The 57244-nt window shown below is 70.9% G+C and carries 54 protein-coding genes and 1 pseudogene (1 of these 55 cut by a window edge); 36 read left to right on the top strand and 19 right to left on the bottom strand.

Annotated features, from left to right (window positions below; genetic code table 11):
* Positions 1–98: 98 nt before the first annotated feature.
* From P8T65_RS15825 to P8T65_RS15795, 7 genes are all read left to right on the top strand, one after another.
* Positions 99–1139 (top strand): ABC transporter permease, encoded by a 1041-nt coding sequence (locus P8T65_RS15825; RefSeq protein WP_316726004.1) that lies wholly within the window; start codon positions 99–101, stop codon positions 1137–1139.
* 103 nt (positions 1140–1242) lie between these two features.
* Entirely contained in the window at positions 1243–3045 is a 1803-nt protein-coding gene (locus P8T65_RS15820; protein ID WP_316726003.1) for an ABC transporter substrate-binding protein, read from the top strand.
* 108 nt (positions 3046–3153) lie between these two features.
* Complete coding sequence (locus tag P8T65_RS15815) at positions 3154–4131, top strand: ABC transporter permease (RefSeq protein WP_230219920.1); 978 nt, start codon at positions 3154–3156, stop codon at positions 4129–4131.
* A gap of 10 nt (positions 4132–4141) precedes the next feature.
* Positions 4142–5203 carry an ABC transporter ATP-binding protein gene (locus tag P8T65_RS15810; protein WP_316726002.1) on the top strand — a complete coding sequence of 354 codons (1062 nt, stop codon included), beginning with the start codon at positions 4142–4144 and terminating at the stop codon, positions 5201–5203.
* 14 nt (positions 5204–5217) lie between these two features.
* Entirely contained in the window at positions 5218–6360 is a 1143-nt protein-coding gene (locus tag P8T65_RS15805) for an oligopeptide/dipeptide ABC transporter ATP-binding protein (RefSeq protein ID WP_316726001.1), read from the top strand.
* 215 nt (positions 6361–6575) lie between these two features.
* Entirely contained in the window at positions 6576–7247 is a 672-nt protein-coding gene (locus P8T65_RS15800; RefSeq protein WP_316726000.1) for an HAD-IA family hydrolase, read from the top strand.
* A gap of 134 nt (positions 7248–7381) precedes the next feature.
* Positions 7382–7765, top strand: coding sequence for a VOC family protein (locus P8T65_RS15795; RefSeq protein WP_316725999.1), 384 nt, complete (start codon positions 7382–7384; stop codon positions 7763–7765).
* An 83-nt stretch (positions 7766–7848) separates the two neighbouring features.
* On the opposite strand, the pseudogene P8T65_RS15790 reads toward P8T65_RS15795, so the two are convergent.
* A pseudogene (locus tag P8T65_RS15790) lies at positions 7849–8169 on the bottom strand (Uma2 family endonuclease); the annotation flags it as partial.
* 76 nt (positions 8170–8245) lie between these two features.
* Between P8T65_RS15790 and P8T65_RS15785 the strand changes: the two are divergent.
* The 6 genes from P8T65_RS15785 to P8T65_RS15760 all read left to right on the top strand — a co-directional run bounded on the left by P8T65_RS15785 (position 8246) and on the right by P8T65_RS15760 (position 14580).
* Positions 8246–8455: a DUF397 domain-containing protein gene (locus P8T65_RS15785; RefSeq protein ID WP_316725997.1), complete on the top strand. Its 210-nt coding sequence runs from the start codon at positions 8246–8248 to the stop codon at positions 8453–8455.
* Between the two features lie 426 nt (positions 8456–8881).
* Positions 8882–10522 carry an ABC transporter substrate-binding protein gene (locus P8T65_RS15780; protein ID WP_316725996.1) on the top strand — a complete coding sequence of 547 codons (1641 nt, stop codon included), beginning with the start codon at positions 8882–8884 and terminating at the stop codon, positions 10520–10522.
* A gap of 6 nt (positions 10523–10528) precedes the next feature.
* Positions 10529–11452 (top strand): ABC transporter permease, encoded by a 924-nt coding sequence (locus P8T65_RS15775; RefSeq protein WP_033525531.1) that lies wholly within the window; start codon positions 10529–10531, stop codon positions 11450–11452.
* Positions 11445–12458, top strand: coding sequence for an ABC transporter permease (locus P8T65_RS15770; protein WP_316725995.1), 1014 nt, complete (start codon positions 11445–11447; stop codon positions 12456–12458). The genes P8T65_RS15775 and P8T65_RS15770 overlap by 8 nt, the downstream gene beginning before the upstream one ends.
* Positions 12459–12467: 9 nt before the next feature.
* Positions 12468–13478, top strand: a complete 1011-nt coding sequence (locus P8T65_RS15765) for an ABC transporter ATP-binding protein (RefSeq protein WP_316725994.1) — start codon at positions 12468–12470, stop codon at positions 13476–13478.
* Positions 13444–14580, top strand: coding sequence for a dipeptide ABC transporter ATP-binding protein (locus P8T65_RS15760; RefSeq protein ID WP_316725993.1), 1137 nt, complete (start codon positions 13444–13446; stop codon positions 14578–14580). Before P8T65_RS15765 ends, P8T65_RS15760 begins: the two co-directional genes overlap by 35 nt.
* A gap of 159 nt (positions 14581–14739) precedes the next feature.
* Here the strand turns inward: P8T65_RS15760 and P8T65_RS15755 are convergent, their stop codons facing one another.
* Positions 14740–16860 carry a prolyl oligopeptidase family serine peptidase gene (locus P8T65_RS15755; protein WP_316725992.1) on the bottom strand — a complete coding sequence of 707 codons (2121 nt, stop codon included), beginning with the start codon at positions 16858–16860 and terminating at the stop codon, positions 14740–14742.
* A 224-nt stretch (positions 16861–17084) separates the two neighbouring features.
* Between P8T65_RS15755 and P8T65_RS15750 the strand changes: the two genes are divergently transcribed.
* From P8T65_RS15750 to P8T65_RS15735, 4 genes are all read left to right on the top strand, one after another.
* A complete protein-coding gene (locus P8T65_RS15750) occupies positions 17085–17279 on the top strand; it encodes a hypothetical protein (RefSeq protein WP_005480627.1) in 195 nt (64 codons plus the stop codon).
* A gap of 127 nt (positions 17280–17406) precedes the next feature.
* Positions 17407–18414, top strand: a complete 1008-nt coding sequence (gene mshB / locus P8T65_RS15745) for an N-acetyl-1-D-myo-inositol-2-amino-2-deoxy-alpha-D-glucopyranoside deacetylase (protein ID WP_316725991.1) — start codon at positions 17407–17409, stop codon at positions 18412–18414.
* Between the two features lie 64 nt (positions 18415–18478).
* On the top strand, positions 18479–18910 hold the full coding sequence (locus tag P8T65_RS15740) for a DUF6113 family protein (protein ID WP_316725990.1): 432 nt from the start codon (positions 18479–18481) through the stop codon (positions 18908–18910).
* 250 nt (positions 18911–19160) lie between these two features.
* Positions 19161–21200, top strand: a complete 2040-nt coding sequence (locus tag P8T65_RS15735; protein WP_316725989.1) for a hypothetical protein — start codon at positions 19161–19163, stop codon at positions 21198–21200.
* Between the two features lie 272 nt (positions 21201–21472).
* On the opposite strand, the gene P8T65_RS15730 is transcribed toward P8T65_RS15735, so the two are convergent.
* Together P8T65_RS15730 and P8T65_RS15725 are read right to left on the bottom strand one after the other, a co-directional pair.
* Positions 21473–22324, bottom strand: coding sequence for a transglutaminase-like domain-containing protein (locus P8T65_RS15730; protein WP_399103105.1), 852 nt, complete (start codon positions 22322–22324; stop codon positions 21473–21475).
* Positions 22325–22341: 17 nt separating this feature from the next.
* A complete protein-coding gene (locus P8T65_RS15725) occupies positions 22342–23424 on the bottom strand; it encodes a GNAT family N-acetyltransferase (RefSeq protein WP_316725987.1) in 1083 nt (360 codons plus the stop codon).
* 140 nt (positions 23425–23564) lie between these two features.
* Between P8T65_RS15725 and fdxA the strand changes: the two genes are divergently transcribed.
* Positions 23565–23882: a ferredoxin gene (gene fdxA / locus P8T65_RS15720; RefSeq protein WP_005480604.1), complete on the top strand. Its 318-nt coding sequence runs from the start codon at positions 23565–23567 to the stop codon at positions 23880–23882.
* A gap of 131 nt (positions 23883–24013) precedes the next feature.
* The gene (locus P8T65_RS15715; protein ID WP_316725986.1) at positions 24014–25114 is read left to right on the top strand and encodes a bifunctional succinyldiaminopimelate transaminase/glutamate-prephenate aminotransferase; all 1101 of its coding nucleotides are present in this window, start codon (positions 24014–24016) and stop codon (positions 25112–25114) included.
* Positions 25115–25207: 93 nt separating this feature from the next.
* Here the strand turns inward: P8T65_RS15715 and P8T65_RS15710 are convergent, their stop codons facing one another.
* Both P8T65_RS15710 and P8T65_RS15705 read right to left on the bottom strand, forming a co-directional pair.
* The gene (locus P8T65_RS15710; protein ID WP_045559111.1) at positions 25208–25621 is read right to left on the bottom strand and encodes a hypothetical protein; all 414 of its coding nucleotides are present in this window, start codon (positions 25619–25621) and stop codon (positions 25208–25210) included.
* Positions 25622–25933: 312 nt separating this feature from the next.
* Positions 25934–26956: a heavy metal transporter gene (locus P8T65_RS15705; protein ID WP_316725985.1), complete on the bottom strand. Its 1023-nt coding sequence runs from the start codon at positions 26954–26956 to the stop codon at positions 25934–25936.
* A 152-nt stretch (positions 26957–27108) separates the two neighbouring features.
* On the opposite strand from P8T65_RS15705, the gene dapE reads away from it, so the two are divergent.
* Positions 27109–28188, top strand: a complete 1080-nt coding sequence (gene dapE, locus P8T65_RS15700) for a succinyl-diaminopimelate desuccinylase (RefSeq protein WP_316725984.1) — start codon at positions 27109–27111, stop codon at positions 28186–28188.
* Positions 28189–28294: 106 nt separating this feature from the next.
* Complete coding sequence (locus P8T65_RS15695; protein ID WP_316725983.1) at positions 28295–29056, top strand: TIGR00730 family Rossman fold protein; 762 nt, start codon at positions 28295–28297, stop codon at positions 29054–29056.
* A 153-nt stretch (positions 29057–29209) separates the two neighbouring features.
* On the opposite strand, the gene folP is transcribed toward P8T65_RS15695, so the two are convergent.
* On the bottom strand, positions 29210–30070 hold the full coding sequence (gene folP / locus P8T65_RS15690; protein WP_316725982.1) for a dihydropteroate synthase: 861 nt from the start codon (positions 30068–30070) through the stop codon (positions 29210–29212).
* 119 nt (positions 30071–30189) lie between these two features.
* On the opposite strand from folP, the gene P8T65_RS15685 reads away from it, so the two are divergent.
* Positions 30190–30540: a DivIVA domain-containing protein gene (locus P8T65_RS15685; protein WP_316725981.1), complete on the top strand. Its 351-nt coding sequence runs from the start codon at positions 30190–30192 to the stop codon at positions 30538–30540.
* Positions 30537–31127 (top strand): DNA-3-methyladenine glycosylase I, encoded by a 591-nt coding sequence (locus tag P8T65_RS15680; RefSeq protein WP_316725980.1) that lies wholly within the window; start codon positions 30537–30539, stop codon positions 31125–31127. Before P8T65_RS15685 ends, P8T65_RS15680 begins: the two co-directional genes overlap by 4 nt.
* Before the next feature lie 79 nt (positions 31128–31206).
* Here the strand turns inward: P8T65_RS15680 and P8T65_RS15675 are convergent, their stop codons facing one another.
* The gene (locus tag P8T65_RS15675) at positions 31207–31998 is read right to left on the bottom strand and encodes an enoyl-CoA hydratase/isomerase family protein (RefSeq protein WP_184899124.1); all 792 of its coding nucleotides are present in this window, start codon (positions 31996–31998) and stop codon (positions 31207–31209) included.
* A 375-nt stretch (positions 31999–32373) separates the two neighbouring features.
* On the opposite strand from P8T65_RS15675, the gene P8T65_RS15670 reads away from it, so the two are divergent.
* On the top strand, positions 32374–32541 hold the full coding sequence (locus tag P8T65_RS15670; protein WP_003966491.1) for a DUF3117 domain-containing protein: 168 nt from the start codon (positions 32374–32376) through the stop codon (positions 32539–32541).
* A 111-nt stretch (positions 32542–32652) separates the two neighbouring features.
* Here the strand turns inward: P8T65_RS15670 and P8T65_RS15665 are convergent, their stop codons facing one another.
* A complete protein-coding gene (locus P8T65_RS15665; RefSeq protein WP_316731600.1) occupies positions 32653–33354 on the bottom strand; it encodes an O-methyltransferase in 702 nt (233 codons plus the stop codon).
* A 270-nt stretch (positions 33355–33624) separates the two neighbouring features.
* Between P8T65_RS15665 and sigE the strand changes: the two genes are divergently transcribed.
* The 5 genes from sigE (at position 33625) to P8T65_RS15640 (ending at position 39571) form a co-directional block, all read left to right on the top strand.
* A complete protein-coding gene (gene sigE, locus P8T65_RS15660) occupies positions 33625–34341 on the top strand; it encodes an RNA polymerase sigma factor SigE (RefSeq protein ID WP_215457232.1) in 717 nt (238 codons plus the stop codon).
* On the top strand, positions 34338–35555 hold the full coding sequence (locus tag P8T65_RS15655; RefSeq protein ID WP_316725979.1) for an anti-sigma factor: 1218 nt from the start codon (positions 34338–34340) through the stop codon (positions 35553–35555). Before sigE ends, P8T65_RS15655 begins: the two co-directional genes overlap by 4 nt.
* Positions 35556–36306: 751 nt before the next feature.
* A complete protein-coding gene (locus tag P8T65_RS15650) occupies positions 36307–37944 on the top strand; it encodes a trypsin-like peptidase domain-containing protein (RefSeq protein ID WP_399103100.1) in 1638 nt (545 codons plus the stop codon).
* 233 nt (positions 37945–38177) lie between these two features.
* Entirely contained in the window at positions 38178–38663 is a 486-nt protein-coding gene (locus P8T65_RS15645) for a sec-independent translocase (protein WP_316725977.1), read from the top strand.
* Positions 38664–38899: 236 nt separating this feature from the next.
* Positions 38900–39571 carry a hypothetical protein gene (locus tag P8T65_RS15640; RefSeq protein ID WP_316725976.1) on the top strand — a complete coding sequence of 224 codons (672 nt, stop codon included), beginning with the start codon at positions 38900–38902 and terminating at the stop codon, positions 39569–39571.
* 162 nt (positions 39572–39733) lie between these two features.
* Here P8T65_RS15640 and P8T65_RS15635 read toward each other — a convergent pair whose 3' ends face one another.
* The 3 genes from P8T65_RS15635 to P8T65_RS15625 form a co-directional block, all read right to left on the bottom strand.
* Positions 39734–40867: an Mrp/NBP35 family ATP-binding protein gene (locus P8T65_RS15635; RefSeq protein WP_316725975.1), complete on the bottom strand. Its 1134-nt coding sequence runs from the start codon at positions 40865–40867 to the stop codon at positions 39734–39736.
* Between the two features lie 43 nt (positions 40868–40910).
* Complete coding sequence (locus P8T65_RS15630) at positions 40911–41483, bottom strand: DUF1003 domain-containing protein (protein WP_316731599.1); 573 nt, start codon at positions 41481–41483, stop codon at positions 40911–40913.
* A gap of 166 nt (positions 41484–41649) precedes the next feature.
* The gene (locus P8T65_RS15625; RefSeq protein ID WP_316725974.1) at positions 41650–42951 is read right to left on the bottom strand and encodes a magnesium transporter MgtE N-terminal domain-containing protein; all 1302 of its coding nucleotides are present in this window, start codon (positions 42949–42951) and stop codon (positions 41650–41652) included.
* A gap of 176 nt (positions 42952–43127) precedes the next feature.
* Between P8T65_RS15625 and P8T65_RS15620 the strand changes: the two genes are divergently transcribed.
* A complete protein-coding gene (locus P8T65_RS15620; protein ID WP_316725973.1) occupies positions 43128–43883 on the top strand; it encodes a hypothetical protein in 756 nt (251 codons plus the stop codon).
* 760 nt (positions 43884–44643) lie between these two features.
* On the opposite strand, the gene P8T65_RS15615 is transcribed toward P8T65_RS15620, so the two are convergent.
* On the bottom strand, positions 44644–45189 hold the full coding sequence (locus tag P8T65_RS15615; RefSeq protein ID WP_316725972.1) for a hypothetical protein: 546 nt from the start codon (positions 45187–45189) through the stop codon (positions 44644–44646).
* Between the two features lie 20 nt (positions 45190–45209).
* A complete protein-coding gene (locus P8T65_RS15610; protein WP_316725971.1) occupies positions 45210–46334 on the bottom strand; it encodes a magnesium and cobalt transport protein CorA in 1125 nt (374 codons plus the stop codon).
* 534 nt (positions 46335–46868) lie between these two features.
* On the opposite strand from P8T65_RS15610, the gene P8T65_RS15605 reads away from it, so the two are divergent.
* The 4 genes from P8T65_RS15605 (at position 46869) to P8T65_RS15590 (ending at position 50211) form a co-directional block, all read left to right on the top strand.
* Positions 46869–47453: a suppressor of fused domain protein gene (locus tag P8T65_RS15605; RefSeq protein WP_316725970.1), complete on the top strand. Its 585-nt coding sequence runs from the start codon at positions 46869–46871 to the stop codon at positions 47451–47453.
* Between the two features lie 252 nt (positions 47454–47705).
* Entirely contained in the window at positions 47706–48347 is a 642-nt protein-coding gene (locus P8T65_RS15600; RefSeq protein WP_184899143.1) for a DUF6758 family protein, read from the top strand.
* A gap of 245 nt (positions 48348–48592) precedes the next feature.
* Positions 48593–49450, top strand: coding sequence for a PHP domain-containing protein (locus tag P8T65_RS15595; protein ID WP_316725969.1), 858 nt, complete (start codon positions 48593–48595; stop codon positions 49448–49450).
* Between the two features lie 155 nt (positions 49451–49605).
* Positions 49606–50211: a MarC family protein gene (locus P8T65_RS15590; RefSeq protein WP_316725968.1), complete on the top strand. Its 606-nt coding sequence runs from the start codon at positions 49606–49608 to the stop codon at positions 50209–50211.
* A gap of 73 nt (positions 50212–50284) precedes the next feature.
* Here the strand turns inward: P8T65_RS15590 and P8T65_RS15585 are convergent, their stop codons facing one another.
* Positions 50285–50437: a hypothetical protein gene (locus P8T65_RS15585; protein WP_099967352.1), complete on the bottom strand. Its 153-nt coding sequence runs from the start codon at positions 50435–50437 to the stop codon at positions 50285–50287.
* A gap of 236 nt (positions 50438–50673) precedes the next feature.
* Here P8T65_RS15585 and P8T65_RS15580 point away from each other — a divergent pair, with 236 nt between their 5' ends.
* Positions 50674–51579, top strand: a complete 906-nt coding sequence (locus P8T65_RS15580; protein WP_316725967.1) for an NYN domain-containing protein — start codon at positions 50674–50676, stop codon at positions 51577–51579.
* 45 nt (positions 51580–51624) lie between these two features.
* Here the strand turns inward: P8T65_RS15580 and P8T65_RS15575 are convergent, their stop codons facing one another.
* Complete coding sequence (locus P8T65_RS15575) at positions 51625–52500, bottom strand: alpha/beta hydrolase (RefSeq protein ID WP_316725966.1); 876 nt, start codon at positions 52498–52500, stop codon at positions 51625–51627.
* A gap of 335 nt (positions 52501–52835) precedes the next feature.
* Positions 52836–55490 carry a DEAD/DEAH box helicase gene (locus P8T65_RS15570; RefSeq protein WP_399098991.1) on the bottom strand — a complete coding sequence of 885 codons (2655 nt, stop codon included), beginning with the start codon at positions 55488–55490 and terminating at the stop codon, positions 52836–52838.
* Between the two features lie 319 nt (positions 55491–55809).
* On the opposite strand from P8T65_RS15570, the gene P8T65_RS15565 reads away from it, so the two are divergent.
* On the top strand, positions 55810–56586 hold the full coding sequence (locus P8T65_RS15565; RefSeq protein WP_316725965.1) for a ferritin-like fold-containing protein: 777 nt from the start codon (positions 55810–55812) through the stop codon (positions 56584–56586).
* 116 nt (positions 56587–56702) lie between these two features.
* Here the strand turns inward: P8T65_RS15565 and P8T65_RS15560 are convergent, their stop codons facing one another.
* Complete coding sequence (locus P8T65_RS15560; protein WP_184899155.1) at positions 56703–56975, bottom strand: hypothetical protein; 273 nt, start codon at positions 56973–56975, stop codon at positions 56703–56705.
* 208 nt (positions 56976–57183) lie between these two features.
* Positions 57184–57244, bottom strand: partial view of a DUF3107 domain-containing protein gene (locus P8T65_RS15555; RefSeq protein WP_009293559.1) — the 3' portion only. It continues 167 nt past the right edge of the window; the window shows 61 of its 228 coding nt (coding positions 168–228); its start codon lies beyond the right edge, outside the window — the gene reads right to left on this strand; the stop codon is at positions 57184–57186.

The following is a 57244-nucleotide window of genomic DNA, read 5'->3' as shown; positions in this document are numbered from 1 at the left end:
CGCGCGTTGACCCGTTTGGCGAAAGTTCCCCCAAACCACAGAACCTGCCGGTATCTGTGCTGCGCTCAACTCTCCAACCCCCCGGGGGAAGAACAGACATGACCAGTCCAACCAAGGCCGAGGGCTCCGGGTCCGCGGTCGCCTTGGACCCCGAGCTCGAGACGACCGCCGAGGTCGCCAAGGGCGAGAAGAAGCTTGAGGGTCGTTCCCCCGGGCAGTTGATGTGGCAACGGTTCAAGCGGGACCGTACTGGAGTCGTCTCCGCGTGCGTAGTGATTTTCTTCTTCGTCGTCGCAGCGCTCGCGCCGGTCATCTCGAGCCTGTACGGCAAGGACCCGTACACGCTGTACGCGCAGGAGCCCGACTACCCGTTCCTGCTGGACGACTTCGCGATGCCCACCGGTTCCTTCGGTGGCATGTCGGGTGACTTCTGGTTCGGCGTCGAGCCGAAGCTGGGCCGCGACGTGTTCACGATGCTGCTGTACGGCATGCGGACGTCGCTGTACATGGCGGTCATCGTCACGCTGTTCAGCGTGACCACCGGTGTCCTCATCGGCATGATCGGCGGCTTCTTCGGCGGCCGTGTCGACTACTGGGTGGGCCGGATCACCGACTTCTTCCTCGGTTTCCCGCAGCAGCTGTTCTTCATCGCCTTCATGCCGGTCGTCACCGCGCTGTTCGTCGACCCGCGTGACGAGACGCCGACCTATCTGCGGGCCGTGGCCATCGTCCTGGTGATGTGGTTCCTCGGCTGGATGGGTCTCGCCCGCCTGGTGCGCAGCTCCGTACTCTCCCTGCGCGAGCGTGAGTTCGTGGAGGCGGCCAAGGTGTCCGGGGCCTCGCCCTGGCGCATCGTCCGCAAGGAGATCCTGCCGAACATCGTCACCCCGATCCTGGTGCAGGGCACGTACATCCTGCCCAGCACGATCCTCTCCATCGCCTTCCTCTCGTTCGTCGGTGTCGGCTTCCCCGAGCCGACCCCCGACTGGGGCCGCATGTTCGCCCTCGGCGCCAAGGTCTACGAGCAGGACCCGATGTTCATGTTCTTCCCGGGCGTGGCGATGGTGATCTTCGTGCTCTGCTTCAACCTTCTCGGCGACTCCGTCCGGGACGCATTCGACCCCAAGACCGGACGCTAATCGTCCATTGGTGGGTGGGGGGACTGCCGCCCCCGACCCGGGTTCTCCCGGGCCGTCAGGCAGTACTCGTGGACAACTATCGACAGGTAGGTGCATAGGCATCATGAAGCCCATCAGAAACCGCACCACGCGCGCCGTGGCCGTCGCCCTCGTGGCCGGTTCGCTCGCGCTGGCCGGCTGCGCGGACAACGGCAAGAGCAACACGAAGGACACCTCCAAGAGCAAGGAGGACGCCGCCGAGCAGTCGAAGCCTGTCGCTTACGGTGACGCCGCTGCGTCCACCGGCCCGGCCGAGGAAGTCAAGGGCGCCAAGTCCGGCGGTGTCATCAACGTCTACCAGCAGTCGGACATCACCCACCTGGACCCGGGCCAGATCTACGTCTCCGACGCCGGTCAGCTCGCGAACCTGATCCACCGCGGTCTGACGAACTACCAGGAGGACGACAAGGGCAACCTGACGGTCGTCGGTGACATCGCCACCGACTCCGGCAAGTCCTCCGACGGCGGCAAGACCTGGACGTACACGCTCAAGGATGGCATCAAGGACGAGGACGGCAACGTCATCACCTCGGCCGACGTCCGCCACACCATCGAGCGCCAGTACTCCAAGGTCATCTTCGACGGCCCGTCGTACATCCAGAGCTGGCTGTCGGGCTCCGACTACCGCAAGGCGCTGCCGGACGGTCCGTACAAGGGCAAGCACCTCCCGGACTCCGTCCTGGAGACCCCGGACGACAAGACGGTCGTCTTCCACTTCGACCAGCCGCGCCCGGACCTGCCCCAGGCCCTGGCCATGGCCGGCTACGCCATCGTGCCCGAGAAGCAGGACACGAAGGAGAAGTACGACAAGGCGCCGGCCTCCCTCGGCCCTTACAAGATCTCCGAGCTCAAGGCCGGCAAGTCGCTGAAGCTGGTCAAGAACGACCAGTGGGACCCGAAGACGGACTCGGTGCGCCACCAGTACGTCGACGGCTACAACTTCACCAACACCATCGACCAGGCCAGCCAGACCAAGCGTCTGATCGCCGACCAGGGCGAGGCCAAGAACGCCATCCAGTTCACGGACTCCGTGGACCCGGCGCAGATGTCGACGGTCATCGGCAATGCCGAGACCAAGAAGCGCACCATCCAGGGCTACCAGCCCTACGTGTGGCAGCTGAACTTCAACCTTGACAGTGCCAAGGTGAAGGACAAGAAGGTCCGCGACGCGATCACGTACGCGCTCCCGTCCCAGGCCATGGTCCAGGCCGACGGTGGCCGCTACGGCGGTGAGGTCGCCGGTGGTCTGCTGGCGCCGACGCTGCCGGGCTACGACGCGTCGTACGACCCGTTCGGCAAGACCAAGAAGCCCAACGGTGACCTGGAGAAGGCCAAGGAGCTGCTGAAGGAGGCGGGTGTCGAGGAGGGCACCAAGCTCACCTACGCCTACTCCAACACTCCGCGCGGCCAGGCTCAGCAGGTGATCATCAAGGACGCGCTGGGCAAGCTCGGCTTCGACGTCCAGGCCAAGGAGGTCGACCGGGCCAGCTTCTACGAGCAGGTCGGCAAGCTGGACAACCCGTACGACATCTACATGACCGGCTGGGGCCAGGACTGGTCCTCCCCGTCCACGGTCATCACGCCGGTCTACGACGGCACCCTCATCGCCGACGGTGCCTCGAACTACTCGCACATCAACGACGACAAGGTCAACGCCCTCATCAAGAAGGCGCTGACCGAGGAGCCCGAGGCTGCCGCCAAGACGTGGGAAGAGGCTCACCACCGCATCGTGGAGGAGATCAACCCGGCCGCCCCGGTCTACTACTCGAAGCAGATCCAGCTCTTCGGATCGAACATCGGTGGTGCCCGGTACAGCACGGAGTCGAGCTACATCGACATCAACGACCTGTTCCTGAAGCAGCCGTAATCCGTCAGCCCGGCTGATCCGCGGGGGTGTGCGCCAGGCGGAGCGCACCCCCGCGGTCGGTACCACCCCCTCCGACCGCCGCGTTTTCGAAGAGAGCATCCACCCGCCATGCTTCAGTTCCTCATCCGCAGGCTGATCGGCGCCGTCGTCATCATGTTCCTGATCGGCGCCTTCACGTTCTTCCTGTTCTATACGATCCCCCAAGACTTCGCGCAGCTGTCCTGCGGCAAGAACTGCTCCCCCGAGAACATCGCGGTCATCAGAGAGAACCTCGGTCTCGACAAGCCCATCACCACGCAGTTCTGGGAGTTCATGTCCGGCATAGTGGTCGGCCGGGACTTCGCGGTGGGGCACTGCTCAGCACCTTGCCTGGGCATGTCCTTCCACAGCGGTGACTTCGTCTGGGACTCCATCGTCGACAGCTTCCCGCTCACCCTGTCGCTGACCCTCGGCGGTCTGCTCATCTTCCTGGTGTTCGGCCTCGGTACCGGTCTGCTCGCCGCCTGGAAGCGCGGCACCGCCGTCGACAAGGCCGTCAGCGGCGCCTCGATGGTGCTCAGCTCCTTCCAGATCTACTTCCTCGGCCCGATCGTCCTCGGCATCTTCGTCTACAGCACGGGCTGGATGGAGAGTCCCAAGTACGTGCCGCTCAGCGATGATCCGGGGGGCTGGTTCATGGGCCTGCTGATCCCCTGGGCCGTCATGGCCACCATCTTCACCGCCCAGTACACGCGTATGGCCCGCTCGACCATGATCGAGCAGCTCTCGGAGGAACACGTCCGCACGGCCCGGGCCAAGGGCATGAAGCAGCGGTACGTATTCTTCCGTTATGCCTGGCGTGGTTCACTCATCCCGATCGTCACCATCATCGGCATGGACCTGAGCGCGCTGCTGTCCGGCGCGGTCGTCACGGAATTCACCTTCGACCTGGCCGGCCTCGGGCGTCTCGCGGTCAACTCCTCGCTCGACAAGGACATCCCGCTGACGATGGGCGTGATGCTGTTCGGCGCCTTCTTCATCCTGTTGCTGAACATCATCGTGGACATCGCCTACGCCTACATCGACCCGCGCGTGCGCCTCAGCTAGGAGAAATACCGTGACCACTCTGACCAAGACCGAAGGTGAGAAGGCCCCGACCGGGCCGGAGGCCTTCCTCTCGGTCCGCGACCTGCGGGTGCGGTTCTCCACCGAGGACGGCATAGTCAAGGCCGTCGACGGGCTCTCCTTCGACGTCGAGCGCGGCAAGACGCTGGGCATCGTGGGTGAGTCGGGCTCCGGCAAGTCCGTGACCAACCTGACCGTCCTCGGTCTGCACAACCCCAGGAGCACCACCGTCGAGGGCGAGATCATCCTCGACGGGAAGGAACTCGTCACCGCCAAGGAGAAGGAGCTGGAGCAGCTCCGCGGCAACAAGGTGGCGATGATCTTCCAGGACCCGCTGACGGCGCTCTCGCCGTACTACACGGTGGGCCGGCAGATCGCCGAGCCGTTCATGAAGCACACCGGCGCCTCCAAGAAGGAGGCCCGGCAGCGGGCGATCGAGATGCTGGCCAAGGTCGGCATCCCGCATCCGCAGACCCGCGTGGACGACTACCCGCACCAGTTCTCCGGCGGCATGCGCCAGCGCGCCATGATCGCCATGGCCCTGGTCTGCGACCCCGACCTGCTGATCGCGGACGAGCCGACCACGGCGCTCGACGTGACCGTCCAGGCGCAGATCCTCGACCTGCTCAAGGATCTGCAGCAGGAGTTCGGTTCCGCGATCATCTTCATCACCCACGACCTCGGCGTCATCTCCGACATGGCCGACGACCTGCTGGTGATGTACTCGGGCCGGGCCGTGGAGCGCGGCAGCGTCCGTGAGGTGCTGCGCAACCCCAAGCACCCCTACACCTGGGGTCTGCTCAGCTCGATGCCCCGCCTCGGCGGCGACACCGCGCAGGCGCTCACCCCGATCCCGGGGTCCCCGCCCAGCCTGCTCAACCCGCCCACCGGCTGCCCGTTCCACCCGCGCTGCGCGTTCACCGGTGAGGTCACCGGCAACCGCTGCAGCACGGAGCGGCCGCCGCTCGGCGAGGGGCGTGCCTCTGCCTGCCACCTGACGGCGGACCAGAAGCAGTCCATCTTCATCGACAAGATCCAGCCCCGGCTGCGCTAGGGAGAACCGAGATCATGAGCGACAACCTCACCCTCCCCGCACAGCAGGGCTCCCAGGACACCGCGGCCGAGACGCTGCTCCGGGTCGAGGGGCTGACGAAGCACTTCCCCATCTACGGCGGCTTCCCGATCAAACGCAAGGTCGGTGCGGTCCAGGCCGTGGACGGCATCGACCTGACCGTCGGGGTCGGCGAGAGCGTCGGTCTGGTCGGTGAGTCGGGCTGTGGCAAGTCCACGACCGGGCGGCTGATCACCCGGCTCCTGGAGCCCACCGGCGGGAAGATCACCTACCAGGACCAGGACATCACCCACGCCTCGCGCAAGCAGCTGGCGCCGGTGCGGTCCGAGATCCAGATGATCTTCCAGGACCCGTACTCCTCCCTCAACCCGCGGCAGACGGTCGGCACGATCATCAAGTCGCCGATGGAGGTCAACGGGATCAACCCCGAGGGCGGCCGGGAGAACAAGGTCCGCGAGCTCCTCGAACTGGTCGGTCTCAACCCCGAGCACTACAACCGCTTCCCGCACGAGTTCTCCGGTGGTCAGCGCCAGCGCATCGGTGTGGCCCGCGCGCTCGCCCTGAACCCGAAGCTGATCGTCGCGGACGAGCCGGTCTCGGCGCTGGACGTGTCGATCCAGGCGCAGGTCGTCAACCTCCTCCAGAAGGTCCAGGAGGAGCTGGGCATCGCGTTCCTCTTCATCGCGCACGACCTCGCCATCGTCCGGCACTTCTCGAAGCGCGTCGCGGTCATGTACCTCGGCAAGATCGTCGAGGTCGCGGACCGGGACTCGCTCTACAACCGGCCCCGCCACCCGTACACCCACGCCCTGCTCTCGGCGGTGCCCGAGGTGGCGATCGACGACGAGGTCGAGGCCAAGGAGCGGATCCGGCTCGCCGGTGACGTGCCCTCGCCGATCTCGCCGCCGTCCGGCTGCCGCTTCCGGACGCGGTGCTGGAAGGCCCAGGACAAGTGCGCCTCCGAGGAGCCGCCGCTGGTCCAGCTCTCCGGCAACCTGCCCGGCCACCTGACAGCCTGCCACTTCCCGGAGGACCCGACGACGGAGGCCCGCGCCGAGGACGTCGTACTGGACCCGGGGCTGAAGGCGCTGGAGGACAGCACGCCGGAGGAGTCGGGCGCGAAGGTCGCCAAGGACTGACGCAAGGGGTCGGACCGGGCCTAAGAGTTGGACCGGCGGGGCAAGTCGGTCCCGATCGGGTTCGGCCCGGCCGAGTCCGGTCGGTTCGAGTACGGCTCGTTCGAGTCTTCGAGGGCTCGTCGTACGACGGTGGTGGTCCCGGTGACGGGGCCGTCGGCGCGGTACGGCGGGCCCTCTTCCGTGCAGAGCTGCTGTCGACGGGGGCGTGCGACCAGATGAGGACGGGTTCCGGAGGACCGGTCGGCGACGGTACGGCCACCACCGTCCTCTTCGACGTGGACGGGGTACTGCTCGACACCGCCGACGCGCACGGCAGGGTCTGGCAGGCCTGGGCACGGGAGCGGGGGCTGGACCCCGAGGCCGTGTGGCAGGCCACGCAGGGGCGCCGACGGGCCGACATCCTGAGATCGCTGGCCCCGGAGCGGGACCCGGCCGGCGAACACCAAGCCCTGGACCGGCTGATGGCCGCCGAGGAGCCCGGCATCCGGGCCTTCGACGGGGCCGCCGGGCTGCTGCGTGCCCTGCCGCCGGGCCGCTGGGCCGTCGTCACCTCCAGCCGCGCCGAGCCCACCGCCGCCCGGCTCGCCCGTACGGGGCTGGTGGTGCCCGAGGTACGGGTCTGCGCCGAGGACGTGTCCGAAGGCAAGCCGTCGCCCGAGGGCTACTTGACCGCCGCCGCACGCCTGGGCGCCGACCCGGCACGCTGCCTGGTCGTCGAAGACGCGCCGGCGGGCGTCGCGGCGGGGCTCGCGGCCGGCTGTACGGTGTACGCGGTGGCGTCCACGCACCACCCAGACGAACTCCGGGGCGCGCACGGGTGTTTCGGGTCGCTGAGGGAGGCGGCGGAGGGCGTGCTGCGGGCTGTGGGCGGAGACCGTGCCCGGTAGGAAATCGGTGGCGGGCCGTGGCGGGCGGCGAGACCCTGGTCCGCGACCGAGACCCGGTCGGCGACACCGTTCCGACCCGGGCCGGCGGACCACGGACGTCCCACCCGCACACCCACTCACGACGGAGAACCCAGTTGAGCCCCACGCCCCCCGCCATCCACAGCATCACCATCGACTGCACGGGCGACCCGTACGACCTCGCCCTCTTCTGGAGCGAACTGCTCGGCAGGCCCCTGGCCGATGACGACAAGCCCGGTGACCCGGAGGCGCTGATCGCGGATCCGTCCGGTGGGCCGCGGCTGCTGTTCGTCCGGGTGCCCGAGGGCAAGTCGGCGAAGAACCGGCTCCACTTCGACCTGAAGCCGCACGGCCGCACCCGGGCCGAGGAGGTCGAGCGGGCAATCGGGCTGGGCGCCCGCGTGATCGCGGACCACACCCGCCCCGACGGCGGCGGCTGGGTCCTCATGGCCGACCCCGAGGGCAACGAATTCTGCGTGGAGCGGGGCGAGTTGGGATGATCCACGCCCTCGGTGCGGGCCGCCCGTCAGGTTGAGCTGTCGCCCGCCCGGCCGTAACGGCGGAACGCGGCGGTCTCCACCGATCAGGCACCGAACGGCACCTTGTCGCCGAAGATGTACGGATCCTTGCGGGAGTACCGGCCCCTGCACGGGTCGGAATGCACCTCGATGGTGCCCGTGCGAGGGGCGACGATCATGTAGTGGGCGATCCCCATGGCGGGGTACTCGGTGAGCTTCTCGCCGTAGTCGTTGTCGGGGTTGGACGGTGAGACGATCTCGATGACGGCCAGCACCTGGGTGGCGTCCACGGTCAGGCCTTCCTCGTCGAGCACCTCTTCCGGGATGACGACGGCGTCGGGGCGTCGCATGCGGCCGATCGACGGGTGCTCGATCTCCGGGCCGTTCTCGGACTCGCTGGGGTTGATCCAGCGGCTTCTGTATCCCCTGCTCTAGGGAGCATCCGGCTTCAGGAAGGCGCGCATGGCCCAGCTCAGGTGGCAGAAGTCCAGCTACAGCGAGGGTGGCGCCGATACCTGCGTCGAGATAGCCGCCCCCACAACCAGCCGCCCCCACCTCCGCGAAAGCGCCACCCCCGAGACCGTCATCGCCACCACGCCCGCGGCCCTGCGCGCCTTCCTCGGCGGAGTCAAGGGCGGGACCCTCGGCCGGGCCCCGGGGCGCACGGGCTGAAGCGGTCGGGCAGGCCCGCGCCGCAACGGAGGCTTCCTGGGGGGCGCGGCCCTGGCTGTCGGCAAGTGGGCGCCCAGTCCCGCAGCACAAGCAGGAAACCCCAGGTGGGGGCCGCTCCGAGTGGAACTCTGCGGACACTCGTGACCAGACCCGTCCTCGGGCAGTGCAAGGCCCGGCAGGTGGGCGTGCAGACGTGGCCGCGCCCGACCCCGACCGCGCCCCTCGCCCCGACCGCGCCCCCCGCCCCCGCCCCGCCGCGCCAGAGGCAGTGAGTACGTACATCCGGAGGGAGACGTTCCCCCGGACGGGCCGAGTGACGTGCGCCATGGGTGCAACCGGTCGATATTGACCGGTATCGGAACAGCGCACCCGCGCTGGAGCACAGCGCAGTACCACAGGCCACTGCGCTCTCACGAGGAGGCACCCATGCGTGGAGCCACGCACGCCCGATGGATCGCCGGCGCGGCGGCGGTGGCCCTCGCCGCGACCGCCTGCGGTGGCGACGACGGCGACGGCGGCAGCGGCAGCAGTGACGCCGGCGCGGTGCTCAGCTCCTCCTGGGGCGACCCGCAGAACCCGCTGGAGCCGGCCAACACCAACGAGGTGCAGGGCGGCAAGGTGCTGGACATGATCTTCCGCGGGCTGAAGCGGTACGACCCCAAGACCGGCGAGGCGAAGGACATGCTCGCCGAGACCATCGAGACGACCGACTCGCAGAACTTCACCATCACCGTCAAGGACGGCTGGACCTTCCAGAACGGCGAGAAGGTCACCGCCAAGTCCTTCGTGGACGCCTGGAACTACGGGGCGAGCCTGAAGAACAACCAGAAGAACGCGTACTTCTTCGAGTACATCGAGGGCTACGACAAGACCCACCCGGACGACGGCAGCCAGCAGACCGCCGACACCCTCTCCGGGCTGAAGGTCGTCGACGAGAACACCTTCACGGTCAAGCTCACCCAGAAGTTCTCGACCTTCCCCGACACCCTCGGCTACAACGCCTTCGCCCCGCTGCCGCAGTCGTTCTTCACCGACCACGACGCCTGGCTCGCCAAGCCCGTCGGCAACGGCCCCTACGCCGTCGACTCCTACACCAAGGGCTCCCAGCTGTCGGTGCGCAAGTGGGACGACTACCCGGGCGAGGACAAGGCACAGAACGGCGGCGTGGACCTCAAGGTCTACACCGACAACAACACCGCCTACACCGACCTGATGGCGGGCAACCTCGACCTCGTCGACGACGTCCCCGCCGCCCAGCTGAAGAACGTCGAGGCCGACCTCGGCGACCGGTACATCAACACCCCGGCCGGCATCATCCAGACGCTGTCCTTCCCGTTCTACGACGAGGACTGGAACAAGGAGGGCTCGGACAAGGTCCGTGAAGGGCTCTCGCGGGCCATCGACCGCGACCAGATCACCGACACCATCTTCCAGAAGACCCGCACCCCCGCCACCGACTGGACCTCCCCCGTCCTCGGCGAGGAGGGCGGCTACAAGAAGGGCCTGTGCGGTGACGCCTGCGAGTACGACGCGGACGCGGCCAAGAGGCTGATCCAGGAGGGCGGCGGGCTCCCCGGCGGCCAGGTCAAGATCACGTACAACGCGGACACCGGCTCCCACAAGCAGTGGGTCGACGCCGTCTGCAACTCCATCAACAACGCCCTCGACAACGACAAGGCGTGCGTCGGCAACCCGGTCGGCACCTTCGCCGACTACCGCAACCAGATCACCCAGCGGAAGATGAGCGGCCCGTTCCGGGCCGGCTGGCAGATGGACTACCCGCTCATCCAGAACTTCCTGCAGCCGCTGTACTACACCAACGCCTCTTCCAACGACGGCAAGTGGTCCAACGCCGACTTCGACAAGCTGGTGGACGAGGCCAACGCCGAGTCCGACACCACCAAGGCCGTGGAGACGTTCCAGAAGGCCGAGGAGGTCGTCCGGGACAACATGGCCGCCATCCCGCTCTGGTACCAGAACGGCAGCGCGGGCTACTCGGCGCGGCTGTCCGACGTCTCCCTGAACCCGTTCAGCGTGCCGGTGTACGACCAGATCAAGGTCGGCTGATCCTCCGTGGGACGGTACGTCGCCCGGCGCCTGCTCCAGATGATCCCGGTCTTCGTGGGCGCCACCCTCCTGATCTTCCTGATGGTGAACGTGATGGGCGACCCCATCGCGGGCCTCTGCGGCGACCGGGAGTGCGATCCGGCGACGGCCGCCCAGCTCAGACGGGAGTTCGGCCTCGACAAGCCCGTGGGGCAGCAGTACCTGACCTACATGGGCAACGTCTTCACCGGCGACTTCGGCACCGCGTTCAACGGGCAGGAGGTCACCGAGCTGATGGCCTCCGCCTTCCCCGTCACCATCCGGCTGACGATCGTCGCGATCCTCTTCGAGATCGTCATCGGCATCACCCTCGGTGTCGTCACCGGTCTGCGACGCGGGCGGCCCGTCGACACCGGGGCCCTGGTGATCACCCTGGTCGTCATCTCCGTCCCCACCTTCGTCACCGGTCTGCTGCTCCAGCTGCTGCTCGGCGTGGAGTGGGGCTGGATCAGTCCGTCGGTCTCCTCCGACGCCACCTTCGACGAGCTGATCGTCCCCGGGCTCGTCCTCGCCTCCGTCTCCCTCGCCTACGTCACCCGCCTCACCCGGACGTCCATCGCGGAGAACACCCGCGCCGACTACGTCCGCACCGCCGTCGCCAAGGGGCTGCCCCGGCACCGGGTGATCCGCAAGCACCTCCTGCGGAACTCCCTGATCCCGGTGGTCACCTTCATCGGCACCGACATCGGCGCGCTGATGGGCGGCGCCATCGTCACCGAGCGGATCTTCAACATCCACGGCGTCGGATACCAGCTCTACCAGGGCATCCTCCGCCAGAACACCCAGACCGTCGTCGGCTTCGTGACCGTCCTGGTCCTGGTGTTCCTCATCGCCAACCTGCTCGTCGACCTCCTCTACGCCGTACTCGACCCGAGGATCCGCTATGCCTGAGCCCCAGCCGGAGGAGCCGCACGTGTCGGGCGGCCAGCGCGTCCCCGAGGGCGGGGCGATCGCCGCGACGGGGCAGGACGGCACGATGGACCTGGCCACCACCGAGGGGGAGACCTTGGAGAAGCGGCTCGGCAACGCCGACGCGGGCGGCCCGGCCGACAAGGCCCGTAGCCTCTGGTCCGACGCCTGGCGCGACCTGCGGCGCAACCCCGTCTTCATCATCTCGGCCCTGGTGATCCTCTTCCTGGTCGTCATCTCCCTCTGGCCGTCGCTGATCGCCTCCGGCAACCCCCTCAAGTGCGACCTCTCCAAGGCTCAGGAGGGCGCGCAACCCGGACACCCGTTCGGGTACGACGGGCAGGGCTGCGACGTCTACACCCGTACCGTCTACGGGGCGCGGGTCTCCATCGCCGTCGGCGTCTGCGCGACGCTCGGCGTCGCGATCCTCGGGTCGGTGCTCGGCGGCCTCGCCGGGTTCTTCGGCGGGTTCTCGGACTCGATCCTCTCCCGGATCACCGACGTCTTCTTCGCGATCCCGGTGGTCCTCGGCGGCCTGGTGCTGCTCTCCGTGGTCACCAGCAACAGCATCTGGCCCGTGATCGGTTTCATGGTGCTGCTGGGCTGGCCGCAGATCTCCCGCATCGCCCGGGGCTCGGTCATCACCGCCAAGCAGAACGACTACGTGCAGGCCGCCCGCGCCCTCGGGGCCTCCAACTCCCGCATGCTGCTGCGCCACATCACCCCGAACGCGGTTGCCCCGGTCATCGTCGTGGCCACCATCGCCCTCGGCACGTACATCGCCTTGGAGGCGACCCTGTCCTACCTGGGCGTCGGCCTGAAACCGCCGCGCGTCTCCTGGGGGATCGACATCTCCGCCGCCTCCCCGTACATCCGCAACGCCCCGCACGCCCTGCTGTGGCCCTCCGGCGCCCTGGCGATCACCGTCCTCGCGTTCATCATGCTGGGCGACGCGGTGCGCGACGCCCTCGATCCGAAGTTGAGGTGAGGTGTCGTCATGCTGCTCGAAGTGCGTGGTCTGCACGTGGAGTTCCGCACCCGGGACGGGGTCGCCAAGGCCGTCAACGGGGTCGACTACGGGGTGGACGAGGGGCAGACGCTGGCCGTGCTCGGGGAGTCCGGCTCCGGGAAGTCGGTCACCGCGCAGGCGATCATGGGCATCCTCGACATGCCGCCCGGCAGGATCACCGGCGGCGAGATCCTCTTCAAGGGCCGGGACCTGCTGAAGCTCAAGGAGGACGAGCGCCGCAAGGTCCGGGGCGCCGAGATGGCGATGATCTTCCAGGACGCCCTGTCCTCCCTCAACCCCGTCCTCTCCGTCGGCGACCAGCTCGGCGAGATGTTCGTCGTGCACCGGGGCATGTCGAAGAAGGACGCCCGCGCCAAGGCCGTCGAGCTGATGGACCGGGTCCGCATCCCGGCCGCCAAGGAGCGCGTACGGGACTATCCGCACCAGTTCTCCGGCGGCATGCGCCAGCGCATCATGATCGCCATGGCGCTGGCCCTCGAACCCGCGCTGATCATCGCCGACGAACCGACGACCGCGCTGGACGTCACCGTCCAGGCCCAGGTCATGGACCTCCTCGCCGAACTCCGACGCGAGCTGGACATGGGCCTGATCCTCATCACCCACGACCTCGGCGTCGTCGCGGACGTCGCCGACCGCATCGCCGTGATGTACGCGGGCCGGATCGTGGAGTCCGCGCCCGTCCACGACATCTACAAGGCCCCGGCCCACCCGTACACGCGCGGCCTGCTCGACTCGATCCCGCGCCTGGACCAGAAGGGCCAGGAGCTCTACGCCATCAAGGGCCTGCCGCCCAACCTCATGGACATCCCGCCCGGCTGCGCCTTCAACCCCCGCTGCCCGATGGCCCGGGACGTGTGCCGGACCGACGTACCCCCGCTGTACGACGTGGAGCCGGCGGACGGGATCCGGCTGAGCGCCTGCCACTTCTGGAGGGAGTGCCTCGATGACCACGACATCCACGACCGCCCCACCGGCTGAGCCGATCCTGGAGGTCAACGGTCTGGTCAAGCACTACCCGCTCACCGAGGGCATCCTCTTCAAGAAGCAGGTGGGCGCCGTGAAGGCGGTCGACGGCGTCGACTTCGCCCTCGGCCGGGGCGAGACCCTCGGCATCGTCGGCGAGTCCGGCTGCGGCAAGTCCACGGTCGCCAAGATGCTGGTCCACCTGGAACGGCCGACCGCCGGATCGATCCGCTACAAGGGCGAGGACGTCACCAAGCTCTCCGGCCGGGCGCTCAAGACCGTCCGCCGCAACATCCAGATGGTCTTCCAGGACCCGTACACCTCCCTCAACCCCCGGATGACCGTGGGCGACATCATCGGGGAGCCGTACGACATCCACCCCGAGGTCGCGCCGAAGGGCGACCGTCGGCGCCGGGTGCAGGAACTCCTCGACGTGGTCGGCCTCAACCCCGAGTACATCAACCGCTATCCGCACCAGTTCTCCGGCGGCCAGCGCCAGCGCATCGGCATCGCCCGGGGGCTGGCGCTCCGCCCCGAGATCATCGTCGCCGACGAACCCGTCTCCGCCCTGGACGTCTCCGTCCAGGCCCAGGTCATCAACCTGCTGGACCGCCTCCAGGGCGAGTTCGGACTGTCGTACGTCTTCATCGCCCACGACCTGTCCATCGTGCGGCACATCTCCGACCGGGTCGGGGTGATGTACCTGGGGCGGATCGTGGAGATCGGCCGGGACGCCGAGATCTACGACCACCCGACGCATCCCTACACCCAGGCCCTGCTGTCCGCCGTGCCCGTCCCGGACCCCGAGGCCCGTGAACACCGGGAACGGATCATCCTCTTCGGTGATGTGCCCTCCCCGACGAACATCCCCTCCGGGTGCCGCTTCCGTACGCGGTGCTGGAAGGCCCGGGAGCGCTGTGCGCTGGAGGTGCCGCTGCTGGCGGTCCCCGCGGAGTTCCGGCTCACCACCGGCCCGGCCGCCCATGACTCGGCCTGCCATTTCGCGGAGGAGAAACAGGTGGTGCCGCCGGAGGAACCGGAGGACGAGCAGAGGGACGGCCGGACGGTCGATCGGACGGATGATCAGACGGACGATCAGACGAATGAGGCTGAATAAGCCTACAAATCCACACCAAATGCGTTAACACGCAGGCAACTTAGCCGACGCGGTTCCGATATACGGACGCGCGAATCTACTACGCGTACGGCCGTGCGGGTGCCGTAAACGGGCCGGGGCTCGCCATGTAGCCCCGGCCCGTTGCCGTGTCCGTGCCCGCTAGCCCATGCCCAGCGATCGCTTCAGGAAGTCGACCTGGAGCAACAACAGGTTCTCGGCGACCTGTTCCTGCGGCGTCATGTGGGTGACGCCGGAGAGCGGCAGCACCTCGTGCGGGCGGCCGGCCGCCAGCAGCGCGGAGGACAGCCGCAGCGCGTGGGCGAAGACCACGTTGTCGTCGGCGGTGCCGTGCACGACCATCAGCGGGCGGTGCGGCTCGGCGGGCGCGGACAGCCCCTCGTCCGTGATCAGCGAACTCCTCGCGTACGCCGCCGCGTTCTTCGCGGGGTCGCCCAGGTACCGCTCGGTGTAGTGCGTGTCGTACAGCCGCCAGTCGGTGACCGGGGCGCCCGCGATGCCGGCGTGGAAGACGTCCGGGCGGCGCAGCACCGCGAGGGCCGCGAGCCAGCCGCCGTACGACCAGCCGCGGATCGCGACCCGGGAGAGGTCCAGCGGGTGGGACCTCGCCAGGTCGTGCAGCGCCTCCACCTGGTCGTCCAGGGAGAGGGTGAAGTCGCCGTCGATCTCCTTCTCCCAGGCGGGGGAGCGGCCGGGGGTGCCGCGTCCGTCGGCGACCACCACCGCGAATCCCTGGTCGGCGAACCACTGCGAGGTGAGGTGCGCGTTGTGCGCGGCGAGCACCCGGGGGCCGTGCGGACCGCCGTAGGGGTCCATGAGGACCGGTAGGGGTGTGACCCCGTCGTAGTCGCTCGGCATAAGCAGGGCGCACGGTACGCGGCGTGCGCCCCCCTGTGTGAACCGCACGCGCGGTGACATACCGGGATCTTCCGCATAAGACGCCACGGTCGCCACCGGCTTGCCGTCCCGCAGCACCTGCGCCTGGGCTCCGGCCCGCCCCGGAACGGCCGAGACGAGCACGGTCACGCCCCCGGCGCGCACGGCCGAGTGCACGCCGGGCTCCTGCGAGACGCGCTCCACGCCGAGCTCGTTCACGCGGTAGACGTGGATCTCGCCGATCTCCGGGTCCGCGGCCGCTTCTCCCGCGGAGGCGGAGACCAGTACATCGGCGTCCGCGACGTCGAGTACCGCGCGGACCTGCAACTGTGGTCCCGTCAAAGGGCGTTCGCCGACCGCGAGCACCCGCGCGCCGCCCTCGTCCGCGACACGCACGAGCCGGCCCGACGGACTCCACGCCGGCACCCCAGGGAAAAGATCAAGCCAATGTGGATCTTCGTCGGCGTGCACCATCCGGGTCGCCCCCGTGTCCGGGTCCACGGCCAGGAACAGCTGGCTGCGCTGGTCCCGCGCCTGCACCAGGATCAGCGGCGCACCCGCCGCTGACCAGTGCACATGCGCCAGATACGGGTAACGCGCCCGGTCCCACACGACCTCCGTGCGGGCCCCGGCGAGGTCGATCACGAAGAGGCGCACCTCCGCGTTGGCGGTCCCGGCCGCCGGGTACGCCACCTGCCGCGGGTCCCTTTCCGGCTGCGCGGGGTCCGAGATCCACCAGCGGCGCACCGGCGTGTCGTCCACCCGCGCCACCAGCAGCCGGTCCGACTCCGGCGACCACCAGAAACCGCGTGAACGGCCCATCTCCTCGGCCGCGATGAACTCCGCCAGGCCGTGGGTGACGTTTCCCGTCTCCTCCTCGGTGAGCGCCAGGTCCGCATCGCCCTCCGCCCCGACCACGCGCAGCGCACCCCGGGCGACGTACGCGACGTATCGGCCGTCGGGCGAGGGGCGAGGGTCGATCACCGGTCCGGGAACGTCCAGTTCACGTGCCGTCCCGGCCCGCAGCTCGGCCACGAAAAGCCGCCCTGACAAGGCGAAAGAGGCCAACTCCACGGCCGCGTCGGTGGCGTAGCCGACGATCCCGGCGCCGCCCTCGCGCAGGCGCTCACGGCGCGCGCGCTCCTCGGCGGACAACTCCTCCGAGGAGCCCGCGAGCAGCGCGCCCGGGTCGGCCGCCACCCGCTCACCACCACCGTCCCCGAGGTCCATCACCCACAGTTTGTTGGCCCGGTCGGTGCCGGAGGAGGACCGCAGGAACACCACACGGGAACCGTCCGGAGCGACGGAGAAAGCCCTCGGCGCGCCGAGGGAGAAACGTTGGGTCCGGGCGTGTCGGCGAGGGGAGGACTCGGGCTGGGTCGTCATGCCCCGACCATATTGGCCATGCGCCCCCTTGTGCGGCCGTGCGCCGACCGATGCGCGCGTATGGATAGTTATGATCACTACCGCTGGGTGGGTATGAACCTGCTGGCCGCTGTATGGATTTACAACTGCGTCACCCACGTCACCGGTTGACGACGCTCTCGCCGTCAGCCTTCGACAACTGCTTCGCTCCCCAGGTCCCAGGGAACTTTTGGAGGTGAGCCGCCGTGGCACTCTCGATTTCGGCGGTGGTGCTGCTGGCGATCATCGTCTTCATCCTGATCAAGAAGTCAGGGCTGAAGGCCCCACACGCGATCATCTGCATCCTGCTCGGGTTCTATCTCGCCTCCTCGACCATCGCGCCGACGATCAGCGAGCTGACGACCAACATCGCGGGCATGATCGGCAGTATCAAGTTCTGACACCTCCGGCCGCCGGGGGCCTCTCCCAGGGCCCGTCCCACCGGGCCCGCGACCCCCGCGGCCGACCGTTCCTGTGAAGGCCCGCGCCCGCCACGGGCGCGAACCGGGGGCCTCGTAGGGTGGCCCCATGACGGATCTGCCCTCCTCCGGCCCTCGGCCGGGGGGACACCCCTCCGGCGTCGCTCGCCGACTGCTCCTGGTGCACGCGCACCCGGACGACGAGTCGATCAACAACGGCGCGACCATGGCCAGGTACGCGGCCGAGGGCGCGCACGTGACGCTGGTGACCTGCACCCTCGGCGAGGAGGGCGAGGTCATCCCGCCCGGCCTCGCCCACCTCGCGCCCGACCGTGACGACACCCTGGGCCCGCACCGGGTGGACGAGCTGGCCGAGGCCATGAAGAAGCTCGGCGTCACCGACCACCGCTTCCTCGGCGGCCCCGGCCGCTACCGCGACTCCGGGATGATGGGCGTCGAACAGAACGAACGCCCCGGCGCCTTCTGGTCCGCCGACGTCGACGAGGCCGCCGCCCACCTGGTCGAGGTCATCCGTGAGGTACGCCCCCAGGTCCTCGTGACCTACGATCCGAACGGCGGCTACGGCCACCCCGACCACATCCAGGCCCACCGCGTCGCCATGCGCGCCGCCGACCTGACCCCCGACCCGGACTACCGCCCCGACCTGGGCGAGCCCTGGGAGATCGCCAAGGTCTACTGGAACCGGGTGCCGCGCGGGGTGCTCCTGGAGGGCTTCGGCCGGCTGCGCCGCGATCTCGCCGAGCCCGGACGGCTGCCGTTCGAGTGGGCCGCGAGCGTCACGGATGTGCCCGGAGTGGTGGACGACCACATCGTCACCACCGAGATCGACGGCACCGGCTTCGCGGCCGCGAAGGCCGCCGCGATGCGCGCCCACGCCACGCAGATCGAGGTCGCCGAGCCCTACTTCGTCCTCTCCAACCGGCTGGCCCAGCCGCTGCTGACCACCGAGTACTACGAGTTGGTGCGAGGCAGACGCGAAGGCGGCGGCCGGGAGGGCGACTTGTTCGAGGGGATCTCCGGCATTTCGCCCGAAGGGCGACAGAATTCCCCGGAACGGCAGACTTTCGAGAAACAGCAGAACGGAACGGCCCTGTGATGCGTACGCATGGGTATGACACAGCAGTGGTGCGCACGCACGGCCGCCGAGAGGAGGGCCGGCGATGACCGCGAAGGACCGGCCGACGGGCGGGCAAGGCAGCGCGCTCGCACAGCCGTTGACATTCCCCCCGCTGGGGCGGGCCGCCGCGCACCTGGGACTCTTCGTCCTGGGAGCCGTGGTCGGGGTGGCCGGCGGGCTGCTCCAAGCGGCCTGGTTCCCCGGGGGATTGCTGCTCGCGCTGCTGGGCGCGGCCGGGCTGTTCCTGGGCGGCGCCCGGGTGACGGGCGGCCGGGCCGGGGCCGTTGCGCCGGCCGCCGGCTGGATGATCTCCGTCGTCCTGCTGACGTCCACCCGGCCGGAGGGCGACTTCCTTTTCGGCGCGGGAGCGGGCTCGTATCTTTTCCTGCTCGGCGGCATGGCTGTGGCTGTGATGTGCGCCACCCTTGGGCGAGGGTGGCAACCGACCGGGCCAGACGCCCGACTTGGGAAGTGACGTACCACTTCGCCGCAGTGCGCCGGTGCGGGTCCCGTGTGGGTTTCCCGCGCGGTCGTGGGATACGCGCCGGAAGTGGCCAGTATGGTGGTGCGCGCCGCCGAGCTGCCCGCTGAGTTGAGGTCGTGACGGGCGGCGGAGCAAACCGGGAGAACCTGCCTTGAGTCGTGAAACTGACACTTCGTCCTCCGGGGCCAATGGGCGCGGCAGCACCGCGTACCCGTCGGGGACACCGCCGTACGGCACGCCCATGGCCACCGAGGCCGGTGCCGCAGCGGCCCGGTCGGCCGCCGGCGAGCGGCCGGACGGACCCAAGACCGAGACCACGCTGACCACGCGGGTCCGGATCAACATCCCCGGCTCACGCCCCATCCCGCCGGTCGTCGTCCGCAAGCCGGTCGGTGACGGCGACGGCCCGGCGGACGACACCGGGTCCGAGTCGGAGACCACCGGCACCACGGCCATGCCCGTGTTCACGGACACCCCGGCGCCCGCGCCGGAGCTGGACGCACCCGCCGACGACAAGCCCACCAGCGACTGGTTCGCGCCGCGCAAGGGCGCCACCCCCGCCAAGGGCACGAGCAACGGCGGCAGCAACGGCGCCGGGTTCTCCACCGGCTCGATCGGCGTCCCCGGCACGGGCACGCCCGGCACCGGCGGCCCCGGCGCGGGCGCCCGCCCCGGCGGTCCCGGCCCGATGGCCGGCGGCCCGCGCCCCGGCACGGGCGCACGGCCCGGCGGGACGAACGGCGCCGGACTCCCCGGCGCCACCGGCGGCCAGCCGGTCGCTCCCGGCCACGGCGGCGGCACCGGCTCCTTCGACGTCTCGGCCGCGCTGGCCGGAACCAAGCCCGAGCGCGACGACCTGCCGTACTTCTCCGACAGCGGTGCCCGCCCCGGCGGCCCGGACGGCCGCTCCGGCCCGGCGGGCCCCACCGGCGGCCCCGTCACCGGCGACAGCCCGCTCGGCCCGCCGCCCGGCCAGGGCGGCCCCGGCTACCAGGGCAACCCCTTCGGCGGCCCCGACGCCGACTTCTCCTCGCCCGGCGCCTACGCCCGCCCCGGCGGCGGCATCAGCGACGACACCGCGGTCCTCACCCCGCAGCGGCCCGCCCCGGAACCGGGCACCCCGGGCTACGGCGGCTCCGGCCCGCTCGTCGACAACCCCTCCGGACACACCCTGACCAGCGGCATCCCCGTCGTGCCGCCCGGCACCCAGGGCACGCCGTTCGGCGCGGGCGGCCCCGACGGCGCGGTGCAACACACCCCGCCGAAGCTGCCCGACCCCGGCCCGCAGCAGAAGTCCGGCCCGGCGAAGAACACCAAGTCCGCGGGGCCGGCCAAGAAGAAGGGCCGCAGCAAGCTCGGCCTGCTCGTCGGCGGAGTGATCGTCCTCGGCGGCGGTGTCTACGGTGCCGGTCTGCTGATGAACCACTCCGACGTCCCCAAGGGCACCACCGTCCTCGGCGTCGACATCGGCGGCGGCACCCGCGACGAGGCCGTCAACAAGCTGGACGCGGCCTTCGGCAAGAGCACGAACGAGGCGCTCAAGCTCTCGGTCGACGGCGAAACCGTCTCCCTCAAGCCCGACCAGGCCGGACTCCAGTTCGACAAGCAGGCCACGGTCAGCGCCGCCGCCGTCAGCGACTACAACCCGGTCTCGGTGATCGGTGCGCTCTTCGGCCAGGAGCGCGTCGTCGAGCCCGTCATGCCCGTCGACGTGGAGAAGCTGGCGGCCGCCCTCCAACGCGCCGCGGGCAGCTCCGGCTCGGCCAGCGACGGCACCGTCAAGTACGAGGCGGGCAAGGCCGTCCCCGTGTACGGCAAGGCCGGCAAGGGCATCGACGTCGACGAATCCACCGACGCCGTCGAGGAGGCCTACCGCACCCAGATCGAGACCGGCAAGCCCGCGACGGTGCAGCTCCCGACCACCACCAAGGAGCCGTCGGTCGACAAGGCCGAGGTCGACCGGTTCATGAAGGAGTTCGCGGAGCCGGCCATGTCGGGCATCGTGACCGTCCAGACCGACGCCGCGCACAGCGTCCCGCTGAGCCCGCAGAACTCCCTCTGGAAGTTCCTCACCGTCAAGGCCGTCGACGGCAAGCTCGTCGACTCCTATGACGAGAAGGCCCTCAAGGAGCTCTACGGCGGCGCCTTCGACGACGTCCTCATCACCCGCGGCAACGGCGAGAAGACCCCCGTCACCGTGCAGGACGTCTACGGCGCCCTCCGCCAGGCCCTGAAGAGCACGACCGACCGCACGGCCGTCATCGAGACGAACCCGAGCTAGCGGCACCCGGCCGGGGGCCGGTGAGCGCATCGCCCGGCACGACGAGGGGGCACCCGGGACATCCCGGGTGCCCCCTCGTCACGGCTTGCGGGTGGGGCGGATGGCTGTGCCAGTGACCGAGCCCGGGGCAGCCACCGCCAGGGGCGCGGGGAACTGCGCGATCGGCCACGACGAACCCGCACCCGCCAGGCAGGAGGCACCCCACGACCAAGAGGTGCCCCAAGACGCGCCCCACAGCGAACACGCACCCTCGAACCACCGCACAGGCACTCTCAGTTCAACCGAGCCCGAGCCGCCTCCGCCTGCCTCCGCATCTTCTCCGCGGCCCCGGCATCCACCCCGGCCACCACCTCGGCGTACTCCTCCAACGCGGCAGCGCCCCGCACGAACTCCCCACGCTGCACCAGCAACCGCGCCCACTCGTACCGCAACCGCCCCGGATGCGAGGGCATCGCCAACGACAGTTCCAGCGCCCACAACGCCACATCCGTCCGCTCGGGCCGCGCCGCCGCCCACGCCCGCACGTTGTTGAGGACCCGCACCACCACGTCCAGCGGATCGGCGGGGCTCAGCATCGCGGGGTCCAGCGGAGCCCCCGTCGCCCCGGCCACCAGCAACTCCGCGTCGCTCCCGCTCAGCACCCGCCCCCCGTCGAACGGATCGGCGAGCACCTGCTCCTCCTGCGGCCCGAACCCCACCACGAAGTGCCCCGGCAGCGCGACCCCGTACACGGGCGCACCCGCCCGCCGGGCCACCTCCATCCACACCACGGACAACAGGATCGGCAACCCCCGTCGCCGTTCGAGCACCTGGTGCAGCAGCGAGGACTCCAGCCGCTGGTAGTCCCCGGCGGAACCACGGAACCCACACTGCTCGCCGAGCAGTTCGGCCGCCGCGACCGCCCACGCACGCGGCGCGCCCGGCCGGTACGGCATCAGCCCGGCCAGCCGGTCGAGCTCGATCTCGGCGGCGTCGACGCCCGCGTCGTCGAGTGTCCCGTCGCCCGCGGCGCCCACCAGCAGACACAGCAGGGCCAGGTCGGGCCGCTCGGCCCGCGCCTCCTCCGCGAACCGCCGCCGCACCTCGGCCGCCCGCTCCGGCTCCGGGGGAAAGGGCGCCGGCACGGCCGGGTGATGCCCGCTCACGACGATCCCCCCGGAGCGAAACCGGAGCCGGAGCCTGCACCGGAGCCGGAGCCTGCACCGGAATCGCCGCCCCCGCCGCTGCCGGCCCCCTCCGGCTCCCGGTAGTGGTGATACGAGTGATGCGCCGCGAACCCCATCCCCCCGTACAGCGCCCGCGCCCCCGCGTTGTCCGTCTCCACCTGGAGCCACCCGGCCGAGGCGCCCTCGTCCAGCGCCCGCCGGGCCAGCGCGGCCATCACGGTCGTGGCGAGCCCCCGCCGCCGCTGGGCGGGATCGACCTCGACGGCCGCGAAACCGGCCCACCGCCCGTCCACGACGCAGCGCCCGATGGCGGCGGGCCCCGCGCCCCCGGCGCCCGGCACGCTCGCGAACCACACCGAGGGCCCGCTCCCGAGCACCTTCAGCGCGACCTCGCCGAGCCCCTTGCGCTGGTAGCGGCCGAGCCACGCCTCGTCCGCCGTGCGGGACAGCTCGACCCCGGCCCACTCCCGGTCCGCGACCGGCGCGAGCGCGCCGATCCACAGCTCGGCGCTCACCTCACGGACCCAGCCGCGGTCCGCCACCTCCGCGCACAGCAGCTCCTGCGTGCCCTCGGCGCCCGTGGCCAGCTGTATGAAGGCGGGCAGCCCGCGGGCCGCGTACCAGCCGCGTACGGCCGTCAGGGCGTCGTCCAGGGGCATTCCGGGGTCGCCCGTCGGCAGCACCGAGTTGGCGCGCCGGGTGAAGCCGGCGGCGGCCCGCAGCTCCCAGCCGCCGAGCCGCTCCCGTTCGACCGGCTGCCAGGCCCGCGCGGCGACCCGCGCCAGCTCCTCGTACGTGGCGGCGGGCCCGCGCCGACGGGCCGGGGCGGCGGGCACGACCTTCCCCGCGACCAGCGACGACTCCTCGATCCGTACCCGTTCCCCGTTCCGGCGGGTGATCAACAGGACGCCGTCGTCCCATGATGTGAGAACACCAACCGTGTCGGTGAATTTCCCAGCCCCGGCGACCGCGTCGTCGACGCACCGCACCGACACGCGTTTGCCCACGTCAGCAGCGGAGACACGGATCTCGAGCCGTCCACCGGCAGAGATTTCCACAGGTCTGTCCACCCCTCCTGTTCGGATCATGCCCAGGAACGGAGATACTAGGTGCGGGCATCGACGACGCCGCGCTCCCGCGCGCCAGGCGGCGGAGCCTGAGGAGGCCCGCCAGCGCCCTATCGAGGAGGAACGACAGCGTGACCTACGTCATCGCGCAGCCTTGTGTCGACGTCAAGGACAAGGCGTGCATCGAGGAGTGCCCGGTCGACTGCATCTACGAGGGGCAGCGGTCCCTCTACATCCACCCGGATGAATGCGTCGACTGCGGTGCCTGCGAGCCGGTGTGCCCGGTCGAGGCGATCTTCTACGAGGACGACACCCCGGAGGAGTGGAAGGACTACTACAAGGCGAACGTCGAGTTCTTCGACGAGCTCGGCTCGCCCGGTGGTGCCAGCAAGCTAGGTCTGATCGAGCGTGACCACCCCTTCGTCGCCGCACTCCCGCCACAGGCCTGAGAGCGACGCCGCGGCCCCGGGGGTGACGCCCCCGCGGCCCGCATCCGCGCCGCCCCGGTCCCGTACGGCCCGATCACCATGATCGCCGTACGGGACCGAGGCGTTCGCCACGAGAAAGTGAGCCAGATCCCGTGTCCGCAGTCAGCGACCGCCTTCCCACTTTCCCCTGGGACAAGCTGGAGCCGTACAAGGCGACGGCCGCCGCGCACCCCGGTGGCATCGTCGACCTCTCCGTCGGCACCCCGGTCGACCCGGTCCCCGACCTGATCCAGAAGGCACTCGTCGCCGCGGCGGACTCGCCGGGCTACCCCACCGTCTGGGGCACCGTCGAACTGCGTGACGCCATCACGGGCTGGCTGGAGCGCCGTCTCGGCGCCCGCGACGTCACCCACCGCCACGTGCTGCCGATCGTCGGCTCGAAGGAACTGGTGGCCTGGCTCCCCACCCAACTGGGCCTCGGCCCCGGCGACCGGGTCGCGTACCCGCGCCTGGCCTACCCGACGTACGAGGTGGGCGCCCGTCTCGCCCGCGCGGAGCACGAGGTCTACGACGATCCGACGACCCTGGACCCGGCCGGCCTGAAGCTCCTCTGGCTGAACTCGCCGTCCAACCCCACGGGCAGGGTCCTCGCCAAGGACGAGCTCACCCGGATCGTGGCGTGGGCCCGCTCGCACGGCATCCTGATCTTCTCCGACGAGTGCTACCTGGAGCTGGGCTGGGACGCCGACCCGGTCTCCGTCCTCCACCCGGACGTCAACGGCGGCTCGTACGAGGGCATCGTCGCCGTCCACTCCCTCTCCAAGCGTTCCAACCTGGCGGGCTACCGCGCGGCCTTCCTCGCCGGTGACCCGGACGTCCTCGGCCCGCTCCTGCAGATCCGCAAGCACGGCGGCATGATGACCTCGGCCCCCACCCAGGCCGCCGCGGTCGCGGCCCTCGGGGACGACGCCCACGTCCAGGAGCAGCGCGCCCGCTACGCGGCCCGCCGCACGGCCCTGCGCGACGCCCTCGTCGCCCACGGCTTCCGCATCGAACACAGCGAGGCCAGCCTCTACCTGTGGGCCACCCGGGACGAGTCCTGCTGGACCACGGTCGCGAACCTCGCCGACCTCGGCATCCTCGTGGCCCCCGGCGACTTCTACGGCCCGGCCGGCGACCACCACGTCCGCGTGGCCTTCACGGCGACGGACGAGCGGGTGGCGGCGGCGGTGGAACGCCTGACCAAGGCGTAGAACGCACCACGCCGGCGTAGGACACACCGTGCGAAGGGGCCCGGGGAGACTCCCCGGGCCCCTTCGACGTACGGCAGATCAGCGTACGGCAGGTCAGCCGAGCGGGCTCTTGGCCGGCAGCTGCCCCGTCGGCAGCCCGCCCTTCGTCGCCGTCTTGGTCGTGTCACCCAGTACGGTGCCGGCGGACCCCGCGGCCTCCCCGGCGGCCTTCTGCGCGACGGGCGTGGTCGTCTTGACGGTCTTCCCGCCGGTCTTGCTCACGGTCGGCAGAGTCTGCTTGGACGCCTTGGTGCCGGCGTCGCTCGCGACCCCGGTGACGTTCTGCGTCGCGCCGTCCACGGTGCTACCCGCGTTCGCCCCGTCCACGGCGGACAGGCCGCCGAGGTTCGGGGTGGCCGGGAGTTCGGGCGCCGCGCTCGCGGAGCCGGCCGCACCGACCACGGAGGCCGCTCCCGCTGCGGTCAGCAGCGCGGCACGGGCGATCCGGCGGGTCAGGGGGAGGGACATGGTGCTCCTTTGACGGAAGAGAACGTTGAAGTGTCCGACCGCGCCCGGGAGTTGACGGTTCCGGGCTCGGACGCAGTGACTACCGCTCGAAGTCCCCGAAGGTTGCGGCGCCCCGACGTAAAGAAATGGCAATGCGTCGCATGATCAAATGTGGATCCAGTCGGACAAACGCCACCTGCGTCGGCCGTCTGCTGAATCCTTACGGCCCTGTGTTCCCAACGCATTCCGCGCGCCAGGGGTGAGCGGGAGAAAACCCGCGCACCCCGTCCACCCGACGCGCCGCGCCTACCCCGCACGGGTGAGCCGTGCGGCCTACTGTCCAGTGACGATTCGGACCTCGGTGGGGGAGCCCACCGTGCCGCCCGCCGCGCCCCGGGCTTTGCGCCACGCCCCGGCCCGGCCCTCCGCGACCCACTCGCGCCCCGCGTAGGAGACGCGCTCGACGCCGAGCCGGGAGGAGTTGGCCACGGCCCAGTGCGCCAGCTCCCAGCCGCGCTGCCGGGTCCGGTCCGTGTTCCCGGCGTTCCCGGCGTTCCCGGCGTCCGTGAGGGGGATGGTCACGGTCCCGGCGGCGGGGGAGACGCTCGGACTCGGCGCCGCGCTCGCCCCGGCCGAGGCGCCGCCCTCGGAGCTCACCACCGCCGCGGCCGACTCGAACGACTCGTCCCCGAAGTCCCGGGCGAGCGCGCTGCGCACGGCGTCCGGGCCGCCCGTGTAGGCGGTGCCGGTGCCGGTCGTGTCCCGGCGCCCCTCACAGGTCAGCGTGGCCGCCGACCGCCCGGTCAGCGCGGCGGCGAGCAGCGCGGCGTCGGGCTCGTGCTTGGCGTACGCCTCCGGGTAGCCGCTGCGCTGCACACGCTGGGCGGCCACGGTCAGCGGCAGCCGCTCGTAGTCGTCGACCTTGACGAGGTGCTCGTAGAACTCACCCGCCGCGTACACCGGGTCCTGGATCTGCTGCTCGGTGCCCCAGCCCTGCGACGGGCGCTGCTGGAACAGGCCGAGCGAGTCCCGGTCGCCGTGCGCGATGTTGCGCAGGCTCGACTCCTGCAGCGCGGTCGCCAGCGCGATCGTCACGGCCCGCTCGGGCAGCTCGCGCGAGGTGCCGACCGCCGAGATCGTCGCGGCGTTGGCCGCCTGCTCGGGCGTGAACTCGTACCGCGCCCCGTCGTCCGTCCCGGACACGACCACGCACCGGGGGGTCCCGTTCCCCCCGGTCAGATACTGCACGGTGAGATACGCCCCGATCGCGGTGAGCACGACGAAGGCCGCCATGAACTGCAGCACGCGACGGCCGCGACGGCGGGGACCTGGGGGGAAGGGGTACGGCTCCGACACGCGGTCCAAGGTACTGGACGGTAATGGCACTCGTGCAGGAGTTGTGAACAGTGATGTGAACAGGGGTGCGGAAGTGACTGGATCCACGCGCCGGGCTGCCCGGCTCCATGCGTCTGGCGGCCCGGATTCGGAGGCGCGTTAGGGTCGGGGACATGGCCGAGACCCCGATTGACCTCACGCTGGACGCCGCGCGGCTGACCGCGCAGCTCGTCGACTTCCCCTCCGAGAGCGGCACCGAGAAGCCCCTCGCGGACGCGATCGAGACCGCCCTGCGCGCCCTGCCGCACCTCACGGTCGACCGGTACGGCAACAACGTCGTCGCCCGTACGAACCTGGGCCGCGCCGAGCGCGTGATCCTGGCCGGCCACATCGACACCGTGCCCATCGCGGACAACGTCCCCTCCCGCCTCGACGAGGACGGCGTCCTGTGGGGCTGCGGCACCTGCGACATGAAGTCCGGCGTCGCGGTCCAGCTGCGCATCGCGGCCACGGTCCCGGCGCCCAACCGCGACCTGACGTTCGTCTTCTACGACAACGAGGAGGTCGCCGCGGACCTCAACGGCCTGAAGCACGTCTCCGAGGCCCACCCCGAATGGCTGGCGGGGGATTTCGCGGTCCTCCTGGAGCCCACCGACGGCGAGGTCGAGGGCGGCTGCCAGGGCACCCTGCGGGTCCTGCTGACGACCAAGGGCGAGCGGGCCCACTCCGCCCGCGGCTGGATGGGCTCCAACGCCATCCACGCCGCCGCCCCGATCCTGGCAAGGCTGGCGTCGTACGAGCCCCGCTACCCGGTGATCGACGGCCTGGAGTACCGCGAGGGCCTCAACGCGGTCGGCATCTCCGGCGGCGTCGCCGGCAACGTCATCCCCGACGCCTGCGTGGTCACGGTCAACTTCCGCTACGCGCCGGACCGTACGGAGGAGGAGGCCATCGCCCACGTCCGCGAGGTCTTCGCCGACTGCGGGGTCGAGGAGTTCACCGTCGACGACCACAGCCCCGGCGCGCTGCCCGGCCTGTCCCACCCGGCGGCCGCGGCGTTCATCGAGGCCGTCGGCGGCACGGCCCAGCCCAAGTACGGCTGGACCGACGTCTCCCGCTTCAGCGCCCTCGGCGTCCCGGCCGTCAACTACGGCCCCGGCAACCCCCACTTGGCGCACCGGCGGGACGAGCGCGTCGAGACGGCGAAGATCCTGACCGGCGAGGAGCGCCTGAGGTCCTGGCTGACGGCGTGACCTGTCCAGTGCGGCGGATCGCGTGGCGGACACGCTGACGTCCCCCGTCCGTAACCCGTATGGATCTACGCTGAGGTGAACCACCAGCACGGCGGAGGGAGCGGACATGGCGACCGGCAACCCCGAGGGCAAGAAGCAGCCACCCGAGGAGCAGCGGCTGGGACCGGTGCTGCGCAGGCGAGGCCAGGTTCAGGCGAGCACGACGGACCAGCGGCTGCTGGACGCGGGCGGCCCCTCAGACTGGGTCCACACCGACCCCTGGCGGGTCCTGCGCATCCAGTCCGAGTTCATCGAGGGCTTCGGCACGCTCGCCGAACTCCCGCCCGCGATCAGCGTCTTCGGCTCCGCCCGCACGCCCGCCGACTCCCCGGAGTACGAGGCGGGCGTCCGGCTCGGCCGGGGCCTGGTGGAGGCAGGCTTCGCCGTCATCACCGGCGGCGGCCCGGGCGCGATGGAGGCGGCCAACAAGGGCGCCCTCGAAGCGGGCGGCACCTCCGTCGGCCTCGGCATCGAGCTCCCCTTCGAACAGGGCCTCAACCCCTACGTCGACATCGGCCTCAACTTCCGCTACTTCTTCGTCCGGAAGATGATGTTCGTCAAGTACGCCCAGGGCTTCGTGGTCCTCCCCGGTGGCCTCGGCACCCTCGACGAACTCTTCGAGGCCCTCACCCTCGTCCAGACCCAGAAGGTCACCCGCTTCCCCATCGTCCTCTTCGGCGAGTCCTACTGGAGCGGCCTGGTCGACTGGCTGACCAACACCCTCATCGCCCAGGGCAAGGCAGCGGCAAAGGACCTGACCCTCTTCCACGTGACGGACGACGTGGACGAGGCGGTGGCCCTGGTCTCGAAGGAGGCGGGACACCCCTAGGGGACGCGGGGAACTGCGCGCATAAGGGGCGCGGGGAACTGCGCGAACGGGGTCCGGGGCGGAGCCCCGAATCTCTGACGCGGGGGCCGAAGGGGGCGCGTAGCCCCCTGGGTGGAGATGGGACGGGTAGGGGCGGCGGGGGCGAAAGAAGATCTAGGCGAGCCCCCGCCGGGCAACGGCGGGCTCCCGCCACCCCGCGATCGCCCCCACCATCTCCACCACCTGCCGAGTCTCAGCCACCTCATGCACCCGATACACCTGAGCCCCCAACCAGGCCGACACGGCAGTGGTCGCCAACGTCCCCACCACCCGCTCCTTCACCGGCTTGTCCAACGTCTCCCCCACGAAGTCCTTGTTGGACAGCGACACCAACACCGGCCACCCCGTGGCGACCATCTCCCCCAACCGCCGAGTCGCCTCCAGACCGTGCCGTGTGTTCTTCCCGAAGTCGTGCCCCGGATCGATCAGCACGGACTCCCGGGGCACCCCCAAGGCCACCGCCCGCTCCGCCAGCCCCACGGTCACCCGCAACACGTCGGCCATCACGTCGTCGTACTCGACCCGGTGCGGCCGGGTACGCGGCTGGGCCCCGCCCGCGTGCGTACACACCAGCCCCACCCGATACCGCGCCGCGACCTCCGCGAGCCGGGGATCGACCCCGCCCCACGCGTCGTTGAGCAGATCCGCCCCGGCCTCGCACACGGCCTCACCGACCTCGTGCCGCCAGGTGTCGACGCTGATGATCACGTCGGGGAACCGCCGCCGCACCTCCGCGACGAACCCCACGGTCCGCCGCGCCTCCTCCGCCGCGGTCACTTCCTCCCCGGGACCGGCCTTCACCCCGCCGACGTCGATGATGGCCGCGCCGTCGGCGACCGCCTGCTCCACGCGCGCGAGCGCCGGCTCGTCGCGGAAGGTCGCCCCTTGGTCGTAGAAGGAGTCCGGCGTCCGGTTCACGATCGCCATGATCACCGGCTCGTGCGGGCCGAATTCCCGCTTGCCCAGCCTGAGCATCCGCTGTGACCTCTCCCAGTACGTTCCGTCGATCGTCGGCCTTGCCCGACCGCCTGCGACCTTAACTGTCAGACTCGCATGGCACGATCGGAGCCGAACACACTCGAGGGGACCCAGCGATGTTCATGTTCTTGTTCCTGGTCGTCGCGCTCGCCGTCGTGGTCGCCGCGGTGACGCTCGCCGTGGTCGGCGGCGGCGACAACGCGGTGCTGCCGGAGGCCCAGGGCGAGCGGCTCCAGGACCCGTTGCCGGCGGACCGCCCGGTCAACCGCGCCGACGTCGAGGCGCTCCGCTTCCCGGTCGCCGTCCGCGGCTACCGCATGGTGGACGTGGACGACGCCCTCGGCCGCCTCAGCGCCGAGATCGCCGAGCGGGATGCCCGGATCGCCGACCTGGAGTCCGCGCTCGCGGGCGCCCGCGCGGCGACCGCGACCTCGCTGCACAAGCCGGAGGAGGGCGACCACCGGTGAGCGACGGCACCGCCCTGCCCGGCTCCGACGGCGCCCCGCGCTGCCCCTGGGCCCTGTCCACCGAGGACTACGTCGCGTACCACGACCAGGAGTGGGGCCGCCAGGTCCACGGCGACGACGCGCTGTACGAGCGGCTCTGCCTGGAGGCCTTCCAGTCCGGCCTCTCCTGGATCACCATCCTGCGCCGCCGCGAGGGCTTCCGTTCCGCCTTCGCCGACTTCAAGATCGCCTCGGTCGCCCTGTTCACCGAGGCCGACCAGGAGCGTCTCCTCGCCGACCCCGGCATCATCCGCAACCGCGCCAAGATCGAGGCGACGATCGCCAACGCCCGCGAACTGTCCACCTGGACCTCCGGCGAGCTGGACGAGCTGATCTGGTCCCACGCCCCGGACCCGGCGACCCGCCCGGCCCCGCGAACCCTCGCGGACGTCCCGGCGGTCACCCCCGAGTCCACGGCCCTGTCCAAGTCCCTGAAGAAACGAGGCATCCGCTTCGTGGGCCCGACGACGGCATACGCCCTGATGCAGGCGTGCGGCCTGGTGAACGACCACTTGGAGACATGTGTGGCGAGAAGCGCGCCGGCCTAGGGGCGCGGGGCTGTGACACCTGCGGCTCCGCCGCGTGGGCGCGACCAACCACATCGGAACCGCAGGATCCTGTGCACCGTCACCGCCCCAAGTACTTCGGCTCTTCCTTGTTCACGAAGGCCCGCACAGCGATCTGGTGGTCCTCCGACGCCCCCGCGCGAGTCTGGAGCTCGTCTTCCTTCTCCAGCGTCTCGGCCAGCGAGTGGGTGAACCCGTACGCCACGGCCTCCTTGATCGCCGCGTACGCCACGGTCGGCCCCCCGGCAAGCATCCGCGCCACCTCCTCGGCGGCGGCGTGCAGCGAGGCCGCCGGAACGATCCGGTTCGCGATCCCCAGCTCGTACGCCTCCTGCGCCTTGATGCTGCGCGGGAACAGCAGCAGGTCGGCTGCACGGCCCGGGCCGATCACCCGCGGCAGGGTCCACGAGACCCCGGAGTCGGCCGTGAGCGCCACCCCGGCGAAGGACGTGTTGAACGAGGCCGTGTCGGCGACCACCCGGTAGTCCGCCGCGAGCGCGAAGCCCAGACCGGCCCCGGCCGCGACGCCGTTGACCCCGGCCACCACGGGCTTCGCCATGCTCGTGAGCGCCTTCACCACGGGGTTGTAGTGCTCCTTGACCGTACTCATGACCTCCCCCGAGCCCTCGATCAGCAGCCCGATGTGCTCCTTGAGGTCCTGGCCCACACAGAACGCCCGCTCCCCGGCGGCCGTCAGCAGCACCGCCCGCACCGCGTCGTCCCCGGCGGCCTCCTCCACGGCCTCCCGCAGTGCGACCTTCGTCGCGATGTTCAGCGCGTTCATCGCCTCGGGGCGGTTCAGCGTGATCTTCGCGAGTCCGTCGTGCACCTCGTAGAGCACGGTGTCGGCCATGGTGTTTCCCCTCCGGTGTCGCGGCAGGTGACGTACTGGTCGGTACGCCCTCGTCACAGCACAGCATGGCGGAGTTCACGGGCGGTGGCCGGACCCGGACGTGTGACCTGCGTCAAAGAATCACCAATGGGCGAGCGCCCACCCGGGACCGTGCGGTGGCGCAGTATCGCAGTCACACCGCCGAATTGGGTGGTTTTGCTCGCGCGCGTTGCCCAAGCGATGCCGACCGATGTTGGTCATCGGGTCATGAGATGCGGGATAATGGCCTGGAAGCAATGTGTTCGATGCCGGTGTCGCGTGTCCCCAGGTGGGCCCGCGCCTGCCCTCCCGGGCCGTCGGCTTGGCGATGAGCTGGTTTCAGGAAGGGGTACGAGCATGGCGGCCATGAAGCCGCGGACGGGCGATGGCCCGCTCGAGGTGACCAAGGAGGGGCGGGGCATCGTCATGCGCGTTCCGCTCGAAGGCGGCGGTCGGCTCGTCGTCGAGCTGACCCCTGACGAGGCCGACGCCCTCGGTGATGCCCTCAAGAAGGTCGTCGGCTGACGCGCGTAGCGACCATACCCTTTCAGTCGCCCCGGCACCGCCCCTCGGCGGCGCCGGGGCGCTGTCGTACCGGGGACGTGCTCGGGGGCCGGCCGGGTTGTGGGGAGCCGCTCAGCGCTTGACCGCGCACAGCAGGCCGTCGCCCACCGGGAGCAGGGACGGCACGAGTTCGGAACTCTCCCGGACCGTGCGCAACAGCTCCCGCAGTCGTATGACCTCGGTGGGCTGCGGATTGGAGTCCACCGTCCGGCCACTGGCGAACACACCCTCGAACGCCACCAGGCCACCGGGCCTGAGCAGGCGCAACGATTCGGCGAGGTAGTCGAGGCTCTCCAGCCGGTCGCCGTCGCAGAAGACCAGGTCGTACCCGGAGTCCGCGAGCCGGGGCAGCACGTCCAGGGCGTGCCCCGGGATGAAGCGTGCGCGGTTGCTGGCGAAGCCGGACGCGCGGAACGCCTGCCGGGCGAACTGCTGGTGCTCCGGCTCCGGATCCACGGTGGTCAGCACCCCGTCGGGCCGCATGCCGTGCAGCAGATGGATCCCGGAGACACCGGTCCCGGTCCCGATCTCCGCCACGGCCTTCGCGTCCACGGTGGCGGCGAGCACCCGCAGCGCGGCGCCCGTGCCGGGCGACACCGAGCGCAGCCCTGCCTCCTGGGCCCGTTCCCGGGCCCAGCGCAGCGCGTCGTCCTCGGCGACAAAGGCGTCGGCGAACGCCCAGCTCGTCAGCCGGTTGCCGGTAATGACCCTCTCCTTATGTCCCCGTGGTTGCCTGGGCGTGACTGTATCCGTTGCCGTCGGGAACCTGCTGATGGGACCGGTCGTTTAAAGGGATGAGTGAGTGACGGGGGCCGCGACGGGGGGCACGGGATGGATCGATCCGACGAGCAGGGCCGCGTATCGACGCGGCTGCTGACCAAGCCCGACGGGCCGCGTCAGCCGGACGAGCCACAGCGGCGCACATCAATTTCTTATAAATCCGCTTATCCGGAGCTAACGGGCGAGGTGGCTATGGTAGGGGCTCCACTGGACACCACCAGAGCCGACAGGGGAGGTGCGGCTGCGCCTGTGGATCGGGGAGGAGTGCTGCGGCGCTTTCTCGGATCGGCAGGTAGGCCGAAATCCGTGAACGACACCGCTGACCACAGCCACGCCGACGCTCCCGCCTCGGGCGGAGCACAGACCGCGACCTTCACCACGGACGCGCACGCACAGGCGTGGACTCCGCCCACCTGGGAGGAGATCGTCAGCACCCACAGCGGCCGCGTGTACCGGCTCGCCTACCGTCTGACCGGCAACCAGCACGACGCCGAGGATCTCACCCAGGAGGTCTTCGTCCGCGTCTTCCGCTCCCTTTCGACCTACACGCCCGGCACCTTCGAGGGCTGGCTGCACCGCATCACCACCAACCTCTTCCTGGACATGGTCCGCCGCAAGCAGCGCATCCGCTTCGACGCCCTCGGGGACGACGCGGCCGAGCGCCTGCCCAGCCGTGAGCCCACCCCGCAGCAGATCTTCAACGACGCGCACTTCGACGCCGACGTCCAGCAGGCGCTCGACACCCTGGCACCCGAGTTCCGCGCCGCCGTCGTCCTCTGCGACATCGAAGGACTGTCGTACGAGGAGATCGCCGCGACCCTGGGCGTCAAGCTCGGCACGGTCCGCTCCCGGATCCACCGTGGCCGCTCCCAGCTCCGCAAGGCCCTCGCGCACCGCTCCCCGGAGGCCCGGGCCGAGCAGCGCCGCGGGTTCGCGGTGCCCCGGGTGGCCGTGCTGGGAGGAGGGGGCGCGACCGCGTGAGTGGATCCCGTCCTACGCCTGCCGAGCAGCACCTGGGAGACCGTCTCTCCGCCCTGGTCGACGGAGAGCTCGGTCATGAGGCGCGAGACCGCGTCCTGGCACATCTCGCCACCTGCGCGAAGTGCAAATCGGAGGCGGACGAACAGCGCCGCCTGAAGAACGTCTTCGCGGAGGCCGCCCCGCCGCCTCCCTCCGAGAGCTTCCTCGCCCGCCTCCAGATGCTGCCGGCGGGCGGCGCCGGTGACGGCGGCTCACCGCTGTCCGGCGGCTTCGGCGGAAGACTCGGAGGTACGGCCGGTGGGCCGGGCCTGCTCGGTGAACCCGACTCCCGGGACTTCGCCGACTTCGGGGTCTTCGGCTCCGGCGACTCCTTCGGATACGTCCCGTCGGGACCACACGGCGGCGCGCTGACGCCGTCGGAAGGCCGCGGACTGCTCGGCGGCGGCCGAGGAGCCTCCGGCGGCCGTGGGTTCCTCGGTGACCGCGGCTTCCTGAGCGGCCGTGGCTTCCTCGGTGACCGGGGGGCCCTGGGCGACCGTGGCTTCCTGGGCGGCGCACGAGGCCTCTCCGGCGGCGCGGACGACCGCCCGGGCCGTACGGAGAGAACCGGCGGCGACCGGGACGGCGGAAGCGACAGAGGGGCCCTGGGCAACCGTGGCTTTCGCATCCACGACGTGAGCCGGCAGGAGGCCGAGCGTTCGGCCTCGCGCGGCATGCGGTTCGCCTTCGTGGCGGCGGGCGCAGTGTCGCTGGCCGCGATCGCCCTCGGCGGCGTGACCAACGGCATGCCCGTCGAGACGGCCGACGCCCGCGGCGCTTCCGGCACCGGCAGCAATGTCACCCCGCTGCGGACCCAGGCCTCGGGCACGGTTCCGACGCCCGAGGCGCAGCGCCGTCGGGGCACCGTCGGGCCGCTCCTCGGACAGGGCCAGCAGTCCCTGGGCCAGGTGCCCGTCGCCCCGACGGAGATCTCCGCGCCCCTGCTGCCCGGGGTCCCCGCTCCGGCCGGCCAGGACCGCAGGTCCGTACACCCGCTGACCGCCCCTGTGTTGGCCGGTGCCGCCGTCATGTCACCGCTCATACGTCCGCTCACCGCTGCGCCGCCCCTGCAGCTGACCGACTGGTCCCCGGCCCCCGAGCTGACGGGTCCGGGCCTGCTGACGGCCCCCGACACCACCTCGTCCCCCACACCCACCTCGCCCGTCCTCCGCTGACCCCGAGTTCTGCGCACCGGCCCGCGAACCTGGTTGAATCCAGAGTGGGCCGTGTCCGCTCGGGCCGGTTCCGGCCTGCGGCGCTCGGCGAACGGTGGGCGGCGGGCCGGTCCTTGGGACAGGCTCTAGGTGTGGGGAGAACATGAACGAGGGGAAGCCCACGAAGGCGAAGTGGTGGAGCCGCCCCCGGGCGCACGGCGCGGGGGCGGAGACAGCGGGGGACCACATCGGGGCGACGGCGAACGCGGCTCGTGAGGAAAACCCCGAGGGTGACTTCGAGTTGGAACGCCCGGCGGCGACGGCGACGGCCCTCGTCGGGCCCGACACCCGGATCGAGCCCGAGGCCGACTCCGATTTCCAACTGGCCCGTCCGGCGGTCGAGACCCCGCTCGGGGCCGCCCCCACGTCGACCGCCGCCGCGGTCGTCGACACGGACGGCGACTTCGAACTGGAGCGACCGACCGGGACGAGCGTGGGGCGCGACGCGGAGGTCGGCACGAACTCGCCGACCGGGCCGGGCGGTTCGGTGGCCGAGCCCGGCAGCGTGTCGGTCGAGGCCGAGGGCGGCCGTACCGGCGGTGCCGTGGCCTCTGCCGGTGCCGCGAGCACAGCCTCTGACACCTCCGGGTCCTCTGCCGCAGCCGCCTCCGCGACCACGGTCGTGGGTGTCACCGCTATCGCCGATGCCCGGCCGTCGGGTGAGCAAGGTGCCCTGAGCGCCTCTGACGCGCCCTCTGAGCGCCCCAAACCGCTGCACGACCCCGATCCCTACGGCACCCCGCCGTACGGCGAGCCCGGCCCGTGGGCGCCCGCTCCGCCGGTCCAGCACCCGGCGACGGCTCCCGCTTCCGGCACGGCTTCCGCCCCCGCGGCGGACGCCCGGCCGACGGCACCGGCCCACGGCACCGCCGTACCGGCGACCGCTCAGCAGCCGACGCCTGCGGCACCCCAGGCCCCAGCGGCCTCGTACGCGGAGGCGCCCGTGCCGGCCGCCGCCGCTCCCTTCCCGGACGTGTCCCAGTCGGCCGCGACGCCCTACCCCGACAGCTCCCCGCCTCCCGGGGCCTCCTACGCATATCCCTCCCAGCCGGGCCCGCCGCCCTTCGGCGACTCGGCGCGGACGGTGCCGCCTCCCTACGCGGGCGGGGCACAAGCCGCGCAGTCGCCGCAGGCCGCGACGCACAGCTCGCGGGGGCCCTGGCAGAACTACGACCCGTGGGCCGGGTCGGGGTCGCTGCAGCAGAACGGGGCCGCGGTGGACGACGTGGCGCGGCGGCACAGGCGCAGGGGCAGGACGCTGCTGGTCGGGGCCCTGCTGATCGCCGTCGTGGCCGGCGGTGTCGGCGGAGTCGTGGGCGCGTACCTGGAGCGCAACGGCGGGGTCGGGGCGATAGAGCTGCCGCAGACCAGCGACGGGGTGACGGGCCGGGCGCCCGACAGCGTCGCCGGGATCGCCGCCAGCGCCCTGCCCAGCGTCGTGACCCTGCACGTGAGCGGGGACAGCGCACAGGGCACCGGCACCGGCTTCGTCCTGGACGAACGCGGCCACATCCTCACCAACAACCACGTCGTCGACCCCGCCGGAGCCGGCGGCGACATATCGGTGACCTTCAGCGGCGGCGAGACCGCCAAGGCCACCATCGTCGGCCGGGACACCGGTTACGACCTGGCCGTGGTCAAGGTCTCCGGCGTCAGCGGGCTCAAGCCGCTGCCCCTCGGCAACTCGGAGGAGGTCCGGGTCGGCGACCCGGTCGTCGCCATCGGCGCCCCCTTCGACCTGGCCAACACCGTCACCTCCGGCATCATCAGCGCCAAGGAGCGGCCCATCACGGCCGGCGGCGAGAGCGGGAACGTCAGCGATGTGTCGTACGTGGACGCGCTGCAGACCGACGCGCCGATAAACCCCGGCAACTCCGGAGGCCCGCTCCTCGACGGCAAGGCCCGCGTGATCGGCATCAACAGCGCCATCCGCTCCGCCGGCAGCGGCTCCGAGTCGGACGGCGGACAGGCCGGTTCCATCGGCCTGGGTTTCGCGATACCCATCAACCAGGGCAAGCGCGTCGCCGAGGAGCTGATCAACACCGGCAAGGCCACCCATCCGGTGATCGGGGTCACCCTCGACATGGACTACTCGGGTGACGGCGCCCGTATCGGTGACGGGGGCGACGGCGGCGGTTCGGGGGTGACCTCGGGCGGTCCCGCCGACCGGGCGGGGATGCGCTCGGGCGACGTCATCACCGAGGTCGACGGCCAGCGTGTCCACTCCGGGGACGAACTGATCGTCAAGGTCCGCGCCCACCGGCCCGGCGACCGTCTGGAGCTCACCCTGCTGCGGGACGGCAGGGAGCGGACGGTCACCCTCACCCTCGGCTCGTCCGGCGGCGACTGAGCGAGTGCCGACGGCCGTGACGGCGGGGCTCACTGACAGCAACTTCACAGGAGGGGCCCCGGACCCTCTCCCGCCAGGCAAACAGCTGGGAAAACCCGTCGTTCGGGCGTGGTCGGAGGCTGCCCGAAGGTACCGGATCGACGGCATCGCCGGGTACCGTGGATCCGGCCCGGACCACGGAAGACCTGCCGAGGCCCGCGGATCGGGACCGAGGACATCGCAAGGAGCTTCAGGTGTTCAATGACATAGGTGCGCTCGAGGTGGTGACGCTCGTCGTCCTCGCCGTGCTCGTCTTCGGTCCGGACAAGCTCCCGAAGGTGATCCAGGACGTCACGCGGACCATCCGCAAGATCCGCGAGTTCTCGGACAGCGCCAAGGCGGACATCCGCAGCGAACTCGGGCCGGAGTTCAAGGACTTCGAGTTCGAGGACCTCAACCCCAAGACGTTCATCCGCAAGCAGCTGGACAACGACGAACTGGGGCTGAAGGAGATCCGCAACGGCTTCGACCTGAAGAAGGAGATGGCCGAGCTCACGGACGCGGTCCACGGCCGCGAGTCGGAGTCCTCCGCGTCCTCCTCGTCCGCGTCCTCCTCCTCGGACTCCTCCGGTGCCGCCTCCTCCGGCGCCGCCTCCCCCGGTGCGACCGGCGGCTCCCTCGACATGACGAAGAAGCGCGAGATCGAAGAGCGTCCGCCGTACGACGTGGACGCCACCTGAGCCGTACGCCGGTGTGCCGCCGTGCTCCCCTACGTGATGCGATTCATACCGTCACGCCCCCTCGTACGGCCTGAACCCGCCAGTACGCCGTCCTACGCGCCGGGCGCTTTCCCTGCTGCTCGGAGACCTGTGGCTATGCTGCCCAGTTGTTGTGCGGACCGTACGAAGAGCGAGCGACGACGCCCGAGGGGGGCGGGCCGCTCCGGTCCGTCGAGAGCGAGGAGGCGTCCGGGCACATGGAGACGACGAGTCGGGTAGGCGCGCAGGCGTCGGCCGCGGAGGGCGGACAACAGCTCTCCTCCGGCCGACGCGCGGTCGACGGCTACCTGCTGGCGCCCTTCCCGTGGTACGGCCTCGACGAGGCCTTCACGGGACCGCGCTGGCTGATGCAGGTCGGTACGTCGGCGGAAGGAGCCGTCGAGCACGGTTCGATCGGCCACGGTGACGAGCCCTCGGTGCGCAACGAGTACACCGCCGGGTCGGACGACGAGGTCAAGGAGCGGTTCGCGGTCGTGGTGACCGTCGCGGAGAACCCCTCACGCAGGACCGCCGACGGTACGGGGCTGCTGGAGGCCACGTCGGTCTCCTCGGCGGCCTGGCTCGCGGGCGTGGGGCTGTTGTCGTTCACCTGGCCCGGGCAGTTGGACCACTCCCTGCGGGACGACTGGCTGGACCAGCAGACCGAGGCCGCGTGGGTGTTGGCCGACGATCTCGCCGGGCCCGACTGGTCGACCCTGTCCCTGCCGGTGGACGGGGTGCCGACGCCGTTCCACTACCGCGAGTCCGAGTTCGGGTGGGTGCTCGCTGGGCCGACCTCGCAAGGGGTGCATGTGGGGGCGTACGGGCGGGGGATGAGCGCGTACGGTCTTGGCTTCGCCGGGATCAAGGACATCGAGGCGTACGCGTAGCTTCGAGGGGCACCGCTGCGTTGTGCTGCGGTGCCCCTCGACGCCGTTGGGGCTTCGGTGGTTCGGGGAGTGCGCGTGCGTTGTGGCTTGTCGCGCAGTTCCCCGCGCCCCTTCTGGTGTGGTCCTTGGCTTTGACAGGTGCCCAGGGAGCCTGGAACCGGCCTAGAACTTGTTCCTCGGGGTGATTCCGAGGCTCATGCCCGACAGGCCCCTCTGGCGGCCGCCCAGCTTGCCCGCGATGGCGCGGAGGGCGGAGCCCGCGGGGGAGTCGGGGTCGGTCAGGACCACCGGCCTGCCGTCGTCGCCGCCCTCGCGGAGGCGGACGTCGATGGGGATGGAGCCGAGGACCGGGACCGTGGCGCCGGTGGTGCGGGTGAGGCCGTCGGCGACGCTCTGGCCGCCGCCCGTGCCGAACACGTCGACCATCTCGTCGCAGTGCGGGCAGGGCAGGCCCGACATGTTCTCGATGACGCCGACGATCTTCTGGTGGGTCTGCACGGCGATGGAACCGGCGCGCTCGGCGACCTCGGCCGCCGCCTGCTGCGGGGTCGTCACGACGATGATCTCGGCGTTCGGGACGAGCTGTGCCACGGAGATGGCGATGTCGCCCGTGCCCGGCGGGAGGTCGAGGAGGAGCACGTCCAGGTCGCCCCAGTACACGTCCGCGAGGAACTGCTGGAGGGCGCGGTGGAGCATCGGGCCGCGCCAGACCACGGGGGCGTTGCCCGGGGTGAACATGCCGATCGAGATGACCTTCACGCCGTTCGCGGACGGCGGCATGATCATGTTCTCGACCTGGGTGGGACGGCCGTCGGCGCCCAGCATGCGGGGCACGGAGTGGCCGTAGATGTCCGCGTCGACGACACCGACCTTGAGGCCGTCGGCCGCCATGGCCGCCGCCAGGTTCACCGTCACCGAGGACTTGCCGACGCCGCCCTTGCCGGAGGCGACGGCGTACACGCGCGTCAGCGAGCCCGGCTTGGCGAAGGGGACCTCGCGCTCGGCCTGGCCGCCGCGCAGCGCGCCCGCCAGTTCCTTGCGCTGTTCGTCGCTCATCACATCGAGTTCGACGTCGACGCGCGTGACGCCCTCGACCTGTGCGACCGCCTCGGTCACGCGCTGGGTGATCGTGTCGCGCATGGGGCAGCCGGAGACCGTCAGGTACACGGCGACCGCGACCGCTCCGTCCGCACCGATCTCGACCGACTTGACCATCCCGAGTTCGGTGATGGGGCGGTTGATCTCGGGGTCGTTCACCGTCGACAGTGCTTCGCGCACCGCGTCTACCGTAGCCATGAAGACGATGGTACGGCGCGGCGCGGGGCCCCTGGGAGCCCTCTCAGCGGTCGCCCATGTCACGTCCGCGGGGGTGTTCCGACGGGAATACCGTCCGGTTCGCGCGCAGGCCCTCTCCGTCGTGCTCGTGCAGCTCCCTGACCAGGTCGTGGAGCTCCGAGCGCAGCCAGTCGCGGGTGGCGACCTCGCCGAGGCCGATGCGCAGCGCGGCGATCTCCCTGGTCAGGTACTCGGTGTCGGCGATCGACCGCTCGTTCTGCTTGCGGTCCTGTTCGAGGTTGACGCGGTCGCGGTCGTCCTGGCGGTTCTGCGCGAGCAGGATCAGCGGGGCCGCGTAGGAGGCCTGGAGGGAGAGCATCAGGGTGAGGAAGATGAAGGGGTAGTTGTCGAAGCGCAGGTCACGCGGGGCGGAGACGTTCCACACCACCCACAGGATGATGACGACCGTCATCCAGACGATGAACCGCCCGGTGCCCAGGAACCGCGCGATCCGCTCCGACAGCCGCCCGAAGGCCTCCGGGTCCCACTCCGGCATGAACCTGGCCCGGCGGCGCAGCGGCTGGTCGAGACGCGTACGGGGGCGCGCGGTGGCCCCGGAGGGCGTGCGATCCCTCAGGGGAGCCCCGGAGTGCGACGTCCGCTCCCGCGCCCCAGCGCCGGAGTGCGCCCGCTCCCGCCCCGCGTGCCGGCCGTCCCGCCCTTCCCACCCGTCATGTCCTCCGTGGCGCCCGTCCCGCCGCTCCCGTCCCTCACGGGTCTCGCGGTTCTCGCGCCCGCCCCGGTCAGGAGCCATCGTCGGCTCCCTGCTCGTCGGCGTCGCCGTCGTCCTCGTACAGGTAGAACTCCGTCTCCCGCCAGTCCTCGGGAAGCATGTGGTCCAGTACGTCGTCGACGGTCACCGCGCCCAGCAACGAGCCGCTCTCGTCGACCACGGGCGCCGCGACCATGTCGTACGTCGCGAAGAACCCGGCGACGGCGCGCAGCGCGGCCTCCGGGTCCAGCGGCTGGAGATCGTCGTCGAGGAGCGAGCTGACCAGGGTGTACGGCGGGTCCCGCAGCAGCCGCTGGAAGTGGACCGTGCCGAGGTACTTGCCGGTGGGGGTCTCGTCCGGGGGCCGGCACACGTACACCTGGGCGGCGAGCGCCGGGGAGAGGTCGGCGTTGCGGACCCTCGCGAGCGCGTCGGCGACGGTCGCGTCCGGGCGCAGCACGATCGGCTCCGTGGTCATCAGACCGCCGGCGGTCTTCTCCTCGTACGCCATGAGCCGCCGCACGTCCGCCGCGTCGTCCGGCTGCATCAGGGTCAGCAGCCGTTCCTGTTCGTCCTCCGGGAGCTCGGCGAGGAGGTCGGCGGCGTCGTCCGGGTCCATGGCCTCCAGGACGTCGGCCGCGCGCTCCTCCTTGAGCTTGCCGAGGATCTCGATCTGGTCGTCCTCGGGCAGCTCCTCCAGGACGTCGGCGAGCCGGTCGTCGTCGAGGGCGGCGGCCACCTCGGCCCGGCGTTTGGGGGAGAGGTGGTGCAGGACGTTGGCCAGGTCGGCCGGGCGGAGCTGTTCGAAGGTCGCGAGGAGATTCTCGGCGCCCTGCCCGTGCTCCTCCAGCGAGAAGCCGGTGACCGCCGACCACTCCACCGTCAGCGTCTCGCCCTTGTGCCGCCGGAAGGCTCCGCCCTTGCCCTTCCGTACGAACACCCGGTCGATCTCCCAGTCCCGGCGGGCAGGCAGCTGCTGCACCGAGATGTCGAGGACCGTCACCTCCTCGCCGGTCTCGACGAGGGTCACTCGCCGGTCCAGCAGTTCCCCGATGACGAGGCGCTCGGTGGGGCGCTGCTCGAAGCGGCGCACGTTCAGCACGCCGGTGGTGATGACCTGGCCCGACTCGATGCCGGTGACCCGGGTCATGGGCAGGAAGATCCGGCGCCGGGTGGACAGTTCAACCACCAGGCCGAGCAGGCGTGGGGGCTTGCGGCCCACTCGCAGGATGGCCACCAGATCCCGGACGCGGCCCACCTGATCGCCGTTCGGGTCGAAGACGGCGACGCCGGAGAGGTGGGAGACGAAGATCCGGGGCGCCACCGCCGCCATGAGCCGTCCCTTTCCTTCCCGTCGCGAGGGGAATGTCCGCCGAGGACGGCTTCAGGCTAGCCCGTCCCGATCGGATATGCCCTGGTGAGCGGTGCGGACGGACTGGCTCCGTGGCGGGTCGGGAGCCCCGGTACTCTGCGGTACGCCTGGACTCCCCACGAAGAGGTGCATCGCCTGTGACTGTGATTCCCCGTACCCGAAGGGCCGCACTGGTGAGCGCCGTCTGCACCCTGGTGGTCGGGGCGCTGGGGCTCACGGGGTGCAGCGAGGACCCCAACGAGGGCACCAACGGGGTCGGCCGGCTGGAGCCGGCGAAGATCCAGAGCAAGACGAAGGCGGCGGCCACGGCGGCGGACACGGTCCGGCTGTCCGGGGCCGTGGTGAGCAACGGCAAGACCTACAAGCTGGACATGCGCCTGAAGGAGGACGGCGGCACGGGTTCGGTGACATCCGAGGGCTCCACGTTCCGGCTGCTGAAGGTGGGCGAACACCTCTTCCTCAAGGCCGACGCGGACTTCTGGGACCACCAGGACTCCGGTGAGCACGGGGGCGAGGGGGACTCCGAGACGGCCGCCGCGGACAAGCTGGACGGCATGTATGTGAAGGTGCCGACCGGTGATCCCGCCTACAAGCGGTTCAGCGGCTTCACCGACAAGGACGTCCTCCTCAACAGCCTGCTCACCCTGCACGGCACGCTCTCCACCGAGGGCCACCACGAGCAGTCCGGCACCCGCACCATCCGCATCACCGGCGACAAGGGCTCCGGCGGCACGCTCGACGTCTCCCTCGAAGGCACCCCCTACCCCCTCCGCCTCGTCCGCGCCGGCGACGCCGGCACCATCCTCCTCACCGACTGGGGCAAGAACTTCACCCTGGAGGAGCCGGACGAAAAGTCGGTGGTCGACTACGGCAAACAACTCCCGACGTCGTAACGGGGGACAGGACGGCCTGCCGGGGGCATGCCGCGCGGCCTTCTGGGGCGAACCACGGTCTCGGCGGCGGCGGTGTTCTCGGAGGGACGGGCGGCCTCTTGTGGGGTGGGGGTGCGTTGCGGATGGGTGGTCCGGGCGGGGGCGAGCCACAGGGGGCGGCCTGGACGGGGGTGAGCCGCAGGAATGAGGCGCACCGCTTGTTCGCCCGGAGCGTCCGCCCAGCGGGCCGCGCCGCTTCTGAGGGGCGTCTGCGCTCGGCCCCGCGCCCGTTTCTCGAAGCTGCGGCTCGGCTCAGCGCCGGAAGGGCCTGACCTGTTTTCGAGAGGCGCCCGCAGCTAGGTCCGCCCTCAAGGGTCGCGCCGTCTCCGAGGGTGCCTGCCGCAGCTTCGGATCCTCGCGCCCGTCCTTGAGGGGTGTGCCTGCGGCTCCAGTCAGCGCTCAAGGTCCGCGCCCGCCTCTGAGAGGTCCCCGCAGCTAAATTCCGCGCCCCAGTTCCGCCGCTCGGCCCCGTAGTTCTGCCGGCCCTCTCACTCGGCCGGGCCTCTCACACCGGCCGGGCCCCTCGTTCGGCCGGACCCCTCACACGGCCAGCGCCCCGCTCCGCCGGTCTCCAGCCCTGCCGGTCTCCAGCCCTGCCGGTCTCCAGCCCCGCCGGTCCCCCGCTTCTGCCAGGTCCCCCGAGCCCGCCGCAGCGGTGATCAGCCACGACGGTGGATCTCGGCGGTGCCGAGCGGGGCGCGCCCCAGGGCGGGCGCCGGTCTCAGCGGTCGCGTTTGCGGCGGCCGAAGAGCAGGCGTGGGACCGCCGCCGGGATCGGCTGTCGTGTGGTCGCCGGTGTGGTCACCGGTGGCTGCGCCAGGTCGCCGTCGGGCAGGGGCAGGGTCGCCCCCGTCGGCTCCAGGCGGAGCACCCGGCACTCTCGGGCCCAACGGGCCGGCATGGCCTCGCCGTCGGGGGCGTTGAGGCGTTTGCCCTTGAGCTCGGCCACAGCGGACTCCCACGCGGGAGAGTCCGGGGCCAGTTCGACGACGTCCGCCGCCCAGCTGACCAACCGCCCGCCCTTGTCCTTGCTGCGCACGGTCACCACGGCCGACCCCCCGTCGGTCAGCCCGGGCAACGGCTGCTCACCCGGTCCGTCGCCCACCACACACGCCGCACCCTCGTGCCAGACGTGCCACAGTGCCCGGGACACCTCACCACCCCGGACCCAGATCAGCCCGGACTTCTTGGTGGCCTCTTCGACGAGGGCCTGTTCGAGCAGCGCGTCGGTGTTCGGCGCATCGGCGGGGAGCGAACCGGCTGTCATGGGGGCAGCCTAACCGTGCCTCACAGCCACCCGTTGCGCTTGAGCGTCCGGTGGATGCCGAGGCAGAGCGCGACCGTGACCCCGAGGACCACCGGGTAGCCGTACTTCCAGTGCGTCTCCGGCATGTAGTCGAAGTTCATGCCGTACACGCCGCACACCATCGTCGGCACAGCGATGATCGCCGCCCAGGACGTGATCTTGCGCATGTCCTCGTTCTGTGCGACGGAGGCCTGCGCCAGGTTCGCCTGGAGGATCGAGTTGAGCAGCTCGTCGAAGCCGACGACCTGCTCCTGGACCCGGGCGAGGTGGTCGGCCACGTCACGGAAGTACTTCTGGATGTCCGGGTCGATCAGCCGCATCGGCCGCTCGCTCAGCAGCTGCATGGGCCGCACCAGCGGCAGCACCGCACGCTTGAACTCCATGACCTCGCGCTTGAGTTGGTAGATCCGGCCGGCGTCGGTGCCCCGGGGCGTGCCCTTGCGCCCGAGGGAGAACACCTCCGTCTCCACCTCGTCGATGTCGTCCTGCACCGCGTCCGCGACCGCCACGTACCCGTCGACGACATGGTCGGCGATGGCGTGCAGCACGGCCGACGGCCCCTTCGCCAGCAACTCCGGGTCGTCCTGCAGCCGGTGACGCAGTGCCCTGAGCGAACCCTGCCCTCCGTGCCGCACCGTGATGAAGAAGTCCCGCCCGGTGAAGCACATGACCTCGCCGGACTCCACGACCTCGCTGGTGGCGGTGAGTTCGTCGTGCTCGACGTAGTGGATGGTCTTGAAGACGGTGAAGAGGGTGTCGTCGTACCGCTCCAGCTTCGGCCGCTGGTGCGCGTGCACCGCGTCCTCCACGGCCAGTGGGTGCAGCCCGAACTCGGCCGCGATACCGGAGAATTCGGCCTCCGACGGCTCGTGCAGGCCGATCCAGACGAAGCCGCCGTCACGGCGGACCTGACGGATCGCCTCGTGCGGCGTCAGGTTGCGCTCGAACGAGACGCGCGCGCCGTCGCGGTACACGGCGCAGTCCACGACGGCCGTGGCCGCCTCCGCCGGGCGCGTGGCGTCGTACACCCCGCCGTCCTTGCGCAGCGACAGCCGCGAGGGACGGGACGGGCGGACCGCGGCGCGCAGGTTGTGGATCATCGACATGAGCTGGCTCCTTCGCAACGAAAGGCCGCCGACGACGGTTGGAACTACCCGGAATGGGGACGTTTTGACTGCGGATGTTTGGCACGTCCACAAAGCGGGGAGCACCGCACCGTCGCGGTGACAGCTTCGCTTGATTCAGATCAAGACGGGAAAGAAGTGCTCTTCCGATGCGCGACGACCGGCGAGCGGCACGAAGCGGGTGAGGCGATAGCCGGCGGAGCGAGAACTACGGCTACGGCCTGAGCTACGGAACGTGAACAGCGGAAGAGCGGGTGGTACTGCCAGGTCGACTTCGGTCCATCGCAGCCCCACCTCCTCCGGCCGGTCCCTCGTAAGGGACGTTCCATACCCCATCCGGGGTTCCCCGTAGGGGAGTCAGTCTTCTCGGTACGGGACGCGAAGGCGTGAGAAGCCTTGAGAGCGAGGCTTTTGCGTGCTGCCCGCGTGCTGTCCCGACCGGCGGCCAAGACTAACAGTCGGCTGAAGTGTCAAGGCGCGTGTTTGCCGGTTCCTGACGAGTTCTATGCTCGACTCATGGCTGATGTTCTTCCGTTGGTGGAGGCCCGTTTGCGCACCGCGCTGGGCGAACCGGACGCGCGCGCCGCGGTCACCTTCCTCGGCGCGGACCGCATCGAGGTGCTCCGTTTCACCGACGGCGACATCGTCCGTTACGCCACGCTCGGCATGTCCGCCCAGCCGATGGCCGACCCCGCCGCGGTCCTCGCCGACCCCGTCAAGGGCCCCCGCGCCGAACTCGTCCTGTCCGTGCGGCGCGGCGTCGCCGACACTGACAAGGCGCTGCGCCCGCTCGCCGTACTCGCCGCGTCTCCGCAGGTGGAGGGCGTGATCGTGGCCCCCGGCGCGTCCCTCGACGTGGGCGATCCGCTCTGGCCCGGCGCCCCCTTCACCTCCGTCCTCGTCGCCGAGTCCGGCGGCCTGGTCGAGGACCTCGAACTCGACGCCCCCGCCGACCCCGTACGGTTCCTGCCCCTCCTGCCGATGACCGCCAACGAGGCGGCCTGGAAGAGGGTGCACGGCGCCCAGGCCCTCCAGGAGCGCTGGCTCACCCGGGGGACCGACCTCCGCGACCCGGCGCGAAAGTCCGTCTCCCTGGACTGAACGGCCGCCCGACACGACTTCCCCGTGTGACGGACGGCACGCCACACGTGACCGGAGGCCGCTCGGCAGGTGGCCGAAAACCGCCGCTTCCCTTGGCGAGGTGGGTAGTTGATTCCGTTGTTCGGTCCGACGGGCCGGCGGGCGGCCGTGGACCGGCGTGGGTGCGCTGAACGTGCGCGGAATGTGACGCGCACGCGCCGGACGGGTGATCGTCCTTGACGCGAGGAAGCACGGGGAGGACCGTTGGGCCCTATGAGGGGCGAACCCAGTTGCCCGAAGTGTGGTGGCCGGGTCAGGGCTCCCGGCCTCTTTGCCGACTCCTGGCAGTGCGCCGCGCACGGGACGGTGCACCCGCTGCAGCCCGTGATCCCGCCCAGCGTCGAGGCCCTCAGCGTCGTGGTGCACCGTGCCGAGGTGCCGGTCTGGATGCCTTGGCCGCTGCCCGTGGGCTGGCTCTTCACGGGGGCCGCCTTCGCCGGGGACGACCGCAGCGGCGGACGCGCCACCGCCGTGGCCTGCTCCGGTCCCGGGCCGCTCGGCGGTGTGGGGGAGCTCGTCCTCATCGCGGAGGAGCTCGGCGTCGGCCTCGGTGCGCGGTACGCGGGCATCGACGGTCCCGATCCCGGCCCGTATCTGAGCGTCGAGAAGCCACCCCAGGCGAAGGTGCTGGCCGCCGGACGGCCGACACCGCTGTGGCACGTCACCGGCACGCCGGACGACCGCGCGGTCTTCGCGGGCGAGGCGCTCGGACTGTGGCTGTGGGCGATCGTGTGGCCCGAACAGACGGGACTGCTGATGTACGACGAACTCGTCCTGACGGACCTGCGGGACGCGGGAGCGGAGGTGGAACTCCTCCCGTGCGGAGCCCTCTCCCCGCGCATCCTGGAGCCGTAGGGGCGCCTGATGATCAGAGGGGCAGGACAGAAGAGTCAGGGGCGCGGGGAGCTGCGCGACCGACCCCCACCGGACGCGCGGCCGCCCGCGAGCGCGCACACCTCCACCCATGAGGCGCCCGTTCCATCCGCCCCCGACACCACCTCTGTAGGGGGCACTCCCCGGTTTCGGGTGTGACAGGGCTGGTCCAAAAGAACGCTATCCTTGAGCGTCCGCTTCCCTTCCCCGCGCCTGGAGTCCGAGTCGTGCGTATCGATCTGCACTGCCACTCCACGGCCTCCGACGGTACGGACACCCCGTCCGAGCTGGTACGGAAGGCCGGCGTGGCCGGTCTGGACGTCGTCGCGCTGACCGATCACGACACCACGCGCGGGCACGCCGAGGCGATCGCCGCGCTGCCGGAGGGGCTCACCCTGGTCACCGGCGCCGAGCTGTCGTGCCGACTGGACGGCGTCAGCATGCACATGCTGGCCTACCTGTTCGACCCCGAGGAGCCCGACCTGCTCGCCGAGCGCGAGCTGGTCCGGGACGACCGGGTCCCGCGCGCCCGCGGGATGATCGCCAAGCTGAACGAGCTGGGCGTGCCGGTGACCTGGGACCAGGTCGCCCGGATCGCCGCCGGGGGCTCCGTCGGTCGGCCCCACGTGGCCACCGCACTCGTCGAGCTCGGCGTCGTACCGACCGTGAGCGACGCCTTCACGGAACAGTGGCTCGCCGACGGCGGCCGCGCCTACGTCGAGAAGCACGAGACCGACCCCTTCGAGGCGATCCGGCTGATCAAGGGCGCCGGCGGTGTCGCCGTCTTCGCCCACCCCGCCGCCGTCAAACGCGGTCGGACCGTACCGGAGTCCGCCATCGCGGAGCTGGCCGCCGCCGGACTCGACGGCATCGAGGTCGACCACATGGAGCACGACCCGGCGACCCGGGCACGGCTGCGCGGCCTGGCGAAGGAGCTGGGGCTGCTCGCCACCGGTTCCTCGGACTACCACGGCAGCCGCAAGACCTGTGTGCTCGGCGAGTACACGACCGACCCCGAGGTGTACGGCGAGATCACGCGGCGGGCCACCGGAGCGTTCCCTGTCCCGGGGACCGGCGGGAACTAGCCGGTCCCTCGCTCGTGCGGCACCTGGGCGCAAGGTGCCCACGCCTCACCTCTTCCGCCGCGCCGAACGATTGCCCACAGTGGTGAGCGGCTCGGTCGCCGACGCCTGCCAAGGGCACCCCTCGTTCGTCCCACTCCTTCCCGCAAGGCACCCCTGTGTTCGATCTCGCCATATTCGGCTCCCTCTTCCTCACTCTCTTCGTGATCATGGATCCCCCCGGGATCACTCCGATCTTCCTCGGCCTCACCGCCGGGCGGCCCGCCCGTACCCAGAAGCGGATGGCCCTCCAGGCCGTCTGCGTGGCCGGTGGCGTGATCGCCGTCTTCGGGTTGCTGGGGCACCAGATCCTGGACTACCTGCATGTCTCCGTGCCGGCGCTGATGATCGCGGGCGGGCTGCTGCTTCTGCTGATCGCGCTCGATCTGCTCACCGGCAAGACGGACGAGCCGAAGCAGACCAAGGACGTCAACGTAGCGCTCGTGCCGCTGGGGATGCCGTTGCTGGCCGGACCCGGTGCGATCGTGTCGGTGATCCTGGCGGTGCAGAAGGCGGACGGCCTGGCCGGTCAGATGTCCGTGTGGGCCGCGATTCTGGCGATCCACATCGTGTTGTGGCTCACGATGCGGTACTCGCTGCTGATCATCCGGGTCATCAAGGACGGCGGAGTGGTCCTGGTGACCCGCCTCGCCGGCATGATGCTCTCCGCGATCGCCGTACAGCAGATCATCAACGGCGTCACCCAGGTCGTACAGGCTTCGTAGCGGCGAGCCCGTAATAGAGCGCCCCGTACGGCATGTGCCGTACGGGGCGCTGAAGTGTGAACGGATCCGCGTCCTACGAGGCGGTCACGTCGGCCGGGCGGATCCAGAGTCGCTGCCCGATGGCGGCGGCCTGCTGCACGATCCGGTTGACGGAGGCGGCGTCCACGACGGTGCTGTCCACGGGCGTGCCGTTGACATCGTCGAGTCGCAGAATTTCGAAGCGCAAGGGCTTCTCCCTTCGTCTGGTCATCCTCCTGAGGAGAACTACTGGTGGTGGCTCACGGGTCGTCGGTGCCCGTGTTCCATCAGGAGTCAACGGTATGCGTGTTACGAACATTCCCTACGCTAAGGAAATTTTTCGAGAAGCTAATTACTAACCGGTAAGTGGTGTGGTGGTATGTCTACCTGGAAGCAGGAAGACTGATTGGGACCGGTTGTGTTCGCAGCGTGACCGCCGGGACAATGGCAGTAATGAACGACGACCTCACGGCGCTCGGCGCCCGCATCGACCGTACGAACGAGCTGCTGCACCGCATGCTCGCCGAGGTGGCGAAGACACCCTCGACACACGCGATCTTCGTCGATGCCGGGTACCTCTACGCGGCCGTGGGCCGGCTCGTCGCGGGGACGGAGGACCGGCGGTCCTTCGATCTCGACGCGGAAGGGCTCATCGACGCGCTGATCGACAAGGCACGCACGATCTTCGCGGACAGTCGGCTGCTGCGGGTCTACTGGTACGACGGGGCGCGCCGCCGCATCCATACGGCCGAGCAGCAGTCGATCGCCGAGCTGCCCGACGTGAAGGTCCGGCTCGGGAACCTGAACGCGAACAACCAGCAGAAGGGCGTCGACTCCCTGATCCGCACCGACCTGGAATCACTGGCCCGGCACCGCGCGATCAGCGACGCGGCCCTCATCGGCGGCGACGAGGACCTGGTCTCGGCGGTCGAGGCCGCGCAGGGGTACGGGGCGCGGGTCCACCTCTGGGGCATCGAGGCGCCCGAGGGCCGCAACCAGGCCGAGCCGCTGCTCTGGGAGGTGGACAGCCAGCGAACCTTCGACCTCGACTTCTTCAAGCCGTACGTGGCACGGCGGGCCGCCGCCACCTACGACGCGCCCGCAGGGGCCCGCCCCAGCCGTGAGGACGTCCGCTTCGTCGGCGCCCAGATCGCCGCGAAGTGGCTCGCCTCCCGGGGCCGGGAGACCTTGCAGGAGCTGCTCCATGGCCACCCGTACCTCCCCGGCTCCGTCGACCAGGACCTGCTCGTCGAGGCGGAGGGCCTGCTGCAGTATTCGCTGCGCGGTCAGGCGGACCTGAGACGGGCGCTGCGGGACGGCTTCTGGGAGCACCTGAGGGCGCAGTACTGAGAGCCGGGCTGCTCCGGACGGACGGTCGCCCGGTCCGGCCGGTGCTCAGCCGGCGATCCGGTCCCAGAAGCCGCTGAGGGCGTCGGCCGTAGCCTTCGGCCGGTCGGTGTTGGGGGAGTGCTCGGCGCCGCAGACGACGGTGCGGTGGGCGCGCAGCCGTACGGCCATGTCGTCGAGGACCGGGATCGGCCAGGTGTCGTCGCGTTCACCGGAGAGGACGTGCTTGGGCAGGTCCACGGCGGCGAGTTCGGTGACCCGGTCGGGTTCCACGCAGAGTTGGCGGCCCGTGGCGATGAGCTGGGCGGGTTTGGTGGCGAGCCAGCGGCGGCGCAGATCGGCGCGGTCGTCCAGCCCCGCGTCGAGGGCGCCCGTGTCGGCCTCCTCGGGCTCCGGTGCCTCCATCGCCTGGATGGCGTCCCACACCTGCTCCATGTCCATCACGGCCAGGGCGTCCCGCAACAGCTTCACGCGCTCCTGCTGGCCGACCGAGATCTGGGCGGGGCCCGAGGCCATGAGGGTGAGCGAGGCGAAGGGGGAGGCGTCCATCAGCACGGCGGCGCGGGAGATCTGGCCGCCGAGCGAGTGACCGACGAGATGCAGTCGGCCGCCGTCGCTCACGGCCCGCGCCTGGGCGAGCAGGTCCTTGGCCAACTCCGCCTGCGCGTACGGTGCTTCGTCGGCCTCGGCTCCAGGGCTCTCGTACTGCCCGCGCCCGTCCACGGCGACCGTGCGGTATCCGGCCGCCGCCAGCGGCTCGTGCAGCGCGATGAAGTCCTCCTTGCTCCCCGTGAACCCCGGCACGAGCAACACGCTCCCCTTCACCGCCACGCCCGCCTCGATGACGGCGAACTCCCCACGGGGGGTACGCAGGCGGTGGGCGCGGGCGCCGGGGGGCGGGGTGAAGGAGGGGGGACGGCTCATGGGGGGAGCGTAACGGTCCACCAAGGGCGAGGAGGGGTGGGGATGGGCCGCGTGGCCGGGTGCGGGTCCGGTGGGGGCTGGCCGCGCAGTTCCCCGCGCCCCGAAAGGGTTCAGGCCCTGCGGGCCTGAAAAAGGCGGGGACGCAGCCCCGCCTTTTTCAGGGGCGCGGGGAACTGCGCGGCCAGCCCCCACCGAACGGACGCCTGGGGGTCGAAGGGGCACAGCCCCTTGAGGATGGGACGGGTAGGGGCGGCGGGGGCGAGAAACCCCCTGAAAAGGCCGCAGGCCCGGCCCCCCCCGCCAGGGGAACCGGACCTTCACACGACAGGACGGCCTCAGCCCTCCGTACCCTCCACCACAGCCACAGCCTTCCGCGTACGCCGCCGCGGAGCAGGAGCCTCGGCCCCCGCCTCCTCGGCAGCAGCCGAAGCCACCGCCTTCCGCGTACGCCGCGGCTTGGTCGCCTGCTCCTCCGTCGGCTGCGCGGGCACCGCCCCCTCAGCCGTCTCCACGGTCTTGCGGGTCCGGCGGCGCGGCTTGGCCACAGCCTCGGCGGTGTCCACGGCGGCCTCGGCGGCGCTGTCGGTCGCCTCGACGACCGGCTCGGCAGCCTTCCGGGTCCGTCGGCGGGGCTTGGCAGGTGCCTCCTCGGCGGCGGCCTCCTCGCTCACGACCTCGGCGGGCGCGGCGACCTTGCGCGTACGGCGACGCGGCTTGGTAACGGCCTCGGCGGCCGGCTCGACGCCGGTCGCCCCCTCGGCCGTGTCGACCGCGGCCTCGGCTGCAGGAGCCACGACGGCGGCCGCCGCCTTACGGGTCCGACGACGCGGGGCCGCGGCCGGAGCCTCGACCACCGCCTCCTCGGCGACAGCCTCGACCACGCTCTCGGCAGCCTCCGCCACGGTCTTGCGGGTCCGGCGGCGCGGCTTGGCCGCAGCCTCGGCGGTGTCCACGGCGGCCTCGGCGGCGCTGTCGGTCGCCTCGACGACCGGCTCGGCAGCCTTCCGGGTCCGTCGGCGGGGCTTGGCAGGTGCCTCCTCGGCGGCGGCCTCCTCGCTCACGACCTCGGCGGGCGCGGCGACCTTGCGCGTACGGCGACGCGGCTTGGTAACGGCCTCGGCGGCCGGCTCGACGACCGGCTCCACGACAGCAGTGCCCTCAGCGGTGTCCAGCGACGCTTCCGCGGTGGGCGCGGCCTCGGCCGCCGGAGTGGCGGCGGTCTCCACCGACTTGCGCGTACGACGGCGACGCGGCTTGGGAGCCTCCTCCATCGACTCGGCGGGCGCGACGGTGTCGACCACGGCCTCCGCCCGCTCGACCGGCGCGCTCTCGACGGTCTCGGTCTCGATCACGGCCTCGGCGGCCGGGTTCACCCCGGCACGCGTGCGGCGGCGACGGCGAGGCGTACGAGGCTCGGACGCGCCGGAGTCGGAGTCCGGCGTCTGCGTTGCCGACGGCTCGGTGACCGCGGCGGCCTCCGGGGACGCCCCGTCGACGGTGGCACCACCGCGCGTACGCCGGCGGCGACGCGGCGTACGCGCCGGGCGCTCCCGCTCCCGCTCGACGGACGACGGGCCGGAAGCACCGGCGCCACGGCCGCCACGCCCGCGTGGACCACGCCCGCCCGGCTCGCCGAGGTCTTCCAGCTCCTCCGCGTCCAGACCGGCACGGGTGCGCTCGGAGCGCGGCAGGACACCCTTCGTGCCCGCGGGGATGCTCAGTTCCTCGAAGAGGTGCGGGGACGTGGAGTACGTCTCCGGTGGGTCGTTGAACCCGAGGTCCAGCGCCTTGTTGATGAGCTGCCAGCGCGGGATGTCGTCCCAGTCGACGAGGGTGATCGCGATGCCCTTGGCCCCCGCGCGGCCCGTACGGCCGATGCGGTGCAGGTACGTCTTCTCGTCCTCGGGGGACTGGTAGTTGATGACGTGGGTGACACCCTCGACGTCGATGCCGCGTGCGGCGACGTCGGTGCAGACGAGGACGTCCACCTTGCCGTTGCGGAAGGCGCGCAGCGCCTGCTCGCGGGCGCCCTGGCCGAGGTCGCCGTGGACCGCGCCGGAGGCGAAGCCGCGCTGCTTGAGCTGGTCGGCGAGGTCAGCGGCCGTGCGCTTGGTGCGGCAGAAGACCATGGCCAGTCCCCGGCCGTCGGCCTGCAGTATGCGCGCGACCAGCTCGGGCTTGTCCATGTTGTGCGCGCGGTAGATGTGCTGCGAGGTGTTGCGGACCGTCGCGCCCTCGTCGTCCGGGGCCGTGGCACGGATGTGCGTCGGCTGGGACATGTAGCGGCGGGCGAGGCCGATGACCGCGCCCGGCATGGTCGCCGAGAACAGCATCGTCTGGCGGCGGGCCGGAAGCATGTTGATGATCTTCTCGACGTCGGGCAGGAAGCCCAGGTCGAGCATCTCATCGGCCTCGTCGAGGACCAGGCACTTGACGTTCTTGAGGTTCAGCTTCTTCTGGCCCGCGAGGTCGAGGAGGCGCCCGGGGGTGCCGATGACGACGTCGACGCCCTTCTTGAGGGCCTCGACCTGGGGCTCGTAGGCGCGGCCGCCGTAGATCGCGGTGACGCGGACGTTGCGCACCTTGCCGGCGGTCAGCAGGTCGTTGGTGACCTGGGTGCACAGCTCGCGCGTGGGGACGACGACGAGCGCCTGCGGCGAGTCGACGAGGTCCTCGGGCTTCGCGCGGCCGGCCTCGACGTCGGCGGGGACGACGACGCGTTCGAGGAGGGGGAGACCGAAGCCCAGCGTCTTGCCGGTGCCGGTCTTGGCCTGGCCGATGACGTCGGTGCCGGAGAGGGCGACCGGGAGCGTCATCTCCTGGATGGGGAAGGGGCTGATGATGCCGACGGCCTCAAGGGCCTCGGCCGTCTCGGGAAAGATGCCGAGATCGCGGAAAGTCGTAGTCAGGGTGCTGCCTCTTCTGTGTACGCGGTGTGAGGCGAGCGCGGGGGTCGTGTCGGACCGTGCCGGGGACGTCGGCCACCGCACGGGCGGGCCGTGTGGCACGGGACCACTGCCGACGCTCTAGCGCTCATACCGCTGAGGGGTTCCCTCCGGACGCCGTACGCGGAGTGCCGTACGGAAAAGGAGGGCTGTCGGGTCGGAGCCGATCGGGCCACCGACCGGGCATCCTCATGCGTGCGGCCTGTCGAGGCCGCGTCGAACTACGTCGCGGTACCAGCAGGCGCATTACCACCATACCTCGGAATCGCGCATATGCGATGGCCGATTTGGTCACGTAGTCGTCGTCACACTGAATGGCGCACCGAATGACCGGGCCCTTCCGCCTTGCGCGGAGCGGGCTATTGTGCGCTGCATGACCACGTCTGACAAGCCTGAGAACGCCAGCGGCGGCGAGTCCGCCGACGCCGCCGACACCACGGAGGTCACCGGGATCGCCGCCCAGGACTGGGAGCGGGCCTCAGCCGACCCGCAGTACCGCGCCGCGGTGGTGGACCTGCTGGGCGCGCTGGCGTACGGGGAGCTGGCGGCGTTCGAACGGCTCGCTGAGGACGCGAAGCTGGCGCCGACCCTCGTCGACAAGGCGGAGCTGGCGAAGATGGCGGCGGCCGAGTTCCACCACTTCGAGAGGCTCGCCGGCCGCCTCTCCGAGATCGGGGAGGAGCCGACGCATGCCATGGAGCCGTTCGTCGACGCGCTCGACGGCTTCCACAAGCAGACGGCTCCCTCGGACTGGCTGGAGGGGCTCGTCAAGGCCTACGTCGGCGACTCGATCGCCAGTGACTTCTACCGGGAGGTCGCCGCGCACCTCGACTCGGACACGCGCTCGCTCGTGCTCGCGGTGCTCGACGACACGGGGCACGCCGGTTTCGCCGTGGAGAAGGTCCGGGCGGCGATCGACGAGGACCCACGGGTGGGCGGTCGACTGGCGCTGTGGGCGCGGAGGTTGATGGGGGAGGCGCTGTCACAGTCGCAGAGGGTGGTGGCCGACCGGGACGCCCTGTCCACGATGCTGGTGGGCGGTGTGGCCGACGGCTTCGATCTCGCCGAGGTGGGGCGGATGTTCTCGCGGATCACCGAGGCGCACACCAAGCGGATGGCCGCGCTGGGCTTGGCCGCGTGAGCGCCTAGTCGCCATGGGGCGCGGTGCCGTCCTGCGGGTGCGGGTCTCGTCGTGGCCTGTCACGCAGTTCCCCGCGCCCCTGGACGGGCGGCTTCGCCGCAGTCAGGGGATCTTCCTCACGCCGTCGCCGAGCTGCTGCGTCGAAAGCGCTCCGTCGGGCGGAGGAGCAGGGAGAGGGAGGCCGCCGCGACGACCAGGGCGCCGGTGAGGACCAGCAGGTAGTTGGCGGAGCCGAGTGCCGTGTGTGTCAGGAAGGCGCCGAAGAGACCGCCCGCGGTGCCCGTCGGCAGGACCAGGGCGCGGGACGGCAGACGGTGCGGCAGACGGTAGACGGCGGCGCAGGCGAGGGCGAAGCCGAGGAGTGCGGATCCGAGCGCTTCCAAGAACATGATCGGGTTCCCTCCCGCACGGCCTGGCCTGGGCAAATCGGTCGTAGCCGGTACTACCCGCGAGGCATGGGACGCAATCATCGGCTGTGGACGAGATGTGGCCGACCTGTGCGGCGCGCCCCGTGGTGACCATGATGTGCGGGCGTACGGAGGGGGCCCGATGGTTTCACACCACCGGGCCCCCTCCGTACGCCTCTTGTGCTGGTGACTACAGCGCGCTGAAGCCCACCTTGCGGACGGTCGGCTCGCCGATGTCGACGTAAGCGAGA

Source organism: Streptomyces sp. 11x1 (assembly GCF_032598905.1).
GTDB lineage: Bacteria > Actinomycetota > Actinomycetes > Streptomycetales > Streptomycetaceae > Streptomyces.
Note: the sequence above shows the minus strand (reverse complement) of the source record. Positions and strands in the feature narration are given on the sequence as shown.

Coding starts and splice junctions, on each gene's coding strand:
- P8T65_RS15575 (WP_316725966.1), bottom strand. CDS start 52,500: ATGAGCCGTCCCCCCTCCTTCACCCCGCCCCCCGGCGCCCGCGCCCAC.
- folP (WP_316725982.1), bottom strand. CDS start 30,070: ATGCTCAGGCTGGGCAAGCGGGAATTCGGCCCGCACGAGCCGGTGATC.
- P8T65_RS15710 (WP_045559111.1), bottom strand. CDS start 25,621: ATGTCCCTCCCCCTGACCCGCCGGATCGCCCGTGCCGCGCTGCTGACC.
- P8T65_RS15685 (WP_316725981.1), top strand. CDS start 30,190: ATGTTCATGTTCTTGTTCCTGGTCGTCGCGCTCGCCGTCGTGGTCGCC.
- P8T65_RS15695 (WP_316725983.1), top strand. CDS start 28,295: ATGGCGACCGGCAACCCCGAGGGCAAGAAGCAGCCACCCGAGGAGCAG.
- P8T65_RS15785 (WP_316725997.1), top strand. CDS start 8,246: ATGGCCCAGCTCAGGTGGCAGAAGTCCAGCTACAGCGAGGGTGGCGCC.
- P8T65_RS15735 (WP_316725989.1), top strand. CDS start 19,161: ATGGCCACCGAGGCCGGTGCCGCAGCGGCCCGGTCGGCCGCCGGCGAG.
- mshB (WP_316725991.1), top strand. CDS start 17,407: ATGACGGATCTGCCCTCCTCCGGCCCTCGGCCGGGGGGACACCCCTCC.
- P8T65_RS15580 (WP_316725967.1), top strand. CDS start 50,674: ATGGCAGTAATGAACGACGACCTCACGGCGCTCGGCGCCCGCATCGAC.
- P8T65_RS15610 (WP_316725971.1), bottom strand. CDS start 46,334: ATGTCGATGATCCACAACCTGCGCGCCGCGGTCCGCCCGTCCCGTCCC.
- P8T65_RS15770 (WP_316725995.1), top strand. CDS start 11,445: ATGCCTGAGCCCCAGCCGGAGGAGCCGCACGTGTCGGGCGGCCAGCGC.
- P8T65_RS15780 (WP_316725996.1), top strand. CDS start 8,882: ATGCGTGGAGCCACGCACGCCCGATGGATCGCCGGCGCGGCGGCGGTG.
- P8T65_RS15605 (WP_316725970.1), top strand. CDS start 46,869: ATGGCTGATGTTCTTCCGTTGGTGGAGGCCCGTTTGCGCACCGCGCTG.
- P8T65_RS15825 (WP_316726004.1), top strand. CDS start 99: ATGACCAGTCCAACCAAGGCCGAGGGCTCCGGGTCCGCGGTCGCCTTG.
- P8T65_RS15560 (WP_184899155.1), bottom strand. CDS start 56,975: ATGTTCTTGGAAGCGCTCGGATCCGCACTCCTCGGCTTCGCCCTCGCC.
- P8T65_RS15675 (WP_184899124.1), bottom strand. CDS start 31,998: ATGGCCGACACCGTGCTCTACGAGGTGCACGACGGACTCGCGAAGATC.
- P8T65_RS15820 (WP_316726003.1), top strand. CDS start 1,243: ATGAAGCCCATCAGAAACCGCACCACGCGCGCCGTGGCCGTCGCCCTC.
- P8T65_RS15765 (WP_316725994.1), top strand. CDS start 12,468: ATGCTGCTCGAAGTGCGTGGTCTGCACGTGGAGTTCCGCACCCGGGAC.
- P8T65_RS15635 (WP_316725975.1), bottom strand. CDS start 40,867: ATGGCTACGGTAGACGCGGTGCGCGAAGCACTGTCGACGGTGAACGAC.
- P8T65_RS15740 (WP_316725990.1), top strand. CDS start 18,479: ATGACCGCGAAGGACCGGCCGACGGGCGGGCAAGGCAGCGCGCTCGCA.
- P8T65_RS15815 (WP_230219920.1), top strand. CDS start 3,154: ATGCTTCAGTTCCTCATCCGCAGGCTGATCGGCGCCGTCGTCATCATG.
- P8T65_RS15800 (WP_316726000.1), top strand. CDS start 6,576: ATGAGGACGGGTTCCGGAGGACCGGTCGGCGACGGTACGGCCACCACC.
- P8T65_RS15760 (WP_316725993.1), top strand. CDS start 13,444: ATGACCACGACATCCACGACCGCCCCACCGGCTGAGCCGATCCTGGAG.
- P8T65_RS15640 (WP_316725976.1), top strand. CDS start 38,900: ATGGAGACGACGAGTCGGGTAGGCGCGCAGGCGTCGGCCGCGGAGGGC.
- P8T65_RS15670 (WP_003966491.1), top strand. CDS start 32,374: ATGGCGGCCATGAAGCCGCGGACGGGCGATGGCCCGCTCGAGGTGACC.
- P8T65_RS15805 (WP_316726001.1), top strand. CDS start 5,218: ATGAGCGACAACCTCACCCTCCCCGCACAGCAGGGCTCCCAGGACACC.
- dapE (WP_316725984.1), top strand. CDS start 27,109: ATGGCCGAGACCCCGATTGACCTCACGCTGGACGCCGCGCGGCTGACC.
- P8T65_RS15755 (WP_316725992.1), bottom strand. CDS start 16,860: ATGACGACCCAGCCCGAGTCCTCCCCTCGCCGACACGCCCGGACCCAA.
- P8T65_RS15615 (WP_316725972.1), bottom strand. CDS start 45,189: ATGACAGCCGGTTCGCTCCCCGCCGATGCGCCGAACACCGACGCGCTG.
- P8T65_RS15600 (WP_184899143.1), top strand. CDS start 47,706: ATGAGGGGCGAACCCAGTTGCCCGAAGTGTGGTGGCCGGGTCAGGGCT.
- P8T65_RS15625 (WP_316725974.1), bottom strand. CDS start 42,951: ATGGCGGCGGTGGCGCCCCGGATCTTCGTCTCCCACCTCTCCGGCGTC.